Genomic DNA, 55,125 nt, shown 5'->3' with positions numbered 1-55,125 from the left:
CGTGGTCAATGCCAAGGCGGCCTGTCTTTACCCGAACAACGCCCGCATGCTGGCCGAGGCGCGGGCGCGCGGGTTTGGCAATGCGCTGGTGGCCGATGCCCTGGGCAATGTGGCCGAGGCGGCGACTGCGAATGTGTTTGCCGTGCGTGATGGCGAGGTGTTCACGCCGGTGCCGAACGGCACATTTCTGGCCGGGATCACCCGGGCGCGGCATATCGCGAACATGCGCGCAGAGGGCATAGCGGTGCATGAATGCGTGATGAGCTTTGCCGATTTCGAGGCGGCGGACGAGGTGTTCTTGTCGGGCAACATGATGAAGGTCACGCCGGTCTCGACCTTTGAAGAGCGGCAGTATCAGCCCGGCCCGCTGACCGAACGCGTGCGCGAGATGTATTGGGACTGGGCGCAGTCGGACGGCACGCGGCCATGAGCCTGCCTTAATGTGCCTTGGCCCAGTTGGCGCCCTGCCCGGCATCCACCACCAGCGGCACCTCGAGATGCACCGCCGGGTCGGCAGCACCCTGCATGACGTCGCGGGCCACTTCGATCAGGCGGCCGATGCTGTCCTCGGCCACCTCGAAGATCAGTTCGTCATGCACCTGTAGCAACATCTTGCAGGGCAGGCCCTCAATCGCGGCGGGCATGCGAATCATGGCGCGGCGGATGATGTCGGCGGCGCTGCCCTGAATGGGCGCGTTGATCGCCGCGCGGCGGGCAAAGCCGGCGCGCGGTCCCTTGGCCGAAATCTCGGGTGTGTGGATCTTGCGGCCAAACAGGGTTTGAACATGGCCGTGTTCCTTGGCGAAGGAGACGGTTTCGTCCATGTAATCCTTGATGCCCGGAAAGCGTTCGAAATACCGATCAATGAAGCCCTGTGCCTCAGACCTCGGGATGCGCAGGTTGCGCGCGAGGCCAAAGCCGGAAATGCCGTAGATCACCCCGAAATTGATCGCCTTGGCCTGACGGCGTACCTCGGGTGTCATCTCATCCATCGGCACGTTGAACATCTCGCTTGCAGTCATGGCGTGGATGTCTTGGCCGTCACGGAACGCCTGTTTGAGCGAGTCGATTTGCGCCACATGGGCGAGGATGCGCAGCTCGATTTGGCTGTAATCGAGACTGACAAGGAGATTTCCCGGCTCTGCGACAAAGGCCTCGCGAATACGGCGGCCCTCCTCGGAGCGCACGGGGATATTCTGCAGATTCGGATCGGTTGAGGCGAGCCGCCCGGTATTGGCCCCTGTCTGCACGTAAGATGTATGCACCCGGCCAGTGTCAGGGTCGATGTGATCCTGCAACGCATCCGTGTAGGTCGATTTTAGTTTCGACAATTGCCGCCAGTCGAGAACGCGGGCGGGCAATTCGTGTTCGGTCGCCAGATCCTCAAGCACATCGGCACCAGTGGCATATGCTCCGGTCTTGCCCTTCTTGCCGCCGTCGAGGCCCATCTCGTCAAAGAGGATCTCGCCCAGTTGCTTGGGCGAGCCGACATTAAAGCTGCGCCCGGCCAGTTCGTGGATCTCAGACTCCAATCCGGCCATTTTCTGCGCGAACTTGCCCGACATGGCGCGCAACGTCTCGCGGTCGACCTTGACGCCGTGGCGCTCCATTCGGGCGAGAACCGGAACAAGCGGACGTTCGAGCGTTTCATAGACCGTGGTGACGCGGGCGCGGTGCAGCTGCGGCTTGAAGATATGCCACAGGCGCAGGGTGATGTCGGCATCCTCGGCGGCGTACTTCACCGCCTCGTCAAGCGGCACGCGGTCGAATGTGATGGCGGACTTACCCGAGCCCAGAAGCGATTTGATCGGGATCGGATCATGGCTGAGATACCGTTCCGACAGGGTGTCCATGCCATGCCCATGTTCGCCCGCATGCAGCGCGTAGGACATCAGCATGGTGTCGTCGATGGGCGCAATCTTGAGGCCGTGGCCCGCGAAGATCTTGGCATCGTATTTCATGTTCTGCCCGATCTTGAGGATCGCGTCATCCTCCAGCACCGGCTTGAGCGCATCCAACACGTCCTGCATCGGCAACTGCCCCGAGGCCAGCGTATCGGAGCCGAAAAGATCATCCGACGCCCCGTCCTTGTGCCCAAGCGGGATGTAGCAGGCGGTGCCAGGTGCCGTGGCGAGCGAGATACCCACCAGATCAGCCTGCATTTCATTGAGCGAGGTGGTCTCGGTGTCGATGGCGACAAAACCCTGCGCGCGGATGGTGGCGATCCAGCCATCGAGCGTCGCCATGTCGCTGACGCGCGTGTAGGCTTCAGGCTCTATTCCAGGCCAATCGGGGGCTTTTGGCGCGTCCTCTGCTGCCTGTGCAGTGGGTTCAGGAATCACCGGCGCATCCTTGCCAAGTGCGTCGGCGATCCGCTTGGAAAGCGTACGAAACTCCATCTCGGCAAGAAACCCGAGCAGCATATCGGGATCGGGGTCGCGCACTTCCAGATCATCCAGCGTGAAATCGAGCGGCGTTTTGCAGTCAAGCTGCACCAGACGTTTCGACATTTCGATCTGTTCGCGCTTCTCGATCAGGGTCTCGCGACGCTTCGGCTGCGTGATCTCTTCGGCGCGGTCGAGGAGCTCTTCAAGAGAGCCGAATTCGTTGATCAGAAGCGCCGCCGTCTTGATCCCGATGCCGGGCGCGCCGGGGATGTTGTCGACACTGTCACCGGCCAGAGCCTGCACATCGACCACGCGGCCCGGGTCCACCCCGAATTTCTCGCGCACGCCGTCAACATCGATGCGGCGGTTCTTCATCGCGTCGAGCATCTCGACGCCGTCGCCCACGAGCTGCATGAGGTCCTTGTCGGAACTGATGATTGTCACTCTTCCACCCAGATCCCGCGCCTGACAGGCGAGCGTGGCGATGATGTCATCGGCCTCATAGCCCTCGATTTCCTCGCAGGCGATGTTAAAGGCGCGGGTGGCGTCGCGGGTCAGCGGGATTTGCGGGCGCAGATCCTCGGGCATCGCGTCACGATTGGCCTTGTAGGCGTCATAAAGGTCATTGCGAAATGTGTGGCTACCCTTGTCGAAGATCACCGCCACATGGGTCGGGGCGTCGTGACCATTGTTGCCCTCGACATAGCGTTGCAGCATGTTGCAAAACCCCGAGACCGCCCCGATCGGCAGCCCGTCGGATTTCCGCGTCAGCGGCGGCAGGGCGTGATAAGCGCGGAAGATGAAGGCCGAGCCGTCGATCAGATGAAGATGACAGCCTTTTCCGAATCCGGTGCTCATGTCTTACCCCCGCGTTTGGCCCTGCCGGGTCTGTTTGCCACGAAGCCGCCCAAGGTGCCAGCGGCTTCATGGCAGAGGAGACTTCGCCATGATTTGGCCGCATTTTGTCCAAATTCGAGACACAGTTTTTCCAACTGACCCGTAGATCAAAGCCAAACCTTTTGGCACGTTGGTACTGCAGAGTGGTCAGCTTATTTTTTATGACCGTCCAATCCTAGTTCGAATTCAGGCTGGCCGCTCTGTACGAAACCAACCCGCAGCGCCGGTCGGCGCGTTTCGGCCGGTCTGCTTCAAAACGGAGAAGACAGATGGCGCGTAAAAGCGAAGACCCTCCCAAGACAGAACACACAGAAGACGAACAACCACGCAAACCGCGTAAGGACAGGCCAATTATCGTGTCACGGCAACAATTCAACGATTTTGCAATGATCTGACTTTAGCAGCAGGATCTGGACTCTGAATTCCTTAGTTTGATTCAGTTTTTGTATCTGGCGCATATCCTAAGGCTTAGGAACAGGGACCGGGATCGGTCATGTTCGTCTCAATTTCGATCAATCGGCGCAGTTTGCGCTCGTCAATATTGCCAAGCACCGCAGTTCTGCCCACGACAAGCGCCGGGGTGCCAAAAAAGCCAAATCTGCGGGCGAGACCGGCTGTTCTTGCGATGGTATCAGCGACGTCGGCACCCTGCATGTCCCCTAGCAGCTGCTCGACATCAATGCCCGCATCCACGGCAATTTGTCTGATATAGGCCGTGTTCGGCATAAATGGCGTACCCATCAAGCGGTCATGAAAAATCGCATACGCCCCCTGACGCCTAGCAGCCAAGGCGGCCTTGGCGGCGCGCCGAGACGCAGGACCAAGCAACGGCAACTCATGCCACGTGATGGTGATCGGCTCGCGGCGTTCCAAATCATGGAGGAGCGGCGAAAGTACCCGGCAGTAGACGCAACGCGCGTCCGAGAAATAGGCGACGGGCACATGATCGGACGGCCTCGGACCTGTGAAGAGATGCGCACAAACGGAGGTCTCAGCAGGCCGCGCATTAGGTTGATCGATCCCTACGAGAGCGGGATTGCCTCTGGAGACCGGTCCGCCGGACAACTGGCGAAACCCATCATTTCCGGGCAGGGGCTCGAAGGTCAGCTCTGGTTCTAAATAGGCCGCCAGGCGCGGAAGACCGAAAGCGGTTGCCGCTACGCCAGAACCTGCCATCAACAGGGCCACGCGCCGGGTCGGCATATGAGGCCCTCAGACTTTACCTTCGAAATCGCGGTGAATGTGCTTAGCATCGCAGTAAGGACATTCGACATAGCCCGTTTCCCGAGGGATTTGCAGCCAGACACGGGGATGGCCCAATGCGCCCTCGCCCCCGTCGCAGGCGACACGGTAGTTGTCCACGATACGGGTTTCCGGGGCTTCGGTTACCATGAGGGCGTTTCCTTTTGCCGTGCTTTCCACTAGGTGCGAATATGAGTGAAGCCAAGCCGAGGGGCAAGAGCAGCATGGCGGCAAATGCCATTGAAATCCGAGGATTGACGAAAACCTACGGCAGTCAGGGTAAAAGCCCTGCAAAACAGGCGCTCACCGGGGTTGATCTGGATATTCCACAGGGATCGGTCTTTGGCCTTTTGGGGCCGAACGGGGCGGGGAAATCGACGCTGATCAATATCCTGGCCGGGCTTGTGGTAAAGACCGCCGGGCAGGTGACAATTTGGGGCTTTGATCAGGATCGCAACCCGCGTCAGAGCCGCGCCTCGATCGGGGTGATGCCACAGGAGTTGAACCTTGATCCATTCTTCACCCCGCGCGGCGCGCTGGAGGTGCAGGCCGGGCTCTATGGTGTGCCGCGCGCGCAGCGACGCAGCGATGAAATCCTGCGGCTGATCGGGCTGGAGGACAAGGCCGAGGCCTATGCGCGCACCCTTTCGGGCGGAATGCGGCGGCGGCTATTGCTGGGCAAGGCGTTGGTGCATCATCCGCATATCCTGGTGCTCGACGAGCCGACGGCGGGCGTCGATATCGAGTTGCGTCAGATGCTGTGGGAGAATGTGCGAAAACTCAATCGCGAGGGGATGACGATCATCCTGACCACGCATTACCTCGAAGAGGCCGAAGAGATGTGCGACGAGATCGCGATCATCAATCTGGGCGAAGTCGTAGCGCGGGACTCGACCGCGAACCTGTTGGGGCGGCTTGATGCCAAGACGATGATCATTCAACCTGACGGGCCGGTGCAGATCTTGCCGGAGGCACCGGGCTTGACCGTGTCGCGACGCGACGGCGGGGCGTTGGAAATCACCTATCATTCTGCCGAGACCCCTGCAGAGGCGGTGCTGGCCGCCGTGCACAAAGCAGGGATCTCGATCCGTGACGTCAAGACCGAGCAGGCGGATTTGCAGGATGTGTTCCTGGATCTGACACGCAGCCGCTAGGCATCTTCACCCCAGCCATCGGATTGCATTTCGCGCAACCGGCTGGCGGTGCGTTCGAATTCGAATGAGCCCTCTCCTTCGAGATAGAGGTATTCCGGCTCTGCCGCTGCCGAGCAGATGAGGCGTACGCGCGCCTCGTATAGCGCGTCGATCAGGGTGACGAACCGCTTGGCCTCGTTGAAATTGCTTCGCCCCAGTTGCGGGATGTTTTCCAGGATCAGCACGCGCGCTGCCTCTGCCAGGGCGAGATAGTCGGCAGGGCCGAGTGGGCGCCCGCAGAGGTCATAGAACGTGGCGCGTGCGACCCCGTTGTGAAACGCCGGAATTTCAACAGCACGCTTGTTGACGATGATGTCGTGCGGGCCGCCCTGACCACCGGTCAGATCCTGCCATATCGTCTCTATCTCGGCGCGGTTCTCGGAATTGAGAGGCGAGAAATAGGTTTGGCTTCCGGCGAGGCGATCCTGCCTGTAATCCGTTGGGCCGACCATTTCGTGCACGACCATGCGCTCCTTGACCAGCGCGATGAATGGCACGAATAATTGCCGATTGAGCCCGTTCTTGTAGAGGTCATCCGGCACCCGGTTGGACGTGGTGACCACCACCACCCCCGCCGCGAAAAGCGCCTCGAACAACCGACCCACGATCATCGCATCGGTGATATCGGTAATCTGCATTTCGTCAAAGGCCAGCAGCCGCACGGATTTGGCCACCTCCGCAGCCACCGGGGCGAGCGCGTCAGTCTCGTTGCGAGCGCGGGCGGCGTGCAGACCAGCGTGGATTTCCTGCATGAACGCGTGAAAATGCACTCGTCGGTTGGGCACGTCGAGGGTTTGCACGAACATGTCCATCAACATGGACTTGCCACGCCCGACCCCTCCCCAGAGATAGAGCCCCTTGGGCGGCTCAGGCGCGCGGCGAAACCAACCCTTGCGCGGGGTGTCAGCGAGCGCGGCGCGGATGCGCTCGAATTCGGGCAGAACCGCCTCTTGCGCGTCATCACGGGTCAGTTCGCCTTCGGCGACAAGGCGATCATAGAGGTGGGGCAGCGTTTCCATAACGTTCCGAATACCGTGATGCGGGTCTCGGGAAAAGCGCGAATGCTCAGGCGCGGCGGGCCAATTTCTGCATGACGCCCACCAGATCAGCGCTGATTCCAGGCTCGGAGAGGGCGTGACCGGCGACCGGGATCATCCGCAGATCGCATTTCGGCCAGAGCGCAGCCACCTTATGCGCAGTGATTGGCGGGCAGATCATGTCATAGCGGCCCTGTACGATGGTGCCGGGCACCTCGTGCAGCTGGTCCATGCGGGCAAGGATATGCCCGTCCTCCTCCAGAAAGCCGCGATGCGTGAAATAGTGGTTTTCCAGCCGCGCAAAGGCACGGGCGTAGTCCGCCGGGCTATCACCGCCGACGCCGGTGGACTGCACCGTGGCGAGCGCGTTTTCCCAAGCCGACCACGCCTTGGCGTGGGTGATTTCCTGCGCCAGATCGCCGGAAAAGAGCCGCTTGTGATAGGCAGTGATCAGGTCGTCGCGTTCCTCCTCGGGGATGAGTGCGACAAAGCGTGCCCATGTTTCCGGCCAAAACGCCCCGGCGCCACCGCCGTAGAACCAGTCGAGTTCTCCTTCTGTCATGGTAAACACACCGCGCAGCACCAGATGCAACGCGCGGTCGGGATGGGTCTGGCCATAGATCAGCGCCAGCGTGGCACCCCAACTGCCGCCGAAGACGATCCAGCGGTCGATGCCGAGAGTGTCGCGGATCTGCTCGATATCGCGCACAAGATGCCATGTCGTGTTGGCCTCGACGCTCGCATGCGGGCGCGATCGTCCGCAGCCGCGCTGATCAAAGAGAATGATTCGATAGATTTCAGGATCGAAGTAGCGGCGCATCGCGGGGCTGCAGCCGCCGCCCGGCCCCCCATGCAGAACAACAACCGGCAGGCCATCCGCCCGGCCCGATTGCTCGACATAGATCGTGTGACCATCGCCCACGTCGAGCATGCGCCGATCGAACGGCTCGACCGGAGGAAAGAGATATTGAACTGCGGTTTTATGGCCCGAGACTTTATCCATGAATGTCCTATATATCGCACGGGACTAATTGAGCCATAGGGAGACCCGAATGCAAGCCGCGCAGAGCACGATAGATGCCACCGAGGTCGCCAAATTCGAAGCGATGGCCGCCGAATGGTGGGATCCGAACGGCAAATTCAAGCCGCTTCACATGCTGAACCCCTGCAGGCTGGACTATATCACGTCGCAGATCGCAGCGGAATTCGAGCGTGATCAAGGGCTACACGCGCCATTCGAGGGTCTGCGCATACTCGATATCGGCTGTGGCGGTGGTCTGCTGAGCGAACCGATGGCGCGGCTTGGGGCCGATGTTGTGGGTGCGGATGCCGCCCCACGCAACATCCCTGTGGCGCAGGTTCATGCCGAGCAATCGGGTCTGAAGATCGACTATCGCCACACCACGGCCGAGGATATGGCCGCAGAGGGCGAGCAGTTTGACGTGGTGCTCAACATGGAGGTGGTCGAGCATGTGGCTGATCCGTTGGCCTATCTGACCGCCTGCCAGCAATTGCTCAAACCCGGCGGGTTGATGGTCTGCTCCACGATCAACCGCAATCCCAAAAGTTTCGCCATGGCTATCGTGGGGGCGGAATACGTGATGCGCTGGTTGCCCAAGGGCACGCATGAATGGTCTAAGTTCATCACCCCGGATGAGCTATACGGCCTGATTGCTCAAGCCGGGCTGACACCGGTGGATCGCAAGGGATTTGTTTTCAACCCGGTCACATGGCAATGGCGCCTGTCGGATCGCGACCTGAGCGTGAATTACGTGACAACGAGCGTCAAATCTCCAGCCTGATGCGCAATTCGCGCAGCACCGGCAGGCTGGCGCGCACGCGGTCCTCGCCAAGATCACGGATCAGATCCGAGACCATCGGCGTGATCGCCGCCATCGCCGCATCGCGCGCCTGACGGCCCGAGGGGCTGATCGCGACCATCTTGCGGCGGGCATCGTCCCAATCGGGGCGGATATGCACGTAGCCCGCCCATTCAAGTTTCGAGAGCGTGTTGGTCATCGCCCCGCGAGTGACATGAAAGCTTTTGGCTAGTTGCGCCGGGCTACGCTCATCTCCGATCCGGGCAAGATGGTTCAGGACCGAGAAATGCGAGATTTCCATACCCTTCGGCAGCACCCGGCTCAGCCGGTTGCGGATCAGCTGCTCGTTGGTGAGGATCTCGCTAAAGAGCGCCACCGCAAGGGAATTACTGGTTGTCTCGTCCATTCAGGGGCCATCAAAACCGCGGTCATGGCGCAGCGAAGGCACGCGCCTGCGTGCTTGTGCCACCTCCGAGGGGTCAAGATCAACCATCACGATCCCGTGATCGGTGCCGCCATCAGCCAGAACCTCGCCCCAGGGTGCGATTGCCATGCTGTGGCCATGCGTTGTGCGGGCCCGTCCCTTGGTGGCGGCATGGGTGCCGGTTTGCGCCGGGGCCAGCACGAAACAGCCGGTCTCAATAGCCCGCGCGCGCAGCATGGTTTCCCAATGCGCGGCACCGGTCACGGGGGAAAAGGCGGCGGGCACGGTCAGGATATCGGCCCCGGCATGGGCGAGGCGGCGATGCAGGGCGGGAAAGCGGATGTCGTAGCAGATCGTCAGGCCAAGCGTGCCCCAGGGCATCTGCGCCAGCACCGCGCGGGTGCCGGGCCGAAAGCCATCGGATTCGCGATAGGTTTCCTCGGGCGTCACATCGACGTCGAACATGTGGATCTTGTCATAGCGCGCCTTCACCTCGCCCTGCGGGTCGATCAGGAAGGACCGGTTGGCAAAGCGCCCGTCGGGATCGTCGGTCTTGAGCGCGAGCGAGCCGATCAGAAGCCAGACGCCATGGCGGGCGGCCTCTTGGCGCAATCCGGCGAGAACCGGGTCTGTTTCCTCGGGGTGCAGCACCTCATTTTGATGGCTGCGGCTGGTCGAGACGCAATTCGTCACTTCTGGAGTGAGGATGAACTCCGCGCCCTGTGCGACCGCCCTCTCCATCATCGCACGGACGGCGGCCAGATTATCCTCTGGCTGGTCGCTGCTGGTCAGTTGCAGGAGGGCCGCGCGCATCGAATCAGCCCTGGAGCATCGGATCGAGCTTGCCCGCGCGTTCCAGCGCATAAAGCTCGTCGCAGCCGCCAACATGCGTCTCACCGATGAAGATCTGCGGCACGGTATGGCGGCCATTGGCGCGGCTCATCATCTCGGTCTTGCGCTTGGGCTGAGCGAGCACGTTGATCTCGGAGAAGTTGACGCCCTTTTGCTTCAGCAGGCGTTTGGCCGCGTGGCAAAAGCCGCAGAGCGGCGAGGAGTAGATTTCGACGGGTTGCATGCACGGTTTCCTGTTCTGTTTGACAGGAACCTAAGCATCCTTGGCGACGCGTGCCAGTGTCAGAATACACACATCCTGCGCGCCAGCGGCATATGCGGCCTGCGCGCATGCCGAGAGCGTTGCGCCGGAAGTCATCACATCATCGACGACAAGCACCTGGCGATCTGTGATCAGCGGGCCGCGCGCCGGGTTAATGCGGATCGCGTCGCTGAGCATGGCGTGGCGGGCGGCTCGGTCGAGTCCGTTGAGGCTCTGTGTGCGCTTGGAGCGATGCAAGAGGTCCAGACAATGAGGTTGACCGATCTCGCGGGCCAACGCCTGCACGAGCAGGGCCGACTGATTGTAGCGACGGCGGAGCATTCGGGTCCAGTGCAGCGGCACCGGCGCAAGCAGGGTGTCGGGTTGCAAGAGCGGCGCAGCAGCACGCGCGAGCCATTTCGCCGCCGGGCGGATGACATCATGCCGGTCACCATGCTTGAGCGCAAGAACGAGGCGGCGACCGTTCTCGTGATATCGCAGCGCCGAGCGCCCGCGCGACCAGGGCCGGGCATTGACTAGGCATTCATCACAGAACTCGGCCTGCGCGCCCGACTCGCCCGGCAGTGGCACGCCGCAGGCGTCGCAGACCAGACCGGAAATGAACGGGGTATCGCGCCAGCAGGGACCACAAAGGCCGAAATCGCTATCGACAGTGGTGCCACAGAGCGTACAACGCGACGGATAGATCAACCGGACCGCTGTTTGAAATGCCGCTCTGTGCACCCTAATCTCCTTGCCATGACCCAGACACCACTCACCGACCGCACCGCCCTTTTCCGCAACCGCCTGCGCGCGGGGCGCGCGCCTGTGCTGTTCCTGCACGAAGTGGCGGCAGATGAGATCGAGGATCGTCTGGCGGTGGTTAACAAATCCTTTACCGCGCCCGCCGTGGTGACGGGTTTCCCCGAATTCTGGCAGACGCGCTTGCCGGAGGCGCGGGTGGTCGCAGATGACGAGACGCTGGCGTTGGAGCCGGGCGCGCATGATCTGGTAATCCATGCCATGTGCCTGCATTGGGCAAGCGATCCGGTGGGGCAACTCATTCAGATGCGGCGCGCGTTGCGGCCCGACGGGCTGATGCTGGGTGCGCTTCTGGGCGGTGGCACGTTGCAGGAGTTACGTGCGGCATTGGCGCAAGCCGAGGCCGATGTGACCGGAGGCCTTTCGCCGCGTATCCTGCCGATGGGGGAAATCCGCGATCTCGGCGCGCTGTTGCAGCGGGCGGGCTATACCCTGCCGGTTGCCGACCGGCTGCCGTTGAGCGTTGAATATCGCAATGCCCGGCACCTGATGCACGACCTGCGCGCCATGGGCGAGGCCAACGCGATGAGTACTAGACCCAGGCGCATGATGCGGCGCGCGGTCCTGAATCGCGCCTGCGACATATACGCGCGTGAATTCGGGAAGGGCACAGGCAGCATTCCCGCGACCTTCGAGATGATTTTCCTGACAGGCTGGTCGCCTGACGAAAGCCAGCCACAACCCTTGCGCCCCGGATCGGCCAAGGCACGGCTGGCGGACGCGCTCGGCTCAGAGGAAAAACCGCTGAAAGATTGACCTTGCGGCGCTAACCTATATGTCACCCCTGACCCGAGACTGACAGGATTGACCAAAGCCATGCTCGACGCCAGCCTTGACGCCGCACGCCCCGCCCACGCCCCCGCCGATCATCCCAAGGTGCCGCGAGCAAAAACCGGCGTGCTGCTGGCCAATCTCGGGACGCCGGATCATTACAGCTATTGGCCGATGCGCCGCTATCTCAACGAGTTCCTCTCGGACCGGCGGGTGATCGACTACAGCCCTTGGAAATGGCAGCCGCTGTTGCAGCTCATCATCCTGACCAAGCGACCGTTTACGAGCGGCGAGGCGTATAAATCCATCTGGAACGAAGACAAGGGCGAAAGCCCCCTGATGACCATCACCCGCGAGCAGACCGCCAAGATGGCCGAGGCAATGCATGTGCGCTACGGCGATCAGGTGATGGTAGATTTCTGCATGCGCTACGGCAATCCGTCCACGAAATCCAAGGTCCGGGCGATGGTCGAGGCGGGCTGCACGCGCATCCTGTTCTTTCCGCTCTATCCACATTACGCCGGTGCCACCTCAGCCACCGCGAATGACCAGTTCTTTCGCGCGCTGATGGACGAAACATGGCAGCCGATTGCCCGCGTGGTGGAGCCCTATTTCGAAAACCCGCTCTACATCGAGGCCCTCGCCGAATCGGTCGAGCGCGCCTACGCCGATATCGACAAGCGGCCCGAGATCCTCGTCGTGTCCTATCACGGCATGCCGAAGCGCTATTTGATGCAGGGCGATCCGTATCATTGCCATTGCCAGAAAACCACGCGCCTGCTCAAGGAGAGGCTGGGCTGGGAGGATACCGAGATCACCACCACGTTCCAGTCGGTCTTCGGCCCCGAGGAGTGGCTCAAGCCCTACACTGTCGACGAAGTGGCGCGGTTGGCGCGCGAGGATGGCAAGCAACGCATCGCGGTGATGGCTCCGGCCTTTTCTGCCGACTGCATCGAGACGCTGGAAGAGATCAACGAGGAAATCCGCGAGAGCTTTGAGGAGGCCGGTGGTGAGGAATTCACCTATATTCCATGCCTGAATGATGACGATGCGCATATCAAGGCGCTGTCTTCGATCGTCGAGAGCAACCTCATGGGTTGGCTCGACTGAGGCACCTCAACGCGAGACGCTGAACGAAAAAAGGCAGCGGAAGCCGCTGCCTTTTCTCTTTGAGTCGGTAATTCGATCAGTCTGCGGCAACTGCGGCAGCGACGATCGACAGAATAACCAGCGGAACCCAGACGGCGGCTGCCGAAGAGCTTGCGTTGGTTTCTTCAACGATGACCGGAGCCTCAATAACGGGCTCGGACAGGTTGCCGGCAAAACCGGTCGAAGCAGCAGCAGACAGAGCGGCCGCGAGAACGAGTTTCTTCATAATTATCCTCCAGATACAGGTGTGACGCTGCAACAGCGCAGCAACAGGCACCCAAGACTTACCTCGTAGCTTTTTCTAAGCAGTAAAATGTCAGGAATGCAAACGTATCTTGAGGCCTTGAATGCATCTCCGGTCGCTTTTTCGTCAAATAAGCAACACTTGAGTGCCGACTTTGGTCAAAGCGAAGAGTTGCGCGATATGTTCATTATAGAGTCCGACACAACCGTTCGACGAGCGCCTCCCAATCTTGCGCGTGTCATGAGTCCCGTGAATCCGGTAATAGGTCCAGCTGAGATAGAGCGCGTGGGTGCCAAGCGGGTTGTCCGGGCCGGGGCCGACATAGGGTGGCCATTCGGGATTACGCTTTAGCATCGAAGGGGTCGGGCGCCAGCTTGGCCCTTCGACCTTGCGCACTACGGAAGTACGACCCCGGCGCGTGAGGTCCTCGGTCAGCGGCACAGAGGAGGGGTAGAGTTTGTAAACGCTTTGGTCCTCGCTCCAGAAATGCACCGCACGCGAATCGATATCGACAAGGATTGCTCCGTTGCGCAGGTTCGAGAAATAGGGCTGCCAATCCAATGTGCGGAAGGCTGAGATATTGCGGCGCACAGTGGTGGTGACGTCGCGTTCATTCTCGACCGTATCGGGGCCATCCACACCCTGAGCGATCGCAGGCGCGCCGATCATCGCGCAGCTTCCGGCCAGAAAGGCCCGGCGGTTCCACGTGTCCCGGATATCAGAGGTCATCTTTGGGTCTCCACTCATACCTGTCTGATCAGACTGCAATATATGGCGTAAAGGCCGCAGTCGCAATTCAAACCGCCCTTGGGCCGCACGGTTCCGCCGATGCGGGTTTGAACTGCATCGCAAGGCGGGCTAAAGCGAATTGTAGAACAAGAAAGATTGGTTTGACATCATGGCGCGTCTCTTGATCCTTTGTCTGTCGGCTTTGTTGGCATTGTCGGCCTGTGCCGCACCACCACCGCCATCACCGCAGATTGGAGCGGATGGCAAACCGTTGCCGCGGGTCTATCCCATTCGCACAGGTCAGGAACGCGAGATCAGATTCCGCATGCTGGATTCGGTGAACTCTCTGCGTCAGGCCGCCGGGGCCGGGCCGCTTATCCTCGACGAAAAGCTGACTGCGGCGGCCGCCACCCATTCACGCGACATGTCTGTGCAGAACCGGCCGTGGCATTTCGGCTCTGACGGGTCGTCGCCAGTGGATCGCATCCGACGGGTCGGATACGACGGTGAACTGGTGGGCGAGACCATATCCGAGACTTATGAGACCGAACTCGAAACCCTAGCTGCCTGGATGCAGGAAGAGACCACGAGACGTGTGATCCTCAACCCCGAGGCCGAGCGTATGGGCTTTGACTGGCTGCAAGAGCCAGGTGGCAAAATCTGGTGGACGATGATCCTCGGCTCGTGATCACGCATTCAGCGTGATCGGCGTGCCATTGCGAATCATGGCATAAGCATCTTCCATCTCGCGATTCTTGACCGAGATGCACCCCGCTGTCCAATCCGGGCTAAGGAACGCGAGCGCGTTCGGCTCGCCATGGATAAAGATGTCACCCCCCGGCGACTTTCCAAGCACCTTGGCGAAGGCGATATCGGCCTCGTTGGGGTATGAAATCCCTAGCGACAAGTGAAACGAGCTATTGGGATTGCGCCGATCGATCAGGTATTCGCCCTCGGGCGTCCGGCCATCTCCCTCGAACTGTTTGTGTCCCTCGGGAGCAAAGCCCAAGTCGACTTTGTAGCGCTTAAGCACCTTGCGGTGGTGCAGGAGGAACATTTCGCGCTCGCCCTTGTTGACGATCACGCGGGTCACTTCGGGCCCGTAATAGCTGCGGAACTTGGATTTTTGCGCACATCCCGCAAGGGCGGCCGCCCCTGCAAGCAATGCAAAACGTCGTGTGAATGTCATGCCTGTCACCGTCTACTGCCCGGTTGTTTTGCGGGTGTTTTACTACGGTTCTGCTGGCTCAGGGTAGCGGTTTTTTCACGAATTATGTCTTGGTCAAGGTAAACCCGGCAACCAGTTCGACATGCGCTGACCAGCGGAACTGATCAACCACGCGCACTGGCCCCATGACGTAGCCATGTGACAGCAGATGCCGCGCATCGCGGGCGAAGGTGACCGGGTTACAGGATACATAGGCCAGGCGCGGCAACCGCGCCCGCGCGATCTCTGCGATCTGCGCCTCGGCTCCGGCGCGCGGAGGGTCGATCACCGCCCCGTCAAAGCGGGCCAATTCATCCGGCAGGAGCGGGCGGCGAAAGAGATCGCGCGCCTCGCTGGTGACGGGTTTGAGCCCCTGCGCGTGCCGCCAGCCCACGTCGAGCGCCTCGGTCATGGCTGCATCGCCCTCAACGGCATGAACGGGCGCGCGACGCGCCAGCGGCAGCGCAAAGGTACCGCATCCGGCAAAGAGATCGACGATGCAGGACGCGTCCCGCAAAATAGACTCTGTTTCAGCCAAAAGGGCGGCTTCGCCCTCTTCCGTGGCCTGCAGAAAAGCACCCGGCGGTGGCGTCACGACGGCCGGGCCGAACTTCTGCTGTGGCGGGCGACGGGTGACCACCATCTCACCATCCCAGGCCAGCCGCGCAAGGTCATGCTTCTCCGAAAGCCCTGCCAGCATGATGCGTAGCGGGCCATCGAGGGGCTTTCCACCGCGCACCGCAACGTCGAGACCGCCGAGCGAGAGCGTGACACTCACCGCGAGCGCAGCCTTTCGGCTCGTGCCCTCGATGGCCAAATCCTCGGCCAATGGCAGGGCCGCCATCAGATCGGGATGCAGCAGGTGGCAGTCAGGTATTTCAATGATCGTCTCGCTGCCGCGGGCGTAAAAGCCCGCCATCGCGCCCTTTTTCGTGCGCCGTGCGGCCAGCACCGCACGGCGGCGGGAATTCGGGGGTGAGGTATGAACAGGCCCGATCTCGGCGGAAATACCATGCGCGGCGAGTGCGGCCTCGACGACCTTGCGTTTCCACCGGGCAGTGAAATCATCCGAGGCGTGCTGCAACTGACAGCCGCCACAGGATTTGAAATGCCGACAAGGCGGGGTCACGCGAGCGGGCGAGGGGGTGATGATGCGGATGTCACACAGGGCTTGGCCGTCGGTCGTGCCGGTGACGTCCTCACCCGGCAGGGTGAGCGGTGCGAAAAGCGGACCCTCGGCGATCCCGTCACCCTGATGACCGAGGCGGGTGATGTGGTGGGTCGTCACAACAGATCCTCCCGACCGAGCCTGAAACCCGAGGCGATCCAGCGATTCTCCAGATCTTGCAGCTTTTGGCCGAGAGCGGGGCCGGTGTAATCCGGCATGAGATCGGCAGACTTGACCGGAAACGCGGCACTAGCACCGCGCTTGAGATCGTCCGGCGCGTTCGGATCAAGCGGAGCATCGAGAAGGGCAGCGCGCAGGAGCAGCATATCCATACCATCCGTCGCGCCGTAACGATAGCCAATCTCGGCGGGCGGCATGGTGGCGGACGCGCCGTCGCGCAAGAGCGCGAGCCGCTTGGTGTCGGCGCGCGACAGGCGCAGGCGGTCGGGGATATCCTCTCCGCCCAGTGCAGCAAGACGGCGCAGGGCGTTTGGGGCCGTGTTTGTCTCTGACTCGAGATACACAAGCGGCGCGAGTGACCGCACATCCGCCCCCGGCAGGATCGCGGTCAGCACGCCGGTCATCTGCATCGCGGCAACCGACGGCGCGGGATCGGGCGCGGTAAGCAGTTTGCGCATTTCGGCCCCGACACGCTCGCGCGAGAGCCCGGCAAGCCCGTCGAGATGAGCCGCACAGGCGGCGAGCGCGTCGGAATCAAGTCCCGCCTCGGCGTCACCATAGCAGGCATGAAAGCGGAAAAAGCGAAGGATACGCAGGTAATCTTCCTTGATCCGCGTTGCTCCATTGCCGATGAAGCGCACGCGCCGTGCGGTCAGATCGTCAATGCCGCCCAAAGGGTCGATCACCGAGCCGTCGGGGCGCGCATAGAGCGCATTCATGGTGAAATCGCGGCGGCGAGCATCGGCGTGAAGATCGGTGCCAAAGACCACCTGCGCATGTCGCCCGAAGGTATCCACGTCCTCGCGGAATGTGGTGACCTCATGCGGCTTACCGCCCGAAACCACGGTGATGGTGCCGTGGTCGATGCCGGTGGGCACAGGTTTCAGCCCAGCACCGGTGGCCAGCCAGATCACATCCGGCGGCAACGCGTCGGTGGCGATGTCGATATCGCCAACCGGCACGCGCAAAAGTGCGTTACGCACGCAGCCGCCGACAAAAAGCGCCTGATGCCCGGCCTGCGTCAGCGCAGTGCAAACCGCCTGCGTGGCGGGCGCGGTGATCCAGTCGCCCGAGAGTTTCATCGCGGCCCCGCCATCTCAGCCATGTTGCGCAAAATACGCGCGGTGGCACCCCAGATGTAATAAGGTCCGAACGGCACTGCATAATAGTGCCGCCAATCCCCGCGCCAACGGCGTTTCTCGACCCTAAACCTGCTTAACGCCAATAAGTGCGCGAGCGGTACCTCGAACACTTCCTCGACCTCTCCGACCTCTGGCACAGGCGTGAAGGGTACGGAGATCCGGGCCAGAACCGGGGTCACGTCAAAGCCGGTCACCGTCTCGTGCCGGGGCAGAAAGCCGAGCGTTTCAACATCGGCCGGATCGAGGCCGATTTCCTCTTGCGCCTCACGCAGGGCGGTGGCGGTGATATCAGGATCGCCCGCATCCTGCTTGCCACCGGGAAAGGCGATCTGTCCGGGGTGATGCTTGAGCGCGGAGGACCGCTTGGTCAGGATCACACGCGGCGCGCCCCCGCTGCAAAGCACCGGCACGAGCACCCCCGCCGCGCGCAGCTTGCGCCCCGGCGGCAGGCTCACCTCGGGGTTCAAGTCATAATCCGACGATCCTGCGCGCACCGCTCCAAGCGCCGCGAGAATCGGTTCGAGCGGATCACGCACCGTCATCGGACCCTTTTGGCGCGTCGAACCCGAGGGTTTCCGGATTGAGCCGGTAATGCGCGCCGCAGAACTGGCAATCGGCGGTCACAATGCCGTCTTCGGTGGTCATCTTTTCAATGTCCTTTGCCGAATAGATCGACAGGCTGTTTCGGACCCGTTCCTCAGAACAAGTACAGCCAAAGCGAACCGGCTGCAGGTCGAAGACGCGCGGGGCCTCTTCGTGAAACAGCCGCACAAGGAGATCCGTGGGTGCCACAGACGGCCCGATCAGCTCGAGATCCTCGACCGTGTCGAGCAGCATGTTGGCCCGGTTCCAGTTCTCGGCATCATCACCATCGACGACATCACTTGCCTGCAAGAGTCCTTCCTCCCCCGATCCACCGCCACTGGCGAAGGGCGAGGCCTTGGGCATGTGTTGCAGCATAACACCACCGGCACGCCAATGCTCCACCCCGCCCGTTTCGTGCGATCTACCGAAGCTTAGGGAAAAGCGCGTGGGCAATTGTTCGGATTGGGCGAAATAGGCCTCGGCGCAGTTGCGCAACGCATTTCCGGCGATCGGGGTGATGCCTTGATAGGGTGTCGTGCCCTGGCCCTGATCGAGCAATACGGCAAAATATCCCTCTCCCAACTGCCCAAACGGCGGGCCATCATCAAGGCGGTCGGGATCAAAGCTGGCGTAGGCGCGCATGCGCGCTGATTCGCCCTCGTTGGTGGGACCGTAATAATCAGTGGCGATCATCCGCACCGCACCCTTGGTCTGGACCTGAAGCGACAGCTTCCAGCGCAGCTTGATCGTCTGACCGATGAGGGCCGTCAAAAGCGCCATTTCGGCGATCAGCGCCTCGACCTGCGGGGGATAATTATGTTGTTTCAGGATACCATCAAGCACCCCGTCAAGCCGCGCTACGCGGCCCCGGATATCGGCGTGATCAAGCTGGAACGGCAGGATCGTATCGTCCCAGGCGATTTTCTGTCCAAGAGTCATGGGGTTTCCTTATGCGCCTTGGTTCGGCATATCGCGTGTATGTAGGCAGGACAAGACGGGGCACCAAGGGGGCATGGCATGATCCGGAGATTCGGCGAAGCACCACGCCAAGATGTGCGTTATCGGTTGCGGCCCGGGGTCTATGCGATCCTGCCGCAGGGGCGGCATCTGCTGGTCACGCATCAGGCAGAGCCGGTGCCGGAACTGCAACTGCCAGGCGGCGGCATCGACCCGGGCGAGCATCCACTGCGTGCGCTGCACCGTGAGGTTTATGAAGAAACCGGCTGGATCATCGCGCGGCCAAGACGCGTCGGGGCGTTTCGGCGGTTTACCTATATGCCGGAATACGAGTTCTGGGCTGAAAAGCTGTGCATGATTTACCGTGCCGATCCGGTGCGTGCCCTCGGCGCGGCGACAGAACCCGGGCATCGCGCGGTCTGGGTCACGCCGGATCAGGCCGCAATGCGGCTTGGCAATTCAGGGGACCGGCATTTCGTCAGCCGGGCATTGGGTCTGGTCTAAATTCCAGCAGAACGGCAGAAATATCATCCTGAAAATCCGCGTCCCCGGCGAAATCCGACAGTCTCCAGATCAATGATTCCAGAAAGGCCCGACCGCGCGTCTGGCGCAGATCTCGCAGGATCCGGGAAAGCCCGTCCTCATCAAGCAGCGCGCCGTCGCGCGCCGCGCATTCGGTAACGCCGTCGGAATGGATCAAGAGCCTGTCGCCCGGGGCCATCGTGACCTCGAATTGTTGGAACTCGGCGGCGTCGATCAAGCCAACGGGCAGTCCCCCCTGGCCGATAAATTCCACCGCACCCGTCGCGCGCTGCAACGCCGGATAGGGATGACCGGCCTGTGCGATGATGACCTGACCACTCTGCAGATCGACATCGGCAAGCGCGATGGTGAAGTAATGTTCAGTCTCCATCTCGGACATGATGACGCGGTTGAGCATGGCAATCGCCTCGGCAGGGGGGCGGGGGGCAAAGCCACCGACACGCGTTTTCTGCAAGGCAAGGTTCTGTTCGGGCACTGAGGATGACAGATACCCGGCCAACCGCGCCGTCATCAGAGCGGAACTGATACCATGCCCGGACACGTCGATCCCATAGAGACCGATCCGGCTGTCGGAAATCGGGAACATGCCCACCAGATCGCCACCTACATGCCCCGCCGATTGCAGGAGCAATGACACCTCGGCGGTGCCGAAATCGCGATAGCGTTCGCTGACCAGAGATTGCTGCAGCTTCTTGGCCTCGATCAGGTCGCTGTCGAGCGAATCATAGAGCGATTGCAACTCGTCGAGGGTGGAGGTGATCAGCCGGTTTTTGTCGGTCAGCTCCCGCTCCATCTGGAGGATGCGCGCCCCGGCGGCGATGCGGGCGCGCAATTCGGCGGCGTTGACCGGCTTGGTCAGGAAATCATCGGCCCCGCCATCGAGGCCAAGCGCCACCTCGTCCTTGTCACTCTTGGACGTCAGAAGGATGAAATAACCGTAAGTTTCGCGCGGCATGTCACGGAACGCACGACAGAACTCTAGCCCGGTCATGCCGGGCATCATCCAGTCACTAAGTACCAGATCAGGCGCGTAATCAGCACATATCCCAAGCGCATCATCACCAGACTCCGCCTCGCGGACATCAAAACCCCATCGTGTGAGCGACGCCGTCAGGATGCGACGCTGTGCCCGGCTGTCATCGACAACCAGAACACGGCGGATGACATCATCACCCGCATCCACCCGTCCACTTTCTGGTCTTTGGGCACGCACCGATCATTCCCTTGGTCTGTTCATCCTTGCGATAGCGCGTGCCGCCTTAACGCGGGGTGAATGCTAAAATTACACGAATGTCAGCAAGGTCTTTAACGATTTCTAAGGGTTTGGAGACCAGCCTGTTCCTGTCGAAGGAGGGCGGAGCATGATCGATTGGGACCGCGTTCGAAACCTGAGGGATGAGATTGGCGCGGACGCGTTCGAAGAGGTCGTCGATCTGTTTCTCGAAGAAGTCCAGACCGAAATTGACAGGTTGCGCGCGCCACGCGAGGCACTCGACATCGAAGGGCAGTTGCATTTCCTCAAGGGCAGCGCACTCAATCTCGGGTTTATCGCATTTTCGGACCTGTGCCATGCGGGTGAGGCAGCCGCGGCGGCAGGACAAGGCGGTCGCGTTGATCTGACGGAAATTCTGTGCTGTTTCGAGCAGTCCAAGGCAGCGTTTCTCGCCGGGCTCACGGCAGAGGTAATGGCCGCCTAGATCAGGAACTCCGCCAACACCTCGTCGCGGGTGATGTCGCGGTAATCAAACCCGGCATCGTCCAGCTTGCGCTGGATATGAACGAAATTTTCGGGTCGCGTCGTTTCGATCCCGATCAGGACGGAGCCGAAATTGCGCGCCGATTTCTTGAGATATTCAAACCGGGCGATATCGTCCTCCGGTCCGAGGATATCAAGGAAGTCACGCAACGCGCCGGGTCGCTGCGGCATGCGCAGGATAAAGTATTTCTTGACCCCCGAGTAGCGCTGCGCGCGCTCCTTGACCTCGGGCAGGCGTTCGAAATCGAAATTGCCACCCGAGGTGACGCAAACCACGGTCTTGCCCCGGATCGCGTCACCCATATCCTTGAGCGCATCAACGGCGAGCGCGCCCGCCGGTTCCAGCACGATGCCCTCGATGTTGAGCATTTCCAGCATCGTGGTGCACAGCCGGTCCTCGTCGATCACGCGGGCCTGGGCCGGATCAAGATCGGCAAGGCGCGCAAAGGTGCGCGCACCGATCTGCGCCACGGCGGCGCCGTCGGCGAAATTCTCGACATGGCGCAGGCGCACCGGTTTCCCGGCGGCAAGGGCCGCCGCAAGGCAGGCCCCACCCGCGGGCTCGACCAGTGTCAGGTTAACGGCATCGCCCATGTAGCTGCGCACCCCGGCAGATAGGCCGCCGCCGCCCACCGGCAGGATCAGGTGATCGGGCATGCCGCCCAATTGCGCCTCGATCTCAACCGCGACGCTGGCCTGCCCCGCGATCACATCTTCATCGTCAAACGGTGACAGGAAATGCCCGCCAACCTCGGCACAATAGGCTTGGGCGGCATGCAGCGTATCGTCGAAATAATCGCCGGTCAGGCGGATCGACACGGCATCCCCACCGAATTTCTCGGTCTTGCCGATCTTTTGCTGCGGTGTCGTCACCGGCATGAAGATCACGCCCTTGACCCCGAAATGCCGGCACATAAAGGCCACCCCCTGCGCGTGATTGCCGGCACTGGCGCAGACGAATTGCGTGGTTTCGGGCCGTGCCGCAAGGGCCTTGCGCATGGCGTTGAATGCGCCACGCAGCTTGTAGGAGCGCACCGGGCTCAGATCTTCGCGCTTGAGCAGGATTTCGGCCCCGTAACGTTCCGACAGGTGATCGTTGCGCTGCAGCGGCGTCGGCTCGAACACGGCGCGCATGGCGACCTCGGCGGTGCGGGCGTTATCCTGAAACTCGGTCATCCCGTTTCAGTGCCGCAATCGGGGCGTGCTGGCAAGGGGCGCACCTTGCCCCGGCACGGAAAACCGGCTAAGCGCGCTGCGATATCCGCGAGAGAGGGGAAACACATGTCCGCGCCCAAGAAAGTTGTTCTGGCCTATTCCGGGGGTCTCGATACCTCGATCATCCTGAAATGGCTACAGACCGAATATGGCTGCGAGGTGGTGACCTTTACCGCTGATCTGGGGCAGGGCGAGGAACTGGAACCGGCGCGGGAGAAGGCGAAACTGCTCGGGATCAAAGAGGAAAACATCTATATTGAGGATGTGCGCGAGGAATTCGTGCGCGATTTCGTGTTCCCGATGTTCCGTGCCAATGCGCTCTACGAGGGGCTCTATCTGCTGGGCACCTCGATTGCCCGCCCGCTGATTTCCAAGCGGCTGGTCGAGATCGCCGCCGAAACCGGGGCGGATGCCGTGGCGCATGGCGCGACCGGAAAGGGCAACGACCAGGTGCGGTTCGAACTGGCGGCCTATGCGCTCAACCCAGATATCAAAGTGATCGCGCCCTGGCGGGAATGGGATCTGACCAGCCGTACGCGACTGCTTGAGTTTGCGGAGAAGAACCAGATCCCGATCGCCAAGGACAAGCGTGGTGAAGCGCCGTTCTCGGTCGATGCGAATCTGTTGCACACCTCAAGCGAGGGCAAGGTGCTGGAAGACCCGGCAGAGGCCGCGCCCGACTATGTCTATCAGCGCACGGTCAGCCCCGAGGCGGCACCCGATACCCCGGAATTCATCGAGGTGACGTTCGACAAGGGTGACGCGGCGGCGATCAATGGCGAGGCGATGAGCCCGGCCACGATCCTCACAAAGCTCAACGAATTGGGCGGCAAGCACGGCATTGGGCGGCTCGACTTTGTTGAAAACCGGTTCGTGGGCATGAAGTCACGCGGTATTTACGAGACCCCTGGCGGCACTGTCCTTCTCGAGGCGCATCGCGGGATCGAGCAGATTACGCTCGACAGTGGCGCGGGGCATCTCAAGGATTCGCTGATGCCGCGCTATGCGGAGTTGATTTACAACGGCTTCTGGTTCAGCCCGGAACGCGAGATGTTGCAGGCGGCCATCGACAAGAGCCAGGAACATGTCAGCGGCACGGTGCGGCTCAAGCTCTACAAGGGGGCGGCGACGACCGTCGGGCGGTGGTCGGATCACAGCCTCTATTCCGAGGCGCATGTGACCTTTGAGGAGGATGCCGGGGCCTATGATCAGAAGGACGCGGCGGGTTTCATTCAACTGAACGCCCTGCGTCTGAAGCTGCTCGCGGCGCGAAACCGGCGCCTGAAGGGTTAAGCCCTCTATATAAAAATGAAGAAAAAGGCGGCCCTGCGATGGGCCGCCTTTTTCGTATCCAATCACTTCGCGGTGACAACCGTCATCACGAGGTTCCCGTCCATCTTGATCGGGCCGTCTTCCTTGGCCCCCAGGGTGTATTCAAATACGCCGGTCTGCATCCCGCCGTCTTCTGCGTGAACCATCAGCATGAGCATGTCGCCTGCGGCAACATCTTCCTGCAGGATCGCGGCGACATCATTCGTCTCGCCCTTGCGAAGGGGGGCATAGCCGACAACCGGACCAGGCTTCATGTCTTCGCCCGTGCGATGCACAACCAGCCAACCGTTCTTATCGGCGACCACTTTCTCGGCACTTACGATACCGTTGGCGACGCTTTGGTCTTCGGCCATCACCATCGGGTGCATTCCGTGATCATCCGCCATCGCGACACCAACGGTGAGGGCAAAAGTCGTTGCAAGAAAAGTCATCTTCATAGTGAACTCCTTTGTCATGGCTTCAACCGGGTTTTTACCCGGCACAGCACAAGACACGGATTCGAGTGGAGATAGTTTCAAGTCGGCCGGATATTTCCGGCGGCCGCTCATCAGGCAGGCCGCAGCTTTACGGCGCACAGCCGCTCATAGGCGGGCATCGCCACCTCGGCCAGAGCGGCACGCGCACCTTCCAGTTCGGGCAGCGGCCCCTCGGCGGGGGCAAAGCCGGTGCTGTCATGCACCGTCGCGTACCAATGCGCCGCCCAGACCCCATCTTCGACGTGGCCGCCACGCGGCCAGGACAGCATGGCAGGCGTCCAATCGAGACCGATGGCAGCGCAGAGCCGACGCAGCATGGCCTCGGGGTTCCGGCGGATATCGGCGGAATCGATGACGACGGGCGATTGCCCCACGGCCACCAATTGCTCGTAAAGCTCGGCCTGTTGGACAAAGCCGATATCGGCGAGCGTCGGATTGTCATATTTGGCCGAAAAACTGGCGGCGACGCGCGCAGGGTGGCGGATGAGAAAAACATTGGTCAGTTCGTTCACCCAGTCGCGCGGCACGCCGGGGATCATGTGCTGGGCCATGTGTTTCTGATAGAAATGCGGTTTTTGAGCCGGAACAGGGCCTAGGAGTTGTCCCACTACGCGTGTGGGATCCTGCGATTGCGCGGCCATGATCGCGTCTCGCATCGGGTGCTGGAGGTCGGTTGCGGCCAGATAAGCGGCATAGAATGGCTCATCCACCACAGCGCAATCGCCCCGCGCCGCAAAGCTGTACATCATCGCGGTAGAGAGATTGCGCGGCCCGGACCACATGGCGATGCGCATTTCAGACTCGCCCGGTCATTTGATATGACGCTATCATCAATGACCCGCCCTTTGTGTTTACGAGATGTTAATCATGTCTAGGATCGTCGAATCACGGATGCAAGGTAAGAGGCAGGCAATGGACGCGAAGTTTTGGCACGATCGCTGGCAAGAGGGGCGACTCGGGTTCCACGAAGGCAAGGTGAACCGGATGCTGGAGGCGCATTTTCATGCACTTGGGCTGACTCAAGGGCAACGCGTTTTCCTGCCGCTCAGTGGGAAGGCTATTGATATTCCATGGCTTTTATCAAAAGGCTATTCCGTTGCCGGGGTTGAATTGAGCGAGATCGCAGTGCGTGATCTATTTTCCGAAATGGGCGTCACACCGGAAATAACAGATACAGGGCGGCATCGCCGCTATGCTGCGGAATATGTAGATATCTTCGTCGGAGATATCTTCGAGTTGAGCGCCAGTGTCGTAGGTCCGGTGCATGCTGTCTATGACCGCGCCGCGCTGGTGGCCCTACCGGAGGATATGCGCGCACGGTATGCAGCGCATCTGGCCGGCATCACGGAATGCGCGCCGCAGCTTCTCGTGACCTTCGAATACGACCAAAGCGCGATGGCAGGTCCGCCGTTTTCGATCCCCGAGCAAGAGGTGGCGCGCTGTCATGGTGAGCGCTTCACGATAAATGTTCTGACGGATCAGGACGTGCCAGGAGGGCTGAAGGGTGTGGTCGCAGCACGCGAAAAAGCGCTTATTTTACGCCCTGTCTAAGTCGTTTCACGCTGAATCAGTGCCTTATAAAGGTCTTGGATCCGCGTGGTAAAAGGCCCTTGCGCGCCATCACCGATCTGCCGACCGTCGATTTCACTCACCGGGGTTTGCGCCCCGAACGTGCCGGTGAGAAACGCCTCATCCGCACCGTAGGCCTCGACCAGAGAAAAGTTTTTCTCGAAAACAGGAATGGCGTTCGCGCGGCAGAGATCAATGACCTTTTGGCGCGTGATGCCGTTCATGCAGTAATCCCCGGTCGAGGTCCAGACTGCGCCCTTGCGAATGATGAAGAAATTACAAGCATTGGTGGTGTTCACGAAACCATGGATATCGAGCATCAATGCCTCGTCGGCGCCGGCCTTTTCCGCCGCGATACAGGCGAGAATGCAGTTCAACTTGGAGTGTGAATTGAGTTTCGGGTCCTGGGTCATCGGCAGGCCACGGATATGCGGCACGGTGGCGAGACGAATGGGCCGGGCAATCTTCGGCTGCGAGTGTTCCATGATGATGGTTACCGTCGGCCCCTGCTGACTTAGAGAAGGGTGCTGAAAGGGCCGGGCCTTGATGCCCCGTGTCACCATCAACCGGGCATGCGCATCGGTGGTCATGCCATTGGCCTGTTGTGTCTCTGTTATGGCCTGAAGCACCTCACTCCGGGTCATACCGATATCAAGGTCGATGGCACGGGCGGCCTCGAACAAGCGGTCGAGATGTTCCGCTGCAAAGGCCCACGTGCCGTTATAGAGGCGCAGCCCCTCCCACACGCCGTCACCCAGCATGAAACCACTGTCATAAACACTGACCAGCGCCTCCGCCTTAGGCACGATGCGCCCGTTGAGCCAGATCAGGATCTGCTCGTTGCGCGCATCCTCTTGCGCGGCATGGGTGGTTTGCTGGTCGATCATCATTATCCCCTCGCGTGTGTTCGGTGCAGCGTATGTCTGCCGAAATCCGGTGCCAAGGTCGAAATATCTCTCAACAGCGCGTGACATCACGGCGTCGTAAGTTGGTGCGACGCTGGTTTTACGTCAGACTGACAAAGAACAGGAGGGCGTGACGATGGTGGCATATATTAGGGAACTCAAGGCGGTGACCTTGGCAGCACTGATCATAGTGGGTCTGTGCATGCAGGCGAAAAAGGCGCACGCAGCAGATGCGGATACGCTGGTGGTCGCAGGCGGCTGCTTCTGGTGCGTGGAGGCCGATTTCGAGAAGGTCAAAGGCGTGATCGAGGCCGAATCGGGCTTTGCTGGCGGCGCGCTCGATAACCCGACCTACAAACAGGTCACACGTGGCGGCACCGGGCATCTGGAGGCAGTGCAAATCACCTTCGACCCCGCGCAGGTCACGCGCGAGCAATTGCTGCACCTATTCTTTCGCTCGGTCGACCCGACTGACGCGGGCGGGCAATTCTGTGATCGCGGACAGAGCTATCAGACAGGAATTTTCGTCTCTGATGACGCAGAAAATACGCTTGTGAAGGCCGTCAAGGAAGATGCGGCCAAAGCACTGGGCCAGGCGATCGTGACTCCGATCCTGCCGTTGGACCGGTTTTGGCCAGCCGAAGCTTATCATCAGGATTATTACAAGAGTGGTGATATCATCCTGACCCGCTTTGGCCCTCGGACCAAAGCCAGCGCCTACAAGCTGTATCGGGACGCCTGCGGACGCGATGCCCGCGTCAGGGCACTCTGGGGGGAAGACGCGCCTTTTGCCGGTCAATCGTGAGCGTTGAGAAACGCATCGACCTCTGCGGCGGTCGGAATCGCCTCTGACGCGCCCGGGCGCTGAACCTGAAGGGCCGCTGCGGCAGAGGCGCGCCGCAGGGCCTGCGCCGGGGCAAAACCAGTGGCCAGGCCCGCCACCGCGTATCCGGCAAAACAGTCTCCGGCTCCGGTCGTTTCAATCGCCGGCACGCGAAAGGCCGGAACAAAGACGGCCTTGCCCGATTTTTCATCAACCCACTCGGCGCCCTTGGCGCCACGGGTCACCAGCCGCATGGGCACATCCACTACGCTCATCTCCTGTAAAAGCTGCGCGTCCTCAACTGCGTTAAGGATGAGGAGCGAGACAAAGGGCATCACCGCGCGCACTGCATCCATGTCAAAAGGAGCCGCGGAATAGGCAACTTGCAGACCCTGCGAGCGGGCGATGCGCGCAGCCTCGCCCTGGCAGTTGGTTTCATTCTGCATCAACAGCCAGTCACCCGGTCGGGCGTCACGCAACGCAACCTCGATTTGGCTGGGGTTCAGGGCGCGATTGGCCCCGGGGTGAATGACGATGGTATTTTCTCCTGACGCATCCACCATCACAATGGCATGTCCGGAGGCGGTCCCCGCCTCTGTCACATGGGTCACATCCACCCCGGCATCGGCCAGCGCGTCACGCATCCAGTTGCCATCAGGCCCGAGCGCCCCGATATGGACGACGCACGCCCCGGCCCGAACGGCGGCAATGGACTGATTGGCCCCCTTACCGCCCAGCATGCGTGTACAGGTGTCGGCCGCCAACGTCTCTCCCGGCGTGGGCAGGTGCAACAGGCGATAGACATGGTCGGCATTTATTGAACCGAGGGAATAGATCATGCCGTCCCCTGCTTCATCTTGCCACAAATATCCATGGCGACGGTGAGCACCGCGTTGCCATCATCCCACTTTGCACGCCGCGAGAACGGCCATGTTCAGGATATCACTGGCCGTGAAGTTGGACGAGCAGATCTGGATCGAGGCATCGACGCCCGAGAGAATTGGACCGATCACCGTCGCCCCGGCCATTTCCTGCATTAGTTTAACCGAGATTGAGGCAGAATGACGCGCGGGCACAACAAGGACATTGGCCGGTCCGGTCAGGCGCTGAAACGGGTAGCTTTCCTGCGCACGAGCGTTGAGAGCCACATCGACGGTCACCTCGCCCTCGAATTCGAAATCAACACCGCGCCGCTCCAGAACCTTCGGCGCGCGGTGCATCTTCTCCGCCCGCTCCGAGCGCGGATAGCCGAAAGTGGAAAAGCTGACAAAGGCAACGCGCGGCTCCAATCCCAAGTGTCGCGCGACACCTGCACCGCGCATGGCGATATTGGCGAGGTCCTCTTCGTCGGGCCATTCATGCACTAGCGTGTCAGCGATCAGCACGATCCGCCCCTTGTGCAAAAGCGCCGTGATCCCAACCGCCCCATGCTCGGCATCGACATCAAAGACATGGTTGATAAGCTCCATCACATGGGCCGATTTGCGGGTCGCGCCGGTGACCAGACCGTCACCATGGCCATGCGCCAGCATCAGCGCGGAATAGACGTGCCGGTCACGCGCCGCGAGGCGGTGAATGTCATGCCGATCAAAGCCTTTGCGCTGCAGGCGGCGGTAGAGAAACGCCTTGTATTCATCGAGTTTGTCGGTCTTGGCGGCATTCACCACCTCAAGTTCGCGCACGGCATCACCCATGCCGATCCCCTCGAGCTTGGCCTTGACGTCCTCGTCACGCCCGACAACCAAAGCTTTGCCCAATCCGGTGCGCTGATATTGCACCGCTGCGCGCAACACGCGTATATCGTCGCCTTCGGCGAATATCATTCGTGCCTGTGCGTTGCGAGCGCGGGCATTTAGGCCGCGCAGGATGCTCGCAGTCGGGTCCATCCGGGACTTAAGCGACAGTTCATAGGCGTCCATATCGACGATGGGCCGCCGGGCTGCCCCGGTTTCCATCCCCGCCCGGGCTACGGCAGGGGGAATCACATGGATGAGGCGCGGATCAAACGGCGTTGGAATGATGTAATCGCGCCCAAAGGTCAGCTTGCGGCCATAGGCCATCGCCACCTCGTCAGGCACATCGAGCCGGGCGAGCTTGGCCAGAGCCTCGGCGCAGGCGATCTTCATCTCGTCATTGATCGCGCGCGCATGCACGTCAAGCGCCCCGCGAAAAAGATAGGGAAAGCCCAGCACGTTGTTGACCTGATTGGGATAATCCGAACGACCGGTGGCGACGATCGCATCCGGGCGCACGGCATGGGCGTCTTCCGGCGTGATCTCGGGGTCGGGATTGGCCATTGCGAAAATCACCGGGTTGTCGGCCATCGAGGCGACCATCTCCTGGGTGACGGCCCCTTTGGCCGAAACCCCAAGGAACACATCCGCACCCCGCATCGCCTCTTCCAGCGAGCGCAGCTCGGTCTTGACCGCATGGGCGGACTTCCATTGGTTCATGCCCTCAGTGCGGCCTTGGAATATCACGCCCTTGGTATCGCACATCAGGCAATTCTCGTGCCGCGCGCCCATTGATTTGAGCAATTCCAGACAGGCGATACCTGCTGCCCCTGCCCCGTTGAGCACGATGCGGACATCCTCGATTTTCTTGGCTGAAAGGTGCAGCGCGTTGATGAGGCCCGCAGCGCAGATGACCGCCGTGCCGTGCTGATCATCATGAAAAACGGGAATATCCATCACCTCTTTGAGCTGCTGCTCGATGATGAAACATTCGGGGGCCTTGATATCCTCGAGGTTGATGCCGCCGAAGGTGGGCCCCATCAGACGGACCGCGTTGATGAACGCCTCAGGGTCCTCGGTATCAAGTTCGATGTCGATCGAATTGACGTCGGCAAAGCGTTTGAAAAGCACCGCCTTGCCCTCCATCACCGGCTTACTGCCCAGTGCCCCGAGGTTGCCGAGCCCGAGAACGGCGGTGCCGTTGGAGATGACGGCCACGAGATTGCCCTTGTTTGTATAATCGTAGGCCAGTTCAGGATTGGCAGCGATTTCCTCGCAGGGCACCGCCACGCCGGGGGAATAGGCAAGGCTGAGGTCGCGTTGCGTTGTCATCGGCACGGTGGCCTGAATCTCGAACTTCCCGGGAGTCGGTTCGAGGTGAAAGGCGAGAGCCTCTTCGCGGGTGTATTTGCTGTTTGCCATGATCGGGCCCGTGCATGTGTATATTTCGCCCTGCATAGCGGGGCTTTGCCCCAGCCTCAACTGAAACGCGGTTTGGGCTTTCGCGCCTCGCTGCGGATTTGTAAGGTCAGCGGCAATCAGATCAGGGGGCACAAGTGACGAGCGCAGCCGCGACCGTGACGCCGATGATGGCGCAATATCTGGAGATCAAAGCCGAGTATCCGGGGGCGTTGTTGTTCTATCGGATGGGGGATTTCTACGAGTTGTTCTTTGACGACGCGGCGGCGGCGGCCGAGGCGCTGGATATCGCGCTGACCAAGCGAGGCAAGCATCAGGGCGAGGATATAGCGATGTGCGGGGTGCCGGTGCATTCCGCCGAGGGCTATCTGCTGACGCTTATTCGCAAGGGGTTTCGGGTCGCCGTCTGCGAGCAGATGGAAGACCCCGCCGAAGCCAAGAAGCGCGGATCGAAATCGGTGGTGCGCCGTGAGGTGGTGCGGCTGGTCACCCCCGGCACACTGACCGAGGAAAGCTTACTCGATGCGAGGCGGCACAATTATCTTGCGGCCTTTGCGCAGGTGCGTGGCGAGGGCGCGCTGGCCTGGGTGGATATTTCGACCGGTGCGTTTCATGTCATGCCGCTCTCTGCCGCGCGGCTGGGGCCGGAACTGGCACGATTGGCACCACGGGAAGTGGTCGTGTCGGAAAGAAATGAGGCGGATTTGGCCGATATCATCTCTGATTCCGGCGCCTCTCTGACAGAACTCGGACAGGCAGCGTTTGACAGCGCGGGCGGCGAAAAGCGACTTTGCGCGCTGTTTAGCGTCGGTACGTTGGAGGCCTTTGGACAATTCACGCGGACCGAGATCGCGGCAATGGCGGCGATTGTCGAATGGCTGGAGATCACGCAGAAAGGCAAGTTGCCCTTGCTGCGCCCGCCGGTGCGCGAGATGCAGGCACGGGTGATGCAGATTGATGCCGCGACGCGGCGCAATCTCGAATTGACCCACGCATTGGATGGCAAACGTGTCGGGTCGCTGCTGTCCACCATAGACCGGACGGTGACGGCGGGCGGCGGGCGGCTACTGGAGCGGCGCCTGTCAAGCCCAAGCCGGGTTTTGGAAGTCGTGCGGGACCGGCTTGACGCAGTAGGTTTTGCAATGGAACAGGGCCGTGTCTCTAGCGACTTGCGCAACCTGTTGCGCCGGGTGCCAGATCTGGATCGCGCCCTGTCGCGACTGGGGCTGGACCGAGGGGGGCCACGCGATCTGGCGGCGGTGCGAAACGGCCTGGCGCAGGCGGGTGAGATTGCGGACCGCCTGAAGGGGGTCAGCCTTCCGCCCCTGCTCGCCGAAGCGGTCTCAGGTATGACGACCGGGCAGCTGGACCTGCTGGACCTGCTGGATCAGGCATTGGTTGCCGAACCGCCCTTACTGGCACGCGATGGCGGGTTCATCGCACCGGGATATGACACTGATCTGGATGAAGCACGCAAATTGCGTGACGAGGGACGCGGCGTGATTGCGACGATGCAAGGCGACTATATCCGGGAGACCGGGATCAACTCGCTCAAGATCAAGCACAACAACGTGCTGGGCTATTTTGTCGAGGTGACCGCAACCCATGCAGAGAAGATGCTGGCGGCGCCGCTGAACGAGACTTTCAAACACCGACAGACGACCGCCAATCAGGTGCGGTTTACAACGGTGCCGCTGAGCGAGATGGAAACCCGTATCCTGAACGCCGGGGGGCGGGCGCTGGAGATTGAGAAGCGGCTCTATGAAAGCCTGAAGAGCTCAATCTTGGAGCTGTCAGCTCAAGTCGGACAGATCGCGCAGGGCCTGTCAGAGATTGACCTTGCTACAGCATTGGCTGACCTGGCCAAGGGCGAGCAGTGGTGCCGCCCAAATGTGGATGGAAGCCGCGCCCTCAGGATTGAAGGCGGGCGGCACCCGGTAGTGGAGCGTGCCTTGCGCGCTCAGGGTGGCGCGCCCTTCATCGCCAATGATTGCGATCTTGGAGGTGAAAACGATATCTGGCTTCTGACCGGCCCCAACATGGCTGGCAAATCGACATTTCTTCGACAGAACGCGCTGATCGTGCTCTTGGCGCAAATCGGTAGCTACGTGCCCGCGCGCTCGGCGCATATCGGGATGGTGAGCCAGCTTTTCAGCCGGGTGGGCGCATCGGACGATCTGGCGCGCGGGCGCTCGACATTCATGGTGGAAATGGTTGAGACGGCAGCGATTCTCAATCAGGCGGACGGTCATGCGTTGGTGATCCTCGACGAGATCGGGCGTGGTACGGCGACCTATGACGGGCTGAGCATCGCTTGGGCGACGCTGGAGCATCTGCACGATGTGAATGGCTGTCGCGCGCTATTCGCGACGCATTATCATGAACTGACCAATCTCAGCGACAAATTAGACCGAGTGGACAACGCGACGGTGGCGGTCAAGGAACATGACGGCGACGTGATTTTCCTTCACGAGGTGCGGCGCGGTGCGGCGGATCGCAGTTACGGGGTTCAGGTGGCGAAACTCGCCGGGCTGCCGGAGGCTGTGGTTTCACGGGCGCGGGTGGTACTCGATGCGCTTGAGAAAGGCGAGCGTGAGGGTGGCGGAGCGCAAAAAGCGCTGATCGACGACCTGCCCCTCTTTGCCGCGACACCGCCCCCTGCCCCAGCGTCGATGCGCCGCTCTGAGGTAGAGGCGCGGCTGGAAGATGTTCTGCCGGACACGCTCAGCCCGCGTGAGGCGTTGGACCTGCTTTATGAATTGAAGGGGTTGGCGGACAGGGCGGGGTAGGCCCCGCCCTGTCATCAGTCGCGATTGGACGAGACGCCGACTTGTGCCGGGCGCAGGATGCGATCGTGCAACATGAAGCCCTGGGCGGAGACCTGAATGATCTCCCCCGCCTTGGTGCCGGGCAGCGGGGCCTCGAACATCGCCTCATGATGCTGCGGGTCGAACCGGTCGCCGACCTGAGGGTCGATCACGGTGATGCCGTGCTTGGCAAAGACATTGCGCAACTCGCGCAGGGTGAGCTCAATGCCCTCGAACAGCGCGGCGGAACCCGCGCGCTGATCCTCGGTCACCGTGTCGAGCGCGCGCTTGAGGTTGTCATGCACCGGCAGCATGTCGCGGGCCAGTTTGGAGCCACCGTAATTCTCGGCCTCGCGCCGGTCCTTGTCGGAGCGTTTACGCGCGTTCTCAGCGTCGGCGAGGGCGCGCATGAATTTATCCTGAAGGGCATCACGTTCTGCCCGCAGCGCGTCGATTTCCGCCGCTTCGCCCGAGATTTCACCCCCGGAATACTCCTGCTCTTCTGCCGCTGCCTCTTCGATATCGTCAAGGAAGCTGTCTTCTCTCGGCTCTGCCATTTTTCACCTCTAACTCCGGTCGGAGATCAGTTTGCCTACCAGTTGCGCGGTGTAGTCCACGATCGGCACGATCCGCCCATAATTCAATCGCGTCGGGCCGATGACCCCGACCGCGCCAATGATCTTACGGTCAGCGTTCATATATGGAGAGACGACCAAAGAGGAACCCGAAAGTGAGAAAAGTTTGTTCTCAGAGCCAATAAAAATGCGCACACCTTCGCCATCTTCGGCCAATTCGAGGAACTCTGCGATGTCGCGTTTGCGCTCAAGGTCGTCAAACAGGATGCGAATGCGGTCAAGGTCTTCATCCTCTGCCCCAGAATCCAGCAGATTCGCACGGCCGCGCACGATCAGGCGCTCGTAGGTGTCGCCTTCACCCTGCCACACGGCAAGGCCACTTTCGACCAGCGCTTGGGACAGGCTGTCAATCTCTTGTCGACGCTTGTCGATCTCGGAGGCGATCACCCGCTGCACGTCCGAGAGTGTGCGCCCCTCGATCAACGCATTGAGGAAATTTGCGGCCTCGCGCATCGAACTGGGTGTCTGGCCGGGCGGTGGCGTGAAGATGCGGTTCTCGACATGCCCATCGGAAAATACCAGCACCACAAGTGCCCGATCCTGCGCGAGGCTGACGAATTCGATATGTTTGATCGGGGCCTCGTGCTTGGGCGCCAGCACAAGCGACGCACCGCGCGTGACGCCCGAGAGCGCCGATCCGATACGATCCAGGATACCGCCCACATCCTGAGAATTGCTAGTCACGGTCGCGTCGATCATCCGGCGATCGGTCAATTCAACATCGGACACCTCTAGCAACCCATCGACGAACATGCGCAACCCGTCTTGGGTGGGAATGCGCCCGGCGCTGATATGGGGGCTTCCGAGAAGACCCATATATTCGAGGTCCTGCATGACGTTCCGAATCGTCGCCGCGCTGACCTTTTCGCTGAAATCGCGGGTGAGTGTGCGCGATCCGACGGGGTCACCGTTGACCAGGTAGCTCTCGACGACGCGGCGAAACACCTCGCGTGAGCGATCGTTGAGCTGGTCCAGGATTTTGCTGGCGTCATTCATTCGGCACGGTTCCTGTCTGGCCCGCCATTAAAGACGGGCGGCGGCAAAGGTCAATCGGGCTTGCCATTCGGGGCCCGGCGCATGTATCCCCAAGCCAGATTGAAAAGGGGAAAGAAATGCGGCCTTCGGGTAGAGACTTAAGTAATATGCGGTCAGTTTCAATCGAAACCGGCGTGCTGAAACATGCCGAGGGCTCTTGCCTGATCAAGATGGGCGACACGCATGTTCTTTGTTCTGCAACGATAGAGGACCGGGTCCCCCCATTTGTGAAGGGCTCCGGGCTGGGGTGGGTTACGGCCGAGTACGGGATGCTGCCGCGGTCCACAGGCAGCCGAATGCGGCGCGAGGCGACCGTCGGCAAGCAAGGCGGGCGCACGGTGGAAATTCAACGGTTGATCGGAAGGTCACTCCGTGCCGGGGTGGATCGCGTTGCATTGGGAGAGCGTCAGATTACGGTGGATTGCGACGTGATCCAAGCCGACGGTGGCACGCGCTGCGCCTCGATCACCGGCGGTTGGGTCGCATTGCGGCTGGCCGTCGCGAAGCTGATGAAAGCCGGTGACGTGATCAGCGATCCAATGGTCGATCCGGTCGCAGCGGTCTCCTGTGGCATCTATGCCGGGCAACCGGTCCTTGATCTCGATTATCCCGAAGATAGCGAGGCCGGAGTGGACGGTAATTTCATCATGACAGCATCGAAACAGCTGATCGAGGTGCAGATGAGCGCAGAAGGCGCAACATATAACCGGGAACAGATGAATACGCTACTCGACCTTGCCGAAAAGGGCGTGGGCGAGCTTGTTGCCAAACAACGCGAGGCCACGGGTGCGTAAGTTTACCGGTGATACGCTGTTGGTGGCGACGCACAATGCCGGCAAGCTGGAAGAAATCTGGACGCTTTTAGCACCTTATGGTGTGACAGTGATCGGAGCCGCGGAAAAACGGCTTCCTGAGCCCGAAGAAACCGAAACAACCTTTGTTGGAAACGCTCGCATCAAGGCGCATGCCGCCGCAAAAGCGACGGGTTTGCCTGCGTTGTCGGATGACTCGGGGATCGTGATCGACGCACTCGACGGCGCGCCAGGGGTTTACACAGCCGATTGGGCCGAAACAGAGACTGGTCGTGACTTCACCATGGCCATGACCCGGGCGCATGACATGCTTGCTGCAAGCAAACATCCGCAACCCTGGACAGCACGGTTTTGCTGTACGCTGGTGCTGGCCTGGCCTGATGGGAGAGACGACGTGTTCGATGGTACGGTCGAGGGCTGGATCGTGTGGCCGATGCGCGGAAACCAAGGGCATGGCTATGACCCGATTTTTCAACCGATAGGTCATGAGCTAACCTTTGGTGAGATGGATCGTTGGGAAAAGAACCGGATTAGTCACAGGGCGGATGCGTTCGAGAAATTTGTCGCAGGTTGTTTTGGCTGAAGACTGGCAAAACGGTGGATTTGGTCTTTATCTTCACTGGCCATTTTGTGAGGCGAAATGTCCTTACTGCGATTTTAACAGCCACGTTACGCGCGCGATTGACCAATCTCGTTGGCGTGCGGCGTACTTGCGGGAGATCGAGCGCTATGCGGCTGAATTGCCGGGGCGCGTCGTAAACAGCGTATTCTTTGGTGGCGGCACGCCTAGCCTGATGGAGCCCGAGACGGTAGCCGAGGTTTTACAAGCCGTGTATCGCGCCTGGCCAATGGCAAACGATCTCGAGGTAACACTGGAAGCCAATCCAGGGTCGGTCGAAGCTGGGCGTTTTAGAGCCTATGCGGACGCTGGCGTATCGCGTGTCTCATTGGGTGTTCAGGCGCTGAATGACCAAGACTTGCGGCGGCTAGGACGGATCCATTCCGTTGCAGAAGCAATACAAGCCTATGATATTGCAAAGGAAAATTTCAATCGCGTCAGCTTTGACCTGATTTATGCGCGACAGGACCAGGACCTTGAGTCGTGGCGCGAGGAGCTGAACCGCGCCTTGGAAATGGCCGTGGATCATCTCTCGCTTTACCAATTGACCATCGAGGGAGGTACGGCTTTCGGTGATCGATATGCTGCAGGCAAGCTACGTGGGCTGCCAGAGGACGATCTTGCAGCGGACATGTATCATATCACTCAAGAAATCTGTGATGCTGCAGGCATGTCGGCCTACGAAGTCTCGAACCACGCCAGATCAGGGTCAGAATCGAGGCACAACCTAATCTATTGGAGATATGGCGATTATATTGGCATTGGCCCTGGAGCACATGGGCGAATTACCTGCGCAGGTCAGCGCCATGCGACGGAAACCTGGCTTCAACCCGACCGTTGGTTACGTGAGGCAGAGCGCGGTGAAGCGGAAGCGCAACGCACCGCTCTCTCTGGTCCAGCGCAAGCGGGTGAGTACCTGTTGATGGGGTTGCGGGTGTCCGAAGGTATCGATACACAGCGCTTCACGGCGCTGAACGGAACTCCGCTTGATCACAGAGCGCTTGAACATTTGCGCGAGATCGGGATGACTGAGATGGAGGGCACACGGCTGAGAGCGACGCGGAGGGGTCGCACCGTACTGAATGCCGTGATCACGGAACTGCTACCGTAGAAGCCATATCAGATGCTGAGCATACCGATCAGGCGATCAAGTTGTTCGAGCGAGGTGTAACGGATTGTCATCTGGCCATGCTCCTGCCCAGGACGATGATCGATGGTCACCGCCATGGTAAGATTGGCCGAAAGGTCGTCTTCCAGCGCCTTTGTATCGGCGTCCTTTGAGCCTGCGTGACTAGATGATGTGCCAGATTTCTTCTGGCTTTTTCCTTCTGTTTCGCCGGATTTGGCAAGCTTCTCGGTCTCACGAACCGAAAGGGATTTCTGGATGACCTGACGTGCCAAGGCAGCCGGGTCTTCTGCGGTGATCAGGGCCCGAGCGTGACCTGAAGATAGGCGGCCGTCACGCAGATAGGTGAGTACCTCGTCCGGCAGGTTGAGCAAGCGGACGGCATTGGCGATATGACTACGGCTTTTGCCCAGAACGTCGGCTAGTTTCTCTTGAGTGTGACCGAATTTTGTCATCAGCTGGCTGTAGCCCGTCGCCTCTTCAACCGGGTTGAGGTCGGCACGCTGGATATTTTCGATAATCGCGACTTCAAGCACCTCAGTATCATTGAAATCGCGAAGAATGACAGGAATCTCGTGAAGTTTTGCCATCTGGGCGGCACGCCAGCGGCGTTCGCCGGCAACAATCTCGAATTCGCCCTCCCTATTGGGATTACGACGCACGATAAGGGGCTGAATAATACCTTTTTCCCCGATTGATCGTGAAAGATCTGCCAACGAGTCCGCGTCGAAGTGGCGCCGGGGCTGGTTCGGATTTGGATGAACCTTTTCCACCGGGACCATCATGTCAGGTTGTGCTGCGGAGCTCTCCTCCCGGCTGGGACTCGCTTCGTTAACATCGGCCATAAGCGCAGATAGCCCCCGCCCGAGACCACGATTCTGAACTTTCTTGCTGCTCATCGCCGACTTCCTCTTTCTATCAGGCCGCAGCCCGGGTGTGTTTCCGCATCACTTCACGCGCAAGATCGCGATATGCCTGCGCGCCTTTTGAGTTTGGATCATAGCTCAATACCGAGAGCGCGTAGGATGGCGCTTCGCTCACCCGGACGTTCCTCGGGATGCGGGTTTGGAACACGAGGTCGCCCAGATTATCTCGCGCATCCTTTTCAACCTGTGCCGACAGGTTATTCCGTGCATCCACCATGGTGAGCACAATGCCCTCGATGCGAAGTTTGGGATTAGCGGTCTGGCGCACTTCACGTATTGTGAGCATCAGCTGCGAGAGTCCCTCCAAGGCAAAAAACTCGCTTTGCAAAGGAATGAGGACAGAATGCGCGGCGACCATCGCGTTCACGGTCAGAAGGCTGAGGGACGGAGGGCAGTCAATAAGAATTATATCAAGCGCCAGCGCACTCATTGCGTGCTGGCGCAGAGCATCGTGTAAGAGAAAGCTGCGCTTTTCGTTGGACATCAGCTCGATATCCGCCGACGAAAGATCAACTGTTGCAGGAATTATGCTCAGATTATCATGGGGCGTGGCTTGCACGATCTGATCAAGCGGTACGTCATCAAGAAGAAGGTCATAAGTCGTGAAATCACGGGCCTCCGGTTCGACGCCAAGGCCTGTGGAGGCATTGCCCTGGGGATCAAGATCGACAATGAGTACGCGCAACCCGGCTTCGGCGAGCGCTGCCCCAAGATTGATCGTGGTCGTCGTCTTGCCAACGCCGCCTTTCTGATTTGCGACAGCGATGATTCTCGGGTTGGTCTGACTCTGCGGATCAAGCACGAAGCACTCCTGTGACGCTCATGATAACGGGGCCGTTTTCTGTCTTACTATTATCAATTTGGTAATCGAATTGCCACTTGGATTGCGCCTCGGGAAGTTCTTTGCGCCAGCTTTGTCCTTTCGGAAAGAGCGCGCTCCCGTTGGGATTCATGTGAAGTTCAGCAAAGGATAAAAGCGTAGTGAGGTCTGCTAGAGCACGCGCGGACAATACGTCAGCGTACTGGCGCGGTGCGAGCTCGATTCTTTCTGTGATCACGGTGGCGTTTATAGCCGTCTCGCGGATGACCGAACGAAGGAAGGCGGATTTCCGGGCATCACTTTCTATAAGCGTCGTCCGAAATCCGTTGGCGCGCTCAGCCCCAAGAATAGCCGCAACGAGGCCAGGGAAGCCGCCCCCCGATCCAAGATCGACCCAATGGGTGACACACGAAGGAGCCAGTCTGTAAACTTGAGCAGAATCAACAAAATGGCGGGACCACAAGCTGTCGAGAGTAGACCGCGCGACGAGATTGATGCGCGGATTCCATTTCTTCAGTAGCGCGGCGTAGGTGTTGAGACGCTCACTTGTTTCACGTGAAACATTGTCTAGGGCGTTCATGCGGATCGTGACCGCCGATCTCGCCGCAGCCGCGCGAGAATAAGCGTTAAGCCGGCAGGAGTCATCCCGTCGATGCGTGCCGCTTGTGCAAGGTCCTGAGGTCTTGTTGCCGCTAGCTTTGTTTTGAGCTCGTTGGACAAGCCTTGGATAATGCCAAAATCAAAATCAGGTGGGATCGGCTGCGACTCGTCACGGCGCAACATCTCAACATCCCGCGCCTGTCTGGCAATGTAGTTGGCATACGTCGCGTCGTTCTTTAACTGCGTCCTAATCTCCTCATCGATCCCTGCCAGTCCTGGATCAAGTGAAATCAAATCGTCAAACTTTGTATTGGGAAACGCCAATACCTGAATTCCATTTCGGCGGGTTCCGTCCTGATTGACGACAAGTCCCGCAGATTCGAGATCTTTTGGCGTATAGCTTTGACTTTCAAGGCGCGACCTTCCCTTCGTCAAGCGATCAATCTTCGCTTGAAACAAGCGCTCACGGTTCTTGCTGACGCAGCCCAGAGCTATAGCGAGCGGGGTCAGGCGTTGATCCGCATTGTCGGCCCTCAACGAGAGGCGAAACTCTGCACGTGAGGTAAACATCCGATACGGCTCAGACACTCCGCGCGTGGTCAGATCATCTATCATGACGCCTATATAGCTATCCGTACGGCTGAACCGGACAGGATCCTCATCCCGTGCGAACCGAGCCGCGTTGAGCCCAGCAACCAGCCCTTGCGCTGCGGCTTCTTCGTATCCGGTTGTACCATTGATCTGTCCCGCAAGATAAAGACCTGAAACATCCTTCAGTGAAAGGTTCTGCGTCAAAGCTCGGGGGTCTACATAGTCATACTCGATTGCGTATCCTGGCTGCAGTATTTTCGCAGCCTCAAGCCCTGCTATTGAACGAACATAATCGGCCTGCACACATTCAGGCAAAGACGTCGAAATGCCGTTTGGATAGATCACATCATCATAAAGACTCTCCGGCTCCAAAAAGATCTGATGAGAGCTTTTGTCGGCGAACCGAACAATCTTGTCCTCTATCGACGGGCAATAGCGTGGCCCGACACCATCTATGTGACCCCCGTACATTGCAGATCGACCAAGATTTTCGCGAATGATGTCATGCGTTCGGTCATTTGTATGAGTGATTCCACAAGAAATCTGGCGCACAGCCGGCGCCTTTGAGAGAAAAGAAAACATCGCCGGATCATCATCCGGTGGCTGCAAATCCAGTCCATCCCAGTTGATCGTTTTGCCATCAAGCCGCGGGGGCGTCCCGGTTTTAAGTCGCCCGAGCGGTAAGCCAAAGCTATCGATCCTGGCGGCAAGTCGAACGCTGGGTGGGGCACCGATGCGCCCGCCCGGCCGCGACACATCACCGATATGAATGACCCCACGAAGAAACGTACCGGTGGTCAAGATTACCGACTTTGCTGGAATCTTGCTTCCATCTACGAGCAAAACTCCAGTTACGCTTCCCGATGCCATCAGGAAATCTGCAACCTCTCCTTCTATCAGCGAGAGGTTTGGCTGCCCGTCCATTTCACGCCCCATCGCCTCTCGATAAAGCTTGCGGTCGGCCTGCGCGCGGGGCCCTTGAACGGCAGGCCCTTTACGACGATTGAGAAGGCGGAACTGGATTCCAGCCTGATCGGCAACCCGGCCCATGACACCATCAAGGGCATCTATCTCACGAACGAGATGGCCCTTTCCCAAACCACCAATCGCCGGATTACAGGACATCACGCCGATATCACGGCTGGACAGCGTTACAAGGCCCGTAGACACGCCCATGCGTGCCGCCGCGTGGGCCGCCTCCGCACCCGCATGACCACCGCCGATTACAATGACGTCAAAATGTTTCACGTGAAACACTCCTCATTTACCAAGGCAGAAGCTTGCGAATATCTCATCTAAAACAGACTCAATGTCGACCCGTCCTACCAGAGAATCAAGGGCGCGAATAGCGGTGTGCAACTCTTCTGCCACAAGATCGACGTTTGGCTCTGCCTCTGAAACCATCAACCTAACGTTCTGCAGTGAAGAGGCGCCGCGCCGCATGGCATCCTCATGCCGCGCACGGATCGCGATACCAGCGCCTGCCGCGCGCTCTTCAAGAGAGGCCCCGATTTGTTGGACAAGCGCATCAACTCCCTTTCCAGTCAGGCCTGAAATGGATTGTCCAACTTCATCAAGCAGATCACCCTTACCTCTTAGTACGATGTCATCATCTCGAAAAAGATCGCCCGGAGCTACGCCATCCGACGTCAAAAACACCCGAATATCTGCCGCACTCGCCCTATCCCGGGCCCGAGCAATGCCGATGCATTCAACGGCATCCTCCGTGGCACGCAGACCTGCCGTATCCAGTAGAGTAACCGGCAGTCCATGCAAATCCATCCGCACCTCAATAACATCACGCGTCGTTCCTGCATACTCCGATGTGATCGCCGCATCACGCCCGGCCAAGGCGTTGAGCAACGTAGATTTCCCGATATTGGGCGGACCAACAATCGCGACCTCGAATCCATCTCGGATACGCTCTGCGACTCCTACGCCCGCGATCTGCGTAGACAGGTCGTGACTGACTTGATCGACCAAGGCCAACACATCGGCTGATACATCCTCGGGCACGTCCTCGTCAGCAAAATCAATCGTGGCCTCCAAAAGCGCAGCCGCGCGTATCAAAGCCTGGCGCCACCTTGCCGCCTTCCGCCCTAAGTCCCCGGACAAAGCGCGCATCGCTTGCCGCCTTTGCGACTCGGTTTCTGAGTCGATCAAATCGGCGAGCGCCTCGACCTGCGTCAAGTCCAACCGTTCATTCGTAAGTGCTCGCCGCGTGAACTCACCTTGCTCCGCTGGCCGAAGACGATCAAAACGGCTCAGACATTCAAGCACCACAGATACGACCGCCATACTTCCATGCACTTGGAGTTCAAGAACCGGCTCCCCGGTAAAGCTCGCTGACCCTGGAAAATGAATCACGAGCGCCTCATCAAGACGCTGGCCTTCCTGATTCTGTAAGACACGCAACGTGGCTGTTCTAGGCAGCGGTACGCCACCGCAAATCACTTTTGCCACATACTCCACATCCGGGCCAGACACTCGGATCACGGCCACTCCGGCCTTTCCTCTGGCCGTCGAAACAGCAAAGATCGTATCCATCACACGACCCCGTAGATCGGCTTAGGTGTTCATAGAATCGAAGAATTCTGCATTCGTCTTGGTCTGCTTCAGCTTGGAAAGCAAGAACTCTACCGCATCCGTCGTACCCATAGGATTGAGAATCCGCCGTAGAACGAAAGTCTTCTGAAGGTCGAGCTTATCGATCAGCAAGTCCTCTTTCCGAGTGCCGGATTTGAGAATGTCGATCGCCGGGAACACACGCTTGTCCGCAACTTTACGATCCAACACGATCTCGGAGTTCCCGGTCCCTTTGAATTCCTCGAAGATCACCTCGTCCATCCGGCTACCAGTATCGATGAGCGCCGTTGCGATGATCGTAAGTGATCCTCCTTCCTCGATATTCCGCGCCGCACCAAAGAACCTCTTGGGTCTTTGTAAGGCGTTAGCATCGACACCACCCGTCAGAACTTTGCCAGAACTGGGAACGACCGTGTTGAAGGCCCGACCGAGACGCGTAATTGAATCGAGCAGGATGACGACGTCCCGCTTATGTTCAACCAACCGCTTTGCCTTTTCGATTACCATTTCGGACACGGCAACGTGCCGCGTTGCCGGTTCATCAAAGGTCGAGCTGACAACCTCGCCTTTCACAGACCGCTGCATATCCGTGACTTCTTCAGGACGCTCATCGATCAACAAAACGATCAGATAGCATTCGGGATGGTTTTTCTCGATGCTATTGGCGATGTTCTGCAACAGAACTGTCTTACCCGTCCGCGGTGGCGCAACAATCAGCGAGCGCTGCCCTTTGCCTATTGGAGCCACCAGATCTATCAAACGAGCGGATCGATCCTTGATCGTCGGATCCTCGACTTCCATAGTCAAACGCTCGTCAGGGTAAAGCGGCGTAAGGTTATCGAAAGCGATCTTGTGCTTTGCGCGTTCGGGCTCTTGGAAGTTGATCTGGGTAACCGATGTAAGTGCAAAATACCGCTCATTATCATCCGGTTGACGCATCTCCCCTTCTATGGTGTCACCGGTCCGCAGGGAGTATTGGCGTATCATGTCCGGGGATACATAAATATCATCCGGACCAGGAAGATAATTCGCCTCCGGCGAACGCAGGAAACCAAACCCATCCTGCAGCACCTCTAGAACACCATCGCCGAACACGACCCAGCCTTCATCGGCACGTTCCTTAAGGATCGAGAACATCATCTCGCCCTTTCGCATTGTCGAGGCGTTCTCGATTTCGAGTTCCTCGGCAATCGAAAGTAATTCCTTGGCACTCAGCGCTTTAAGATCGGACAGATTCAGACGGTCGTCAGACATGATACATCCTATAGTCATACCGGCAAATGGCATGTCTTTGGTGATATGGGAAGGTCACGGCGCCCGGACGGGAGCTTGGGTTTTCTCTTAAGCCTGTTGGCGTCGGAGGTCAATCTTTCCGATATGCCACATGAAAGCATAGACGCTCGCCTTACCTTATTAATAAATATAGTAACTCCCAAGCACCCTCTCCGATAAGGTTGTGCGGGGGGCTGCCTTCAGAGCCGAGCGATGATCTGAGATGGTGACAGGGTCAGGGTGTCGAGGACATTGAGCCCGTGTTTTCTGGCCGTCGAGATGACGGACCTGATGTCGGCGAAGACCTGCGCACCCTCAACTGTGCGGAAGGTGCCCGAGATTTTCATGCGCAGCTTCATCATGCGCAGGTCCTGTTCAGCCTGGTTGTTGGTGAAGGGGACTGCGAAGTCGGCGAGGAACCGCAGGACGTCGTCGCGGTAGTCACGCAGGCGGATGAGCAGGTTATGGCCTGGCCGCCTGGCTTGTCGGCCGCGGGTGCCGGGGCTTTTGGCCAGTGGGGGCTGACGTTCGTGGAAGGCGAGCCCTTCGGCGAGGATCGCCATGTATCTGGTGACGATACCCTGGCGAACCGGTTCCGGAAGTTCGGTCTCGCCTCGGTGCTGAGCCTCGCACCTGAGCTGATTGGCGCGGTTGAGCACCGCGCTCACCTCTCTCGCCCACGGCTCCTTTTCGATCTCTTCGATGGCCTTGAGTTCGCGCAAGTGATGCGCCCCGCAGAGGGCGTGGGCGTCGACCCCACTCATATGGGCGTAGTAGGGTTTCCAGTGATCATGAACGATCGTCCCGCCGGTCAGGAAGGTTGGAACGGCACCGCGCCTGGTGTCGATGCGGTAATGCGTGAAGGCGGTATCGCAGATCGAGTGCAGCCAGTGCAGCTTGCCGGCAACACGAAGTCCGGTCTCGTCCAGATGCCGAACGCCGCCTTTGGTGAGGCGGGCAAGAATGTGCTCGACCACGCCACCCAAGGTGTGCGCCGCGCGGTTCACCCAGTTGGTCACGCTGGCTGCGCACAGGCTGGTGGCCCCAAACAGGTCGCGCAGGAGCAGGCAGACCCGATCCTCGGGTATCAGCTGCTGAACATTGCAATAGACCGCCGCCGCCCGCATGCGCGTGCCGTATTGCACATGCGCGTTCACGCCATCGGGAAAGCCAGCCGTCGTCATGGCTCGACAATGGTCGCAACAATAAACCGCCGCCTGATGCTCGGTGACCTCCAGGCGCGGCGCGGGCAGGTCGAACACCTGACGCTTCTCCATCCCCTTCGTCATCTCCGCCGTCAGGGCGCGTTGACACGCGCCACAACGCGTCGCTTCATGCCGTTCGACAAAATCGGGTGTTGGCGTCTGGCGCAGGGTGTTGCCCCGGTGGCCAACCTGGCCGCCGCTTTTCTTGCCGGACTTGCCACGCAGGCTGCGCGGTGACGGTTTCTTCAGGCCATCACTCGAAGGGGGCTTGCTGCTATTGTTGCTGTTCTTGGCCAACTGTCGGCGCAGATCCGCGTTTTCTTCCGCCATGGTCGCCAACGCGGCTTCAAGCTCAGTGATCCTGCGCAGAGCCGTGGCGAGTTGTTGTTCAAGGGTGGTAAGCCGATCCATGCCACCACTGATTCAGAGAAATCGACCCGGCGCCACGGAATTCAGCCCGGAACGAAAACTTCACGCGCCGAATGGCAAATTGGACTCACCCCGAAACTGACAATAACCCCTACCGCGGGGGTGCTTGGGAGTTACTAAATATAATAGAAAAAAGATATGTAGTTTGTTGTAGGCACAGCGATACCTGTGGATCAAATACTTAGGCATTGAGTTATCCCCTTGTTAGTAACGCTGTGTATGGTTTTGTGACGCAGGAAAAAAATCCTGCCTGAACTAGAATTAAAACAATAATATCAATATCTTGATCATTTGAATGCATGGTGCTGACATATGTCAGGCCTGTTGACAACTTACCCGCTTACGGGGTTTCAACATGATCAGAGTCATCCTTGTCAGACCGGGATATCAAGGCCACACTATCGTCGAAACTATACGTATGATCGTGATAGTAGGCCCGTCATGGAAACTCGTGCGGTATCTCCCAAAGAAACCCTTAACATTTCCTTAAGGTTATCCACATGACATTCACCCTCACGCTTGCTTCCGGGTCTGAAATTCGACGTCATCTTCTGGAAAACGCGGGGCTGCAGATTGATGTTGTGCGACCCAGAGTGGACGAATCGGCCCTGCGTCACAGCCTGTTGGCAGAGCAAACCCCGCCCCGCGACATTGCCGATACCCTCGCCGAACTCAAAGCCCTGCGCGTCAGCTCAAAAAAGCCGAGCGCGCTTGTCCTAGGGTGTGATCAGGTCCTCAATCTAGACGGTCAACTGTTATCGAAACCCCGCAGCCTCGAAGAAGCCCGCAGTCAACTCCTTGATATGCGGGGTAAACGCCATGATCTTTTGTCTGCCGCCGTGCTGTGCGAGGCGGGCAAGCCTGTCTGGCGACATGTCGGTGTTGCGCGCATGACGACGCGCACATTTTCCGAAGACTGGCTTGAGGGGTACCTTGAAAGAAATTGGCCCGAAATCGGCGAGAGTGTCGGTGCTTACCAGCTAGAGGCTGAAGGTGTGCGCTTGTTTTCTCGTATAGAAGGGGATTATTTCACCGTATTGGGGCTTCCCCTGCTCGATCTTTTGTCTTTTCTGACCCTGCGAGGAGATTTGCCGACATGAGCCATGCCAAAATTCCCTTGGCTGGGGTCATCGGGTGCCCGATTGCCCATTCAAAATCCCCACAATTGCACCGCCATTGGCTCAAGTCACTGGGCATATCTGGTTATTATGTACCTATGCATGTCGAGGCCATTGATCTTGAGGAGATCCTTCACAGTTTGCCGAAGGCAGGGTTTGTAGGTGTAAATATCACAGTTCCCCATAAGGAGCGCGCTCTTGAAATTGCTGACCTGGTCACCGATCGCGCAACACTGATTGGCGCTGCAAACACGCTTATTTTTCGAAAAGATGGTAAAATCCATGCGGATAATACAGATGGTTATGGATTCATCCAGAACCTTCGCCAGAACGCGCCCGATTGGCATCCCGAGGCGGGACCGGCCGCAATCCTCGGTGCCGGGGGTGCGGCGCGGGCGGTTGTGGCATCTCTCCTCGATGTTGGGGTACCGGAAATCCTGATTTCCAACCGGACTCGGGTGCGCGCGGAGGCTTTACAGCAGGAATTCGGTCGTCGTTTGACGGTGATTGACTGGGTTCAGGCCGGGAACATGATGGATGACGCCTCGACAGTCGTGAACACCACGTCGCTCGGCATGATCGGTAGCCCCGCCCTGCGTGTGCCGCTTGATGGTTTGCGCAAGGGGACGGTCGTCACTGATCTGGTTTATGCGCCCCTCAAAACACACCTCTTGATAGAGGCCGAAAAGATGGGCTGTATCACCGTCGACGGGCTCGGCATGCTGTTGCATCAGGCTGTTCCTGCCTTCGAGCGCTGGTTCGGGACGCGCCCGACGGTAGATAGTGCGACCCGCGCTGCAGCCCTGCGATGACGTTTCGCCTTGGTCTTACAGGGTCCATCGGGATGGGCAAATCCACGACGGCCGCCATGTTCGCTGATGAGGGGTGTCCTGTTTGGGATGCCGATGCCGCTGTGCACCGGCTTTATTCCCAAGGTGGGGCTGCAGTTGCCCTGATGGAGCGCGCCTTTCCCGATGTGGTGCGCGAAGGCGTTGTCTGTCGCGAGGCGCTCAAACAGATCATTCGCCGTGATCCAGGAGCCTTGCACAAGATCGAGGCCATCGTGCATCCCCTCGTAGCGCAGGATCGACAAGTGTTTATCGACGCGCAAACGGCACCGATCACCGTGCTTGATATCCCGCTCTTGTTCGAGACCGGTGCAGAGCGGTATCTTGATGCGACCGTGGTCGTCTCAACGACGCCTGAAGAGCAACAGGCACGCGTCATGGCGCGTGGCACCATGGATGCCGGACAACTCAAGGCGATCATCCAAAAACAGCTTCCGGATGCTGAAAAACGCACACGCGCAGATTATGTGATCGAAACCGACAGTCTTGATCACGCCCGCTCCCAGGTGCGAGACGTGCTCGGCTATATCAAAAGGACCCGACTCCATGCGTGAAATCGTTCTCGATACGGAAACGACAGGATTTGATCCCGAAAGTGGCGACCGGATTGTCGAGATCGGGGCGATCGAACTTTACAATCACATGCCGACCGGGCGAACCTATCACCAGTATATCAATCCCGAACGCGGCATGCCTGATGAAGCCTTTGGCGTGCACGGTATTGGCCCTGATCTTCTTGACGCCCCGCGACCGCCGCGCCCCGGTGAGGTGACACTGAAGGACAAGCCGATGTTCCGTGACGTGGCTCAGGCCTTTGTCGAGTTTATAGGCGATGCCAAGCTGATCATCCACAATGCTGCGTTCGATATGAAATTCCTTAACGCGGAGCTGGACTGGCTCAGCCTGCCGCAACTGCCATGGGCGCAGGCCATCGACACGTTGACCATGGCGCGGCAGAAATTCCCTGGATCGCCCGCATCGCTCGACGCGCTTTGCCGGCGTTTTGCGATCGACAACACCGCGCGCACTCTACACGGCGCGTTGCTCGATTCAGAAATTCTGGCAGAGGTCTATCTGGAATTGATCGGCGGCCGGCAGCCCGATCTTGTTTTGTCACAGAGGCAAGAGACGCATCATGTCGGGGGCGGTTCAGAGCCAAGCTGGCGTCCCGGACCACGTCCAGAACCCCTGCGCTCGCGTCTCAGTGAAGAGGAAAGCGCCGCCCATTCCGCATTTGTCGAGCAGATGGGCGACGCTGCACTTTGGTCACGTTAGATCAGGCGTTGGCGGTCTGGGTTCCTGCTTCTGTTTGACGACGCGCGATCTCGTTGCGATAAAGCTGAACAAAGTCGATGTTTTCAAGGTTAAGCGGCGGGAAGCCTCCGTCGCGGGTTACGTCGCTGACGATACGGCGGATAAAGGGAAAGATCATCCGGGGACATTCGATCAGCAGGAAGGGATGAAGCTGCTCTTCCGGCACGTTCTCGACGTGAAACACGCCGACATAATCCATTTCTAGTACAAAAAGCGTCTCTTCGCTTTCCTTGTTCCGCGAGGTGATGTTGAGCTTGGTCGCCACCTCGTACTGATGCTCTGTCGAGCGCTTCTTGGCGTCGAGATTCACGGCGACTTGAACGTCAGGCTGAACCTCGCCGCCTGTGCCGCGTTGCGCAAGCACGTTTTCAAAGGACAGGTCACGCACAAATTGCGTCATGATGTGCATGCGCACCTGCGGGGTTTCCTGGGCGGCTGCCCCGTTTTCCTGGTCTGCCATGGGACTCTCCTGATGGATGACTCAAATGAATATCGCGTGTTCCATAGCAGGCGGTTGGCGGTGCCTCAATGCCTAGTCCAGCCAGAGGGCTTGCCCGAACTGGTTTTTGAGGCATCAAGATCCTCATAATCTGCGTCGATGATGTCGGGCTGTGGATTGGGCCGCGGCTGCGATTCCGCCTCGAACCGGGCGACATGAACCCGTTTGCGCAGTTCGATGAAGATCCGCCTGCGCACCGGCGGTGTCAGTAGCGCAAAGCCCACGGCATCGGTAAAGAACCCCGGTGTCAGCAAGAGCGCCCCGGCAAACAGGATCATCGCGCCATGGGCCAGCGGCTCTGACGGGTCTTCGACTTCCGAGAAGCTGCGCCGCAGATCGGTCAATGCCGCGGCGCCCTGCATACGCAGCAGCCAGGTCCCCAGCAGTGCGGTCAGGATTACGATAGCCAATGTTGGCCAAAGTCCGATCATGCCGCCCACCTGAATGAACAATGCAATCTCGATCAACGGGACAGCGATGAATGCAAGCAACAGCCACATGCGCGACCCTCCTTCGTTTTCTGGTCCTCACGGTGGACTTGGTCCATCGCGTCCCCTACATAAGGACGAGTGACAGAGCTTACCATGCCCCGCACAACATGAGGTGCCCATGAATTCGCCCATTCTGCAGTTACTGGTGCTCGCCGGTATTGCCATTTTCCTGATCTTGCGGCTGAAGAGTGTTCTGGGCACAAGGGATGGCTATGAAGGCCCGCCACGCACCCAGCCCCGGACCGGGCAGACCCCCCGCCGGGAGTTTGAGGTGATCGAGGGCGGCCCTGATCATGACATCATCGATCATGTGCCTGAAGATTCCGATGCCGCCGCAGCCTTGGCGGAGATGAAGCGCATTGAGCCCGATTTCAGCGTAACAGGCTTCCTGCAGGGCGCGCGAGGTGCTTATGAGATGATCCTCATGGCCTTTGAGCGGGGAAAGCTTGACGAGGTGATGCCGTTCATGGATCGCGATGTCTACGAGGCATTTGCGCAGGTCGTCGATGATCGTGAAAAACAGGGCCTGACCATCGAGGCGGAATTTCTCGGTGTCCGTGATCTTTCCCTTGTCGATGCGAGGTTCAATTCCGACACCAAGAGTGCCGAGATTGATGTTCGCTGTGTGGGCGAGTTGATCTCGGTCGTGCGTGACGCCAATGGCGAGATCATCGAGGGCGCGCCGGGACAAAGCAAGCGTCAGAAAGATATCTGGACCTACGAGCGCGTCATGGGCTCGGACGATCCAAACTGGCGGCTTGTTGCCACTGGCGAATGACGGGCGCGCTGCAGGCGGTCATATTGGCGCTGGTCCTCTCAGGGCTGGTCCCGCCCGCAAGTGCGCAGGAGATCCGCCACGACATCCTGGATTTCTCGGATTTACAGGGGTGGGAGGCTGATGATCACGCCGCCGCCCTTGAGGTGTTTCTCAACACCTGTGCTGATCTCGATGATCCCGACTGGACAGCGCTTTGTGCCTTGGCTGGGCAGCGCCCCGATGCGCGCGCGTTCTTCGAGCTGTTCTTTCGACCGGTCGTGATCAACGACGGCAAGCCTGCCCTATTTACCGGCTATTTCGAGCCGGAACTCAACGGTGCCCTGCGCCCCAATCCGCGATATCGCTATCCTGTCTATCGTCAACCGCCCGAAGCCAAGCGCAGCAATCCTTGGCTGACGCGGCGGCAGATACTTGGAACAGACGTGATGCGCGAGCGGGGACTTGAAATCGCCTGGGTCGACGATCCGGTAGAGCTGTTCTTCCTTCAAATCCAGGGATCAGGCCGGATCAGGCTGCCCGATGGCCGTGTGATCCGCGTGGGTTATGGCGGGGCGAACGGACACGAATATCGCTCTATCGGGGTCGAGCTGGTGCGACGCGGAGTCTACGATGTACACCAAGTCAGCGCCGAGGTGATCAAGAACTGGGTGCGGCGGAACCCGGTCGAAGGGCACGAGCTTTTGATGCACAATCCGTCCTACGTGTTCTTTCGTCGGATAGATCAGGTGCCTGCCGAACGAGGGCCCTTGGGCGCTATGAACCGCTCCGTTACCACCGGACGGACAGTGGCGGTCGATCCTGCGTTTGTGCCGCTCGGCGCACCGGTCTGGATCGAGAAGGCAGGCGCTAACCCAATGCACCGCCTGATGATTGCGCAGGATACCGGATCTGCGATCAAGGGGGCTCAACGCGCTGATATTTTCTTTGGCACCGGCGATGCAGCGGGGCGCGCCGCTGGAAAGCTGCGCGACCCGGGGCGCATGGTTGTGCTGATGCCTATTCAGCGCGCTTACGCCATGCTCACGGAACAAGAGCCATGAGCCGTCGGCGCTTACGCCCGGATGAGCTAGCACTCTGGGAAGAAGTGGCACGCAAGGCGACACCGCTCGCACCCGAACGCAAGCCGCAACCGGGCACCTTGACCGACACCGCGCCGCGCAAACCCAAGCCTGTCACACCGCGCCCTGCCCCGATCGAGCCATTCAGCATCGGCCAATCCGCCAATGGGCACCCGCGCAGCCATGACGTGCTGCCCGGCATTGCCGAGCGCGTTGGCAACGCGCCGGTGAAGATGGACAAGAAGGCCCATGCCCGCCTGAAACGCGGCAAGCTGATGCCCGAGGCCAAGCTCGATCTGCACGGCATGACCCTTGATCAGGCGCATCCCGCCCTGGACAATTTCATCCAGCGGTCGCATGCCGCTGGCCTCAGGCTTGTGCTGGTGGTGACCGGCAAGGGTAAGCATCGTGATCCGGGCGGACCGATCCCGGTCCGTCACGGGGTGCTGCGGCATAATGTGCCGCAATGGCTCAAGATGATGCCACTCGCCCCGCTGGTGCTCCAGATCAGCGAGGCGCATCTGAAACATGGCGGCGGCGGGGCCTACTACGTCTACCTAAGACGTCGGCGATAGCTGTGGGCGCGCGCGGGTCACACCGATGGCCATCATCACGCTGGTAAAGACGAAATAACCCGCGATCAGCAGGAACTGCGCCTCGATCGCGAGGCCGAGGTCGATGCCGAGCCCGGTCAGCCCTGGCCCGATAGCCGAGCCGAAGACCATGATCGCCGCCGCCATCGCCTTGATGCTGCCCATATGGGCGGTGCCGTAGAATTCTGCCCAGAACGCGTTGGGCAGGGTGCTGTTCGCCCCGGTTGTGAGTGCGAGAAACACGAAGCCGAGGATCAGCATCACCGTCCCCTCGGAAAACGCAAAGAGGGTGAAGGCCACGACCATCGGCAATTGCATGAACGGCAAGAGCCGCGCCGTGCCCAGCCGGTCAAGCGCCCAGCCCGACAGCACCATCGCCCCGATCCCCACCAGCGTATAAAGCGGGAACATCGCCACCAGTTCGACGTGGGAAATCGCTTTGATTTCAGCGATATGCACCTGGTGAAAGAAGAACGCGGTGTTGAAGGCAGAAGGCCCCAGAAGCGCCGGGATCATGAACCAGAAGAGGAAATGCCGCAGCGTCTGGCCCCGTGTCCAGTGCCGCCCGTCCATGCCGAGTGACTGACTGGTCTGGGCCCAGCTTTGCGGTGTGCGTTCGCGGCGCAGGAGCAGGAGGAGGAGCGGAATGCCGATCAGGGCCATCACCGCGGCGGCCACCCACAGCACCCGCCAGTCATGGATTATGAGTAGCGAAACGAAGATCAGAGGCAGCAGAGACTCCCCCACAGAGTTGCCTAAGGTCGCGATAGATAAGGCTTTTCCCCGGCTGGCGATGAACCAGCGGGCCATGGCGACTACGGCTAGGTGGCTCATCATGCCTTGGCCGGTGAAGCGGAGGGCGAAGATGACGAGGGGGAGCAGCCACCAGACCGGGTTGAGGGCCATGGACAGGCAGGCGGCGGTCATCAGGAGGAGCACGATAGGGGCCAGCACGCGGACGCGGAAATGGTCGGTCAGGCCGCCGGCCCAGACCATCACCAGCGCCGAGGCGGTGGTGCCGAGGGTGTAAATTCCGCCCCATTCCCCGTGACTTAACCCGAATCCTTCGCGGATTTCCCCGGCGAAGACGGAGATGAAATAGGTCTGCCCGAAACTGCTGAGAAAGGTCAGCAGCACCCCGGCGGTGAGCCAGGGCGCGTTGTCGCGGAGGAAGGCGAGAATCGGCATGCCTCCTTCCTCGCGTGAAACCGGGGGAGAGAAAAGCGCTTTCCGCCCGGGCTGTATCACGTCGGTATTCTGTCGGTATTGCGTCGGTGTCGAAAAACGCGCCCTCAATCGCGCTCAGGCGGGCACCGGCGCGGGGATATCGTCGAGCCAGAGCACGCCGTCGCGATAGCCGCCCCGGATGAGCCGCCCCGGTTTGGCGATCTCGGGATACTCCCCGGCCCAATCGCGGTAGCGGTCATTGGTGACGATGGGGGCATCCACGTCGCGCGCGACGGTCAGCAGGTAACTGTCGGCAATCGTGCCCTTGGGCACGACCATCACCCAATCCTCGGCCAGCCCGAGATATCCGGCCATGGCGTCATCATGCTTGTACTTGCCTTTCAACAGATAGCCCGCATTGGCGTCAAAAACGACTCCGGGGGCAAAGCCCAGGCCGCGCAGATGCCCGATGACCTCGCGCAGCGTCGCGATCTGCGGGGTGTTGTCTTTCCAGTGCATGACGTTGGAGCCGTCGATCAGGATGCGGTTCGGCTCTGCCTCGGGCTCGGGCGGGGCCTTGAGCCGGGCAACAAGGGCGCGCAGCAGCACCACGAGGGCGGCGATGGTGCAGGGCCCGGCCAGCAGGATGAAATCGCCATAGCCGGGCAGGACCAGTGCCACGGCGACACCGACAAGGGACAGGAGCAGAAGCAGAACCGGAACAACCATGAGAGGTGTTTAGCGCGGGTTGTTCGGAGGGGAAAGCGGGGGATTAGGTCAAATGGACGGAATTGTGCGCCGCCAGGTTTCTAGCCCGTTATCCCCGCGCAGGCGGGGATCTCGTGAGGTGGGCGCGACGTGAAAGGGAGATTCCCGCTTTCGCGGGAATGACGGGGGTGGGGGTGGAATTGCGCACCACACGGTTTCTAGCTCGGTTGGTAGAGAAATCGCTTCTTTAGCGACGGGTCAGGGGTCCGA

The 55,125-nt window shown here is 59.8% G+C and carries 58 protein-coding genes (1 of these 58 only partly in view); 22 read left to right on the top strand and 36 right to left on the bottom strand.

Features of this window, described 5'->3' with window-relative positions; translation table 11 throughout:
• Positions 1-430, top strand: partial view of a branched-chain amino acid aminotransferase gene (locus tag PVU19_RS01035; RefSeq protein WP_050664497.1) — the 3' end only. It extends 446 nt beyond the left edge of the window; the window shows 430 of its 876 coding nt (coding positions 447-876); its start codon lies off the left edge, out of view; the stop codon is at positions 428-430.
• Positions 431-437: 7 nt separating this feature from the next.
• On the opposite strand, the gene polA is transcribed toward PVU19_RS01035, so the two are convergent.
• From polA to PVU19_RS01020, 3 genes are all read right to left on the bottom strand, one after another.
• Positions 438-3,245, bottom strand: coding sequence for a DNA polymerase I (gene polA / locus PVU19_RS01030; protein ID WP_274789858.1), 2,808 nt, complete (start codon positions 3,243-3,245; stop codon positions 438-440).
• Positions 3,246-3,752: 507 nt separating this feature from the next.
• Positions 3,753-4,487 (bottom strand): DsbA family protein, encoded by a 735-nt coding sequence (locus PVU19_RS01025; protein ID WP_082237848.1) that lies wholly within the window; start codon positions 4,485-4,487, stop codon positions 3,753-3,755.
• A gap of 9 nt (positions 4,488-4,496) precedes the next feature.
• Positions 4,497-4,676 carry a zinc-finger domain-containing protein gene (locus PVU19_RS01020; protein WP_074787842.1) on the bottom strand — a complete coding sequence of 60 codons (180 nt, stop codon included), beginning with the start codon at positions 4,674-4,676 and terminating at the stop codon, positions 4,497-4,499.
• A gap of 74 nt (positions 4,677-4,750) precedes the next feature.
• On the opposite strand from PVU19_RS01020, the gene PVU19_RS01015 reads away from it, so the two are divergent.
• Positions 4,751-5,680 carry an ABC transporter ATP-binding protein gene (locus PVU19_RS01015; protein WP_050663813.1) on the top strand — a complete coding sequence of 310 codons (930 nt, stop codon included), beginning with the start codon at positions 4,751-4,753 and terminating at the stop codon, positions 5,678-5,680.
• Here PVU19_RS01015 and zapE read toward each other — a convergent pair.
• Entirely contained in the window at positions 5,677-6,738 is a 1,062-nt protein-coding gene (gene zapE / locus PVU19_RS01010) for a cell division protein ZapE (protein ID WP_050663812.1), read from the bottom strand. The genes PVU19_RS01015 and zapE overlap by 4 nt on opposite strands.
• A 46-nt stretch (positions 6,739-6,784) precedes the next feature.
• Positions 6,785-7,759: a prolyl aminopeptidase gene (pip, locus tag PVU19_RS01005; RefSeq protein WP_050663811.1), complete on the bottom strand. Its 975-nt coding sequence runs from the start codon at positions 7,757-7,759 to the stop codon at positions 6,785-6,787.
• Positions 7,760-7,808: 49 nt separating this feature from the next.
• On the opposite strand from pip, the gene ubiG reads away from it, so the two are divergent.
• Positions 7,809-8,558, top strand: coding sequence for a bifunctional 2-polyprenyl-6-hydroxyphenol methylase/3-demethylubiquinol 3-O-methyltransferase UbiG (ubiG, locus tag PVU19_RS01000; protein ID WP_050663810.1), 750 nt, complete (start codon positions 7,809-7,811; stop codon positions 8,556-8,558).
• Here ubiG and PVU19_RS00995 read toward each other — a convergent pair.
• The 4 genes from PVU19_RS00995 to PVU19_RS00980 are packed head-to-tail and all read right to left on the bottom strand — an operon-like array spanning position 8,542 to position 10,804.
• On the bottom strand, positions 8,542-8,982 hold the full coding sequence (locus PVU19_RS00995) for a MarR family winged helix-turn-helix transcriptional regulator (protein ID WP_050663809.1): 441 nt from the start codon (positions 8,980-8,982) through the stop codon (positions 8,542-8,544). The two genes, ubiG and PVU19_RS00995, sit on opposite strands and share 17 nt — an antisense overlap.
• Positions 8,983-9,813 carry a carbon-nitrogen hydrolase family protein gene (locus PVU19_RS00990; protein ID WP_050663808.1) on the bottom strand — a complete coding sequence of 277 codons (831 nt, stop codon included), beginning with the start codon at positions 9,811-9,813 and terminating at the stop codon, positions 8,983-8,985.
• Positions 9,814-9,817: 4 nt separating this feature from the next.
• A complete protein-coding gene (gene grxC, locus PVU19_RS00985; protein ID WP_050663807.1) occupies positions 9,818-10,075 on the bottom strand; it encodes a glutaredoxin 3 in 258 nt (85 codons plus the stop codon).
• 30 nt (positions 10,076-10,105) lie between these two features.
• Positions 10,106-10,804: a ComF family protein gene (locus PVU19_RS00980; protein WP_082237795.1), complete on the bottom strand. Its 699-nt coding sequence runs from the start codon at positions 10,802-10,804 to the stop codon at positions 10,106-10,108.
• 48 nt (positions 10,805-10,852) lie between these two features.
• Between PVU19_RS00980 and PVU19_RS00975 the strand changes: the two genes are divergently transcribed.
• Both PVU19_RS00975 and hemH read left to right on the top strand, forming a co-directional pair.
• Positions 10,853-11,671, top strand: coding sequence for a methyltransferase domain-containing protein (locus PVU19_RS00975; RefSeq protein ID WP_050663805.1), 819 nt, complete (start codon positions 10,853-10,855; stop codon positions 11,669-11,671).
• A gap of 60 nt (positions 11,672-11,731) precedes the next feature.
• A complete protein-coding gene (hemH, locus tag PVU19_RS00970; RefSeq protein WP_050663821.1) occupies positions 11,732-12,796 on the top strand; it encodes a ferrochelatase in 1,065 nt (354 codons plus the stop codon).
• Positions 12,797-12,872: 76 nt separating this feature from the next.
• On the opposite strand, the gene PVU19_RS00965 is transcribed toward hemH, so the two are convergent.
• Together PVU19_RS00965 and PVU19_RS00960 are read right to left on the bottom strand one after the other, a co-directional pair.
• Entirely contained in the window at positions 12,873-13,061 is a 189-nt protein-coding gene (locus PVU19_RS00965; protein ID WP_050663820.1) for a hypothetical protein, read from the bottom strand.
• A gap of 144 nt (positions 13,062-13,205) precedes the next feature.
• The gene (locus tag PVU19_RS00960) at positions 13,206-13,808 is read right to left on the bottom strand and encodes a L,D-transpeptidase (protein WP_050663804.1); all 603 of its coding nucleotides are present in this window, start codon (positions 13,806-13,808) and stop codon (positions 13,206-13,208) included.
• Between the two features lie 169 nt (positions 13,809-13,977).
• Here PVU19_RS00960 and dalA point away from each other — a divergent pair, with 169 nt between their 5' ends.
• Entirely contained in the window at positions 13,978-14,496 is a 519-nt protein-coding gene (dalA, locus tag PVU19_RS00955; protein WP_050663803.1) for a divisome-associated lipoprotein DalA, read from the top strand.
• On the opposite strand, the gene PVU19_RS00950 is transcribed toward dalA, so the two are convergent.
• The 5 genes from PVU19_RS00950 to hslO all read right to left on the bottom strand — a co-directional run bounded on the left by PVU19_RS00950 (position 14,497) and on the right by hslO (position 19,029).
• A complete protein-coding gene (locus tag PVU19_RS00950) occupies positions 14,497-14,997 on the bottom strand; it encodes a L,D-transpeptidase family protein (protein WP_050663802.1) in 501 nt (166 codons plus the stop codon).
• A gap of 82 nt (positions 14,998-15,079) precedes the next feature.
• Complete coding sequence (locus PVU19_RS00945) at positions 15,080-16,303, bottom strand: class I SAM-dependent RNA methyltransferase (RefSeq protein ID WP_050663801.1); 1,224 nt, start codon at positions 16,301-16,303, stop codon at positions 15,080-15,082.
• Positions 16,300-17,445: a CCA tRNA nucleotidyltransferase gene (locus PVU19_RS00940; RefSeq protein ID WP_050663800.1), complete on the bottom strand. Its 1,146-nt coding sequence runs from the start codon at positions 17,443-17,445 to the stop codon at positions 16,300-16,302. The genes PVU19_RS00945 and PVU19_RS00940 overlap by 4 nt, the downstream gene beginning before the upstream one ends.
• Positions 17,442-18,047, bottom strand: coding sequence for a CoA pyrophosphatase (locus PVU19_RS00935; protein ID WP_050663799.1), 606 nt, complete (start codon positions 18,045-18,047; stop codon positions 17,442-17,444). Before PVU19_RS00935 ends, PVU19_RS00940 begins: the two co-directional genes overlap by 4 nt.
• Positions 18,034-19,029, bottom strand: a complete 996-nt coding sequence (hslO, locus tag PVU19_RS00930) for an Hsp33 family molecular chaperone HslO (protein ID WP_050663798.1) — start codon at positions 19,027-19,029, stop codon at positions 18,034-18,036. Before hslO ends, PVU19_RS00935 begins: the two co-directional genes overlap by 14 nt.
• 78 nt (positions 19,030-19,107) lie before the next feature.
• Here hslO and PVU19_RS00925 point away from each other — a divergent pair, with 78 nt between their 5' ends.
• Positions 19,108-19,551: an NUDIX domain-containing protein gene (locus PVU19_RS00925; protein ID WP_050663797.1), complete on the top strand. Its 444-nt coding sequence runs from the start codon at positions 19,108-19,110 to the stop codon at positions 19,549-19,551.
• Here the strand turns inward: PVU19_RS00925 and PVU19_RS00920 are convergent.
• On the bottom strand, positions 19,526-20,803 hold the full coding sequence (locus PVU19_RS00920) for a PP2C family protein-serine/threonine phosphatase (RefSeq protein ID WP_235575870.1): 1,278 nt from the start codon (positions 20,801-20,803) through the stop codon (positions 19,526-19,528). The two genes, PVU19_RS00925 and PVU19_RS00920, sit on opposite strands and share 26 nt — an antisense overlap.
• 148 nt (positions 20,804-20,951) lie before the next feature.
• Between PVU19_RS00920 and PVU19_RS00915 the strand changes: the two genes are divergently transcribed.
• On the top strand, positions 20,952-21,287 hold the full coding sequence (locus tag PVU19_RS00915; protein WP_050663796.1) for an Hpt domain-containing protein: 336 nt from the start codon (positions 20,952-20,954) through the stop codon (positions 21,285-21,287).
• Here the strand turns inward: PVU19_RS00915 and ilvA are convergent.
• A complete protein-coding gene (gene ilvA, locus PVU19_RS00910) occupies positions 21,284-22,522 on the bottom strand; it encodes a threonine ammonia-lyase IlvA (protein ID WP_050663795.1) in 1,239 nt (412 codons plus the stop codon). The genes PVU19_RS00915 and ilvA overlap by 4 nt on opposite strands.
• 105 nt (positions 22,523-22,627) lie before the next feature.
• Here ilvA and PVU19_RS00905 point away from each other — a divergent pair, with 105 nt between their 5' ends.
• Positions 22,628-23,854, top strand: a complete 1,227-nt coding sequence (locus PVU19_RS00905) for an argininosuccinate synthase (protein ID WP_050663794.1) — start codon at positions 22,628-22,630, stop codon at positions 23,852-23,854.
• 62 nt (positions 23,855-23,916) lie between these two features.
• Here the strand turns inward: PVU19_RS00905 and PVU19_RS00900 are convergent, their stop codons facing one another.
• Together PVU19_RS00900 and PVU19_RS00895 are read right to left on the bottom strand one after the other, a co-directional pair.
• Positions 23,917-24,330 (bottom strand): DUF7282 domain-containing protein, encoded by a 414-nt coding sequence (locus tag PVU19_RS00900; RefSeq protein ID WP_050663793.1) that lies wholly within the window; start codon positions 24,328-24,330, stop codon positions 23,917-23,919.
• 110 nt (positions 24,331-24,440) lie between these two features.
• Positions 24,441-25,163: a sulfotransferase-like domain-containing protein gene (locus tag PVU19_RS00895; RefSeq protein WP_050663792.1), complete on the bottom strand. Its 723-nt coding sequence runs from the start codon at positions 25,161-25,163 to the stop codon at positions 24,441-24,443.
• A gap of 118 nt (positions 25,164-25,281) precedes the next feature.
• Between PVU19_RS00895 and tmpT the strand changes: the two genes are divergently transcribed.
• The gene (tmpT, locus tag PVU19_RS00890; protein WP_050663791.1) at positions 25,282-25,920 is read left to right on the top strand and encodes a thiopurine S-methyltransferase; all 639 of its coding nucleotides are present in this window, start codon (positions 25,282-25,284) and stop codon (positions 25,918-25,920) included.
• On the opposite strand, the gene PVU19_RS00885 is transcribed toward tmpT, so the two are convergent.
• The gene (locus PVU19_RS00885; RefSeq protein WP_050663818.1) at positions 25,917-26,825 is read right to left on the bottom strand and encodes a D-amino acid aminotransferase; all 909 of its coding nucleotides are present in this window, start codon (positions 26,823-26,825) and stop codon (positions 25,917-25,919) included. The genes tmpT and PVU19_RS00885 overlap by 4 nt on opposite strands.
• Before the next feature lie 154 nt (positions 26,826-26,979).
• Here PVU19_RS00885 and msrA point away from each other — a divergent pair, with 154 nt between their 5' ends.
• Positions 26,980-27,648: a peptide-methionine (S)-S-oxide reductase MsrA gene (msrA, locus tag PVU19_RS00880; RefSeq protein WP_152911679.1), complete on the top strand. Its 669-nt coding sequence runs from the start codon at positions 26,980-26,982 to the stop codon at positions 27,646-27,648.
• On the opposite strand, the gene PVU19_RS00875 is transcribed toward msrA, so the two are convergent.
• Positions 27,639-28,505, bottom strand: coding sequence for a ribokinase (locus PVU19_RS00875; RefSeq protein WP_050663789.1), 867 nt, complete (start codon positions 28,503-28,505; stop codon positions 27,639-27,641). The two genes, msrA and PVU19_RS00875, sit on opposite strands and share 10 nt — an antisense overlap.
• A 60-nt stretch (positions 28,506-28,565) precedes the next feature.
• Complete coding sequence (locus PVU19_RS00870; protein ID WP_274789857.1) at positions 28,566-30,821, bottom strand: NADP-dependent malic enzyme; 2,256 nt, start codon at positions 30,819-30,821, stop codon at positions 28,566-28,568.
• A gap of 164 nt (positions 30,822-30,985) precedes the next feature.
• Between PVU19_RS00870 and mutS the strand changes: the two genes are divergently transcribed.
• Positions 30,986-33,607, top strand: a complete 2,622-nt coding sequence (mutS, locus tag PVU19_RS00865) for a DNA mismatch repair protein MutS (RefSeq protein WP_274789923.1) — start codon at positions 30,986-30,988, stop codon at positions 33,605-33,607.
• Between the two features lie 14 nt (positions 33,608-33,621).
• Here the strand turns inward: mutS and PVU19_RS00860 are convergent, their stop codons facing one another.
• A complete protein-coding gene (locus PVU19_RS00860; protein ID WP_050664453.1) occupies positions 33,622-34,182 on the bottom strand; it encodes a nucleotide exchange factor GrpE in 561 nt (186 codons plus the stop codon).
• A 9-nt stretch (positions 34,183-34,191) separates the two neighbouring features.
• On the bottom strand, positions 34,192-35,256 hold the full coding sequence (gene hrcA, locus PVU19_RS00855) for a heat-inducible transcriptional repressor HrcA (protein WP_050664454.1): 1,065 nt from the start codon (positions 35,254-35,256) through the stop codon (positions 34,192-34,194).
• A 116-nt stretch (positions 35,257-35,372) separates the two neighbouring features.
• Here hrcA and rph point away from each other — a divergent pair, with 116 nt between their 5' ends.
• The 3 genes from rph to hemW are packed head-to-tail and all read left to right on the top strand — an operon-like array spanning position 35,373 to position 37,837.
• Positions 35,373-36,089, top strand: a complete 717-nt coding sequence (rph, locus tag PVU19_RS00850) for a ribonuclease PH (protein WP_050664455.1) — start codon at positions 35,373-35,375, stop codon at positions 36,087-36,089.
• On the top strand, positions 36,082-36,690 hold the full coding sequence (rdgB, locus tag PVU19_RS00845) for an RdgB/HAM1 family non-canonical purine NTP pyrophosphatase (RefSeq protein WP_050664456.1): 609 nt from the start codon (positions 36,082-36,084) through the stop codon (positions 36,688-36,690). Before rph ends, rdgB begins: the two co-directional genes overlap by 8 nt.
• Complete coding sequence (gene hemW / locus PVU19_RS00840; RefSeq protein ID WP_274789856.1) at positions 36,653-37,837, top strand: radical SAM family heme chaperone HemW; 1,185 nt, start codon at positions 36,653-36,655, stop codon at positions 37,835-37,837. The genes rdgB and hemW overlap by 38 nt, the downstream gene beginning before the upstream one ends.
• 8 nt (positions 37,838-37,845) lie before the next feature.
• Here hemW and PVU19_RS00835 read toward each other — a convergent pair whose 3' ends face one another.
• The 7 genes from PVU19_RS00835 to tnpC form a co-directional block, all read right to left on the bottom strand.
• Positions 37,846-38,751 carry a ParB/RepB/Spo0J family partition protein gene (locus PVU19_RS00835; RefSeq protein WP_050664387.1) on the bottom strand — a complete coding sequence of 302 codons (906 nt, stop codon included), beginning with the start codon at positions 38,749-38,751 and terminating at the stop codon, positions 37,846-37,848.
• A gap of 19 nt (positions 38,752-38,770) precedes the next feature.
• A complete protein-coding gene (locus tag PVU19_RS00830) occupies positions 38,771-39,580 on the bottom strand; it encodes a ParA family protein (RefSeq protein WP_050664386.1) in 810 nt (269 codons plus the stop codon).
• Positions 39,573-40,178, bottom strand: a complete 606-nt coding sequence (rsmG, locus tag PVU19_RS00825; RefSeq protein ID WP_082238020.1) for a 16S rRNA (guanine(527)-N(7))-methyltransferase RsmG — start codon at positions 40,176-40,178, stop codon at positions 39,573-39,575. The genes PVU19_RS00830 and rsmG overlap by 8 nt, the downstream gene beginning before the upstream one ends.
• Entirely contained in the window at positions 40,175-42,046 is a 1,872-nt protein-coding gene (gene mnmG / locus PVU19_RS00820) for a tRNA uridine-5-carboxymethylaminomethyl(34) synthesis enzyme MnmG (RefSeq protein ID WP_050664385.1), read from the bottom strand. The genes rsmG and mnmG overlap by 4 nt, the downstream gene beginning before the upstream one ends.
• A gap of 3 nt (positions 42,047-42,049) precedes the next feature.
• Entirely contained in the window at positions 42,050-43,336 is a 1,287-nt protein-coding gene (mnmE, locus tag PVU19_RS00815) for a tRNA uridine-5-carboxymethylaminomethyl(34) synthesis GTPase MnmE (RefSeq protein WP_050664384.1), read from the bottom strand.
• Between the two features lie 21 nt (positions 43,337-43,357).
• Positions 43,358-44,629, bottom strand: a complete 1,272-nt coding sequence (rho, locus tag PVU19_RS00810; protein ID WP_200901896.1) for a transcription termination factor Rho — start codon at positions 44,627-44,629, stop codon at positions 43,358-43,360.
• Positions 44,630-44,847: 218 nt separating this feature from the next.
• Positions 44,848-46,263 (bottom strand): IS66 family transposase, encoded by a 1,416-nt coding sequence (tnpC, locus tag PVU19_RS00805; RefSeq protein WP_274789764.1) that lies wholly within the window; start codon positions 46,261-46,263, stop codon positions 44,848-44,850.
• A 518-nt stretch (positions 46,264-46,781) separates the two neighbouring features.
• Here tnpC and PVU19_RS00800 point away from each other — a divergent pair.
• From PVU19_RS00800 to dnaQ, 4 genes are read left to right on the top strand one after another with little or no spacing between them, the layout of a single operon-like run.
• On the top strand, positions 46,782-47,381 hold the full coding sequence (locus tag PVU19_RS00800) for a Maf family protein (RefSeq protein WP_050663631.1): 600 nt from the start codon (positions 46,782-46,784) through the stop codon (positions 47,379-47,381).
• The gene (locus PVU19_RS00795) at positions 47,378-48,211 is read left to right on the top strand and encodes a shikimate dehydrogenase (RefSeq protein WP_050663632.1); all 834 of its coding nucleotides are present in this window, start codon (positions 47,378-47,380) and stop codon (positions 48,209-48,211) included. Before PVU19_RS00800 ends, PVU19_RS00795 begins: the two co-directional genes overlap by 4 nt.
• Entirely contained in the window at positions 48,208-48,801 is a 594-nt protein-coding gene (gene coaE / locus PVU19_RS00790; RefSeq protein ID WP_050663633.1) for a dephospho-CoA kinase, read from the top strand. The genes PVU19_RS00795 and coaE overlap by 4 nt, the downstream gene beginning before the upstream one ends.
• Positions 48,794-49,522: a DNA polymerase III subunit epsilon gene (dnaQ, locus tag PVU19_RS00785; protein WP_050663634.1), complete on the top strand. Its 729-nt coding sequence runs from the start codon at positions 48,794-48,796 to the stop codon at positions 49,520-49,522. Before coaE ends, dnaQ begins: the two co-directional genes overlap by 8 nt.
• 1 nt (position 49,523) lies before the next feature.
• On the opposite strand, the gene secB is transcribed toward dnaQ, so the two are convergent.
• Positions 49,524-50,021, bottom strand: a complete 498-nt coding sequence (secB, locus tag PVU19_RS00780; RefSeq protein WP_050663635.1) for a protein-export chaperone SecB — start codon at positions 50,019-50,021, stop codon at positions 49,524-49,526.
• 65 nt (positions 50,022-50,086) lie between these two features.
• Positions 50,087-50,560 carry an FxsA family protein gene (locus PVU19_RS00775; RefSeq protein ID WP_050663636.1) on the bottom strand — a complete coding sequence of 158 codons (474 nt, stop codon included), beginning with the start codon at positions 50,558-50,560 and terminating at the stop codon, positions 50,087-50,089.
• 109 nt (positions 50,561-50,669) lie between these two features.
• Here PVU19_RS00775 and PVU19_RS00770 point away from each other — a divergent pair, with 109 nt between their 5' ends.
• The 3 genes from PVU19_RS00770 to PVU19_RS00760 are packed head-to-tail and all read left to right on the top strand — an operon-like array spanning position 50,670 to position 52,962.
• Entirely contained in the window at positions 50,670-51,329 is a 660-nt protein-coding gene (locus tag PVU19_RS00770; protein ID WP_050663637.1) for a Tim44/TimA family putative adaptor protein, read from the top strand.
• Entirely contained in the window at positions 51,326-52,369 is a 1,044-nt protein-coding gene (mltA, locus tag PVU19_RS00765) for a murein transglycosylase A (RefSeq protein ID WP_050663638.1), read from the top strand. Before PVU19_RS00770 ends, mltA begins: the two co-directional genes overlap by 4 nt.
• Complete coding sequence (locus PVU19_RS00760; protein ID WP_050663639.1) at positions 52,366-52,962, top strand: Smr/MutS family protein; 597 nt, start codon at positions 52,366-52,368, stop codon at positions 52,960-52,962. The genes mltA and PVU19_RS00760 overlap by 4 nt, the downstream gene beginning before the upstream one ends.
• Here PVU19_RS00760 and PVU19_RS00755 read toward each other — a convergent pair.
• Entirely contained in the window at positions 52,945-54,168 is a 1,224-nt protein-coding gene (locus tag PVU19_RS00755; protein ID WP_050663640.1) for an MFS transporter, read from the bottom strand. The genes PVU19_RS00760 and PVU19_RS00755 overlap by 18 nt on opposite strands.
• Before the next feature lie 114 nt (positions 54,169-54,282).
• Positions 54,283-54,876, bottom strand: a complete 594-nt coding sequence (locus PVU19_RS00750; RefSeq protein WP_050663641.1) for an NYN domain-containing protein — start codon at positions 54,874-54,876, stop codon at positions 54,283-54,285.
• Positions 54,877-55,125 lie beyond the last annotated feature (249 nt).

Origin of the sequence: Roseovarius tolerans (assembly GCF_028885395.1) — a bacterium.
Classification (GTDB): domain Bacteria; phylum Pseudomonadota; class Alphaproteobacteria; order Rhodobacterales; family Rhodobacteraceae; genus Roseovarius; species Roseovarius tolerans.
Note: the sequence above shows the minus strand (reverse complement) of the source record. Positions and strands in the feature narration are given on the sequence as shown.

Excerpts from the sequence above, each read along its gene's own strand:
- PVU19_RS00895 (WP_050663792.1), bottom strand. The coding sequence starts at position 25,163 with ATGCGCATCGCCATGTGGTCCGGGCCGCGCAATCTCTCTACCGCGATG.
- PVU19_RS00885 (WP_050663818.1), bottom strand. The coding sequence starts at position 26,825 with ATGATCGACCAGCAAACCACCCATGCCGCGCAAGAGGATGCGCGCAAC.
- PVU19_RS00800 (WP_050663631.1), top strand. The coding sequence starts at position 46,782 with ATGACATTCACCCTCACGCTTGCTTCCGGGTCTGAAATTCGACGTCAT.
- PVU19_RS00770 (WP_050663637.1), top strand. The coding sequence starts at position 50,670 with ATGAATTCGCCCATTCTGCAGTTACTGGTGCTCGCCGGTATTGCCATT.
- grxC (WP_050663807.1), bottom strand. The coding sequence starts at position 10,075 with ATGCAACCCGTCGAAATCTACTCCTCGCCGCTCTGCGGCTTTTGCCAC.
- PVU19_RS01020 (WP_074787842.1), bottom strand. The coding sequence starts at position 4,676 with ATGGTAACCGAAGCCCCGGAAACCCGTATCGTGGACAACTACCGTGTC.
- polA (WP_274789858.1), bottom strand. The coding sequence starts at position 3,245 with ATGAGCACCGGATTCGGAAAAGGCTGTCATCTTCATCTGATCGACGGC.
- PVU19_RS00990 (WP_050663808.1), bottom strand. The coding sequence starts at position 9,813 with ATGCGCGCGGCCCTCCTGCAACTGACCAGCAGCGACCAGCCAGAGGAT.
- PVU19_RS00835 (WP_050664387.1), bottom strand. The coding sequence starts at position 38,751 with ATGAGCAGCAAGAAAGTTCAGAATCGTGGTCTCGGGCGGGGGCTATCT.
- hemW (WP_274789856.1), top strand. The coding sequence starts at position 36,653 with ATGCGTTCGAGAAATTTGTCGCAGGTTGTTTTGGCTGAAGACTGGCAA.
- hslO (WP_050663798.1), bottom strand. The coding sequence starts at position 19,029 with ATGACTCTTGGACAGAAAATCGCCTGGGACGATACGATCCTGCCGTTC.
- PVU19_RS00870 (WP_274789857.1), bottom strand. The coding sequence starts at position 30,821 with ATGGCAAACAGCAAATACACCCGCGAAGAGGCTCTCGCCTTTCACCTC.
- PVU19_RS00950 (WP_050663802.1), bottom strand. The coding sequence starts at position 14,997 with ATGACATTCACACGACGTTTTGCATTGCTTGCAGGGGCGGCCGCCCTT.
- pip (WP_050663811.1), bottom strand. The coding sequence starts at position 7,759 with ATGGATAAAGTCTCGGGCCATAAAACCGCAGTTCAATATCTCTTTCCT.
- secB (WP_050663635.1), bottom strand. The coding sequence starts at position 50,021 with ATGGCAGACCAGGAAAACGGGGCAGCCGCCCAGGAAACCCCGCAGGTG.
- PVU19_RS00860 (WP_050664453.1), bottom strand. The coding sequence starts at position 34,182 with ATGGCAGAGCCGAGAGAAGACAGCTTCCTTGACGATATCGAAGAGGCA.
- PVU19_RS00900 (WP_050663793.1), bottom strand. The coding sequence starts at position 24,330 with ATGAAGATGACTTTTCTTGCAACGACTTTTGCCCTCACCGTTGGTGTC.
- PVU19_RS00965 (WP_050663820.1), bottom strand. The coding sequence starts at position 13,061 with ATGAAGAAACTCGTTCTCGCGGCCGCTCTGTCTGCTGCTGCTTCGACC.
- PVU19_RS00925 (WP_050663797.1), top strand. The coding sequence starts at position 19,108 with ATGATCCGGAGATTCGGCGAAGCACCACGCCAAGATGTGCGTTATCGG.
- ubiG (WP_050663810.1), top strand. The coding sequence starts at position 7,809 with ATGCAAGCCGCGCAGAGCACGATAGATGCCACCGAGGTCGCCAAATTC.
- PVU19_RS00975 (WP_050663805.1), top strand. The coding sequence starts at position 10,853 with ATGACCCAGACACCACTCACCGACCGCACCGCCCTTTTCCGCAACCGC.
- PVU19_RS00760 (WP_050663639.1), top strand. The coding sequence starts at position 52,366 with ATGAGCCGTCGGCGCTTACGCCCGGATGAGCTAGCACTCTGGGAAGAA.
- PVU19_RS00905 (WP_050663794.1), top strand. The coding sequence starts at position 22,628 with ATGTCCGCGCCCAAGAAAGTTGTTCTGGCCTATTCCGGGGGTCTCGAT.
- mnmE (WP_050664384.1), bottom strand. The coding sequence starts at position 43,336 with ATGGATACGATCTTTGCTGTTTCGACGGCCAGAGGAAAGGCCGGAGTG.
- PVU19_RS00915 (WP_050663796.1), top strand. The coding sequence starts at position 20,952 with ATGATCGATTGGGACCGCGTTCGAAACCTGAGGGATGAGATTGGCGCG.
- coaE (WP_050663633.1), top strand. The coding sequence starts at position 48,208 with ATGACGTTTCGCCTTGGTCTTACAGGGTCCATCGGGATGGGCAAATCC.
- rho (WP_200901896.1), bottom strand. The coding sequence starts at position 44,629 with ATGTCTGACGACCGTCTGAATCTGTCCGATCTTAAAGCGCTGAGTGCC.
- hemH (WP_050663821.1), top strand. The coding sequence starts at position 11,732 with ATGCTCGACGCCAGCCTTGACGCCGCACGCCCCGCCCACGCCCCCGCC.
- rph (WP_050664455.1), top strand. The coding sequence starts at position 35,373 with ATGCGGCCTTCGGGTAGAGACTTAAGTAATATGCGGTCAGTTTCAATC.
- PVU19_RS00775 (WP_050663636.1), bottom strand. The coding sequence starts at position 50,560 with ATGTGGCTGTTGCTTGCATTCATCGCTGTCCCGTTGATCGAGATTGCA.
- PVU19_RS00940 (WP_050663800.1), bottom strand. The coding sequence starts at position 17,445 with ATGAAACTCTCGGGCGACTGGATCACCGCGCCCGCCACGCAGGCGGTT.
- ilvA (WP_050663795.1), bottom strand. The coding sequence starts at position 22,522 with ATGACCGAGTTTCAGGATAACGCCCGCACCGCCGAGGTCGCCATGCGC.
- tmpT (WP_050663791.1), top strand. The coding sequence starts at position 25,282 with ATGGACGCGAAGTTTTGGCACGATCGCTGGCAAGAGGGGCGACTCGGG.
- PVU19_RS01015 (WP_050663813.1), top strand. The coding sequence starts at position 4,751 with ATGGCGGCAAATGCCATTGAAATCCGAGGATTGACGAAAACCTACGGC.
- tnpC (WP_274789764.1), bottom strand. The coding sequence starts at position 46,263 with ATGGATCGGCTTACCACCCTTGAACAACAACTCGCCACGGCTCTGCGC.
- dalA (WP_050663803.1), top strand. The coding sequence starts at position 13,978 with ATGGCGCGTCTCTTGATCCTTTGTCTGTCGGCTTTGTTGGCATTGTCG.
- mltA (WP_050663638.1), top strand. The coding sequence starts at position 51,326 with ATGACGGGCGCGCTGCAGGCGGTCATATTGGCGCTGGTCCTCTCAGGG.
- PVU19_RS00960 (WP_050663804.1), bottom strand. The coding sequence starts at position 13,808 with ATGACCTCTGATATCCGGGACACGTGGAACCGCCGGGCCTTTCTGGCC.
- PVU19_RS00795 (WP_050663632.1), top strand. The coding sequence starts at position 47,378 with ATGAGCCATGCCAAAATTCCCTTGGCTGGGGTCATCGGGTGCCCGATT.
- hrcA (WP_050664454.1), bottom strand. The coding sequence starts at position 35,256 with ATGAATGACGCCAGCAAAATCCTGGACCAGCTCAACGATCGCTCACGC.
- PVU19_RS00875 (WP_050663789.1), bottom strand. The coding sequence starts at position 28,505 with ATGATCTATTCCCTCGGTTCAATAAATGCCGACCATGTCTATCGCCTG.
- PVU19_RS00755 (WP_050663640.1), bottom strand. The coding sequence starts at position 54,168 with ATGCCGATTCTCGCCTTCCTCCGCGACAACGCGCCCTGGCTCACCGCC.
- dnaQ (WP_050663634.1), top strand. The coding sequence starts at position 48,794 with ATGCGTGAAATCGTTCTCGATACGGAAACGACAGGATTTGATCCCGAA.
- PVU19_RS00935 (WP_050663799.1), bottom strand. The coding sequence starts at position 18,047 with ATGACGGTGCGTGATCCGCTCGAACCGATTCTCGCGGCGCTTGGAGCG.
- mutS (WP_274789923.1), top strand. The coding sequence starts at position 30,986 with ATGATGGCGCAATATCTGGAGATCAAAGCCGAGTATCCGGGGGCGTTG.
- msrA (WP_152911679.1), top strand. The coding sequence starts at position 26,980 with ATGGTGGCATATATTAGGGAACTCAAGGCGGTGACCTTGGCAGCACTG.
- PVU19_RS01025 (WP_082237848.1), bottom strand. The coding sequence starts at position 4,487 with ATGCCGACCCGGCGCGTGGCCCTGTTGATGGCAGGTTCTGGCGTAGCG.
- rsmG (WP_082238020.1), bottom strand. The coding sequence starts at position 40,178 with ATGAACGCCCTAGACAATGTTTCACGTGAAACAAGTGAGCGTCTCAAC.
- PVU19_RS00995 (WP_050663809.1), bottom strand. The coding sequence starts at position 8,982 with ATGGACGAGACAACCAGTAATTCCCTTGCGGTGGCGCTCTTTAGCGAG.
- PVU19_RS00750 (WP_050663641.1), bottom strand. The coding sequence starts at position 54,876 with ATGGTTGTTCCGGTTCTGCTTCTGCTCCTGTCCCTTGTCGGTGTCGCC.
- zapE (WP_050663812.1), bottom strand. The coding sequence starts at position 6,738 with ATGGAAACGCTGCCCCACCTCTATGATCGCCTTGTCGCCGAAGGCGAA.